Genomic DNA, 57,240 nt, shown 5'->3' with positions numbered 1-57,240 from the left:
GCCGACCAGGTGCTCTATTCCGGTGTCGCCTGCATCACCGACCTGATGGTCAAGGAAGGCCTGATCAATCTTGACTTCGCCGACGTCCGTTCCGTCATGCGCGAGATGGGCAAAGCGATGATGGGCACCGGCGAGGCTTCCGGCGAGGGCCGCGCGATGGCCGCCGCCGAAGCGGCGATCGCCAACCCGCTGCTCGACGAGACCTCGATGAAGGGGGCCAAGGGCCTGCTGATCTCGATCACCGGCGGCCGCGACCTGACGCTGTTCGAAGTCGACGAAGCCGCGACCCGTATCCGCGAGGAAGTCGACCAGGACGCCAACATCATCCTGGGCGCCACCTTCGACGAGGAACTCGAAGGCGTCATCCGCGTCTCGGTAGTTGCCACCGGCATCGACAAGTCGGCGGCTGAAATCGCCGCCGCGCCGATCTCGATCCGCACGGCGCCTCCGAAGCCGGCCAACCGCCCGGCGGCTCAGATCGCGGAGGTTCGTCCGGCGCCTGTCCAGCAGGCGGCATACGAGCCACGCGCTGTCGACCCGGTCGCGGAAGCCATCCATCTGGCCGAAGCTAATGCCGCGGCCATGGCGCAGGCGCGCCCGGCCCCGGTCGCCCACGCTGAAGATTTCCGCCCGCAGAGCAAGATCTTCCAGGCACCGCCCGCCCAGCCGATGCCGCAGCCGGTGGTCCAGCAGATGCAGCCGGCCCCGCAGCCGCGCGAGATGCTGCAGCGCGAAGCGCCGCAGCCGGTTGCCATGGCGCCGCAGCGTATGCCGCGCGTCGAGGACTTTCCGCCGGTCGTCAAGGCCGAGGTGGATGCCAAGAGCCGCCCGGTCGATCACGAGAATAACAGCGGACCGATGGGCCTGCTGAAGCGCCTGACCAATGGTCTGACCCGCCGCGAGGAAGAACCCGCACGACTGCAGCCGGCGCAGCCGCGCGAGCCCAAGCTACGCCAGGCAGCGCCCGAAGTGCGCCGTCTCGCCAGCCAGGATGCGCAGCTCTATGCGCCGCGCCGTGGCCAGCTCGACGATCAGGGCCGCCTGACGCCGCAGGTGAGGACGACTCAGGAAGACGATCAGCTGGAGATTCCGGCGTTCCTGCGCCGCCAGGCCAACTGATTGGTAACGGACTGTAACATTTGTTAACAGGCAAGCGCGGAATCGCTTGCCTGTTAACATTTTAAATGACGTGATTTCAACCACTTACCAAGTCGCACGCATTCCAGATCGCGGTTACACAGAGTAAGAAACCGTGATTTGGAGTCTCCCTGACGGGACATTATCTTCGCCGCCTACCATCATCGGTTTGCCGGGATTTCGGGGGAAGTCGCCCTGCCAGCCGATTCACACAAGAGCCGCGCCCTCGGGCTGGAGAAGCGGACCTAGGCATTACGGGCTTATGGGGATTGTCTTGCACGACTATCAGACGACATTGAAGACGCGCGCGTCGCTTACCGGCACCGGCGTCCACAGCGGCAAGGAAGTGTCCATCAGCTTTGTGCCGGCGGATGCCGACAGCGGCATCGTTTTCCAGCTTTTCAACGGTGCGGAGCAGGGCCGCGAGTTTCGTGCCCTGGTCTCGGAAGTCGGTGCCACCGACCTGTGCACCATGCTTGGTGATCCCGCCGGCGAGCACATCGCCACGGTCGAGCACATCATGGCGGCGCTGTTTGGGCTCGGCATCGATAATGTCGCTGTCGAGATCGATGGTTCCGAGGTTCCGATCTTCGATGGCAGCGCCATGGCGTTCGTCGAAGCCATCGACCAGGCTGGCATCGAGACGCTTTCGGTCAAGCGCCGCTATATCAGGGTCATCAAGCCGGTCCGCATCGAGAACGGCGCCTCCTGGGCGGAGTTTCGGCCCTATGACGGGACCCGTTTCGAGATCGAGATCGACTTCGAAAGTCCGGCGATCGGTCGTCAGCTGTTCGCCTCCGACCTCAATGCCGATATTTTCCGTCGCGACATCGCGCGCGCCCGCACCTTCGGCTTCATGAAGGATGTGGAGCGGCTGTGGGCTGCAGGCTACGCGCTCGGCTCCTCGCTGGAGAACTCGCTGGTGATCGGTGATGACAACCGCGTCATCAATATGGGCGGCCTGCGCTATCCCAACGAATTCGTGCGCCATAAAACGCTGGACGCCATGGGCGACCTGGCGCTGGCCGGCGCCCGCTTCATCGGCTGCTTTCGCTCCTATCGCGGCGGCCACAGGATGAATGCCGCGGCCCTGCGCCGTCTGCTCTCGGACCGCACGGCATTCGAAATCGTCGAGACGACACGCCGCGAGCGTGGCCGCAGCGCCGAGATGAACGCCGTCAATGCGCCACTCTACGCGCCCTGGATGATCTGATTTCCCGGGGGTTTTTCGGGTTCCATGGGCGGTATCGCGTGTGGCAGGAATGCACCACTCGCCAGTGAAATTGCATTGACGTCCAAGCTGCGTCCGGCCGCCACAAAAATGTGCGATTGGCCGGAGATAGCGTTGCCGGGCAAGGCGGTTATGGTTTATGGCTGCTGCCGTCGATTAATGCATGTCGTTCAAAAGTGGGACCAGTTTTGAAACAATGGCATGCAACTGGCATTGAAATAGCGCCGAAAGGGCGAGATCCAATCATGTTCTTCAAGCGAGTTGGTCAATTGAAAGCACCGCAGAGGGCTGTTTTCCTGGCGCTTTCAGTAGTTGTTCCATCGCTCTTTCTGTCGGCCTGCATGTCGTCGGAGAAAGATATCGACCTGTCGACCTATGTCGATCAGACCGAGCCGGCCGATGTTCTCTACAATCAGGGCCTTGCCAATCTCAATGCCGGGCGCCTGCAGGAGGCGAGCAAGAAGTTCGACGCCGTCGACCGCCAGCATCCCTATTCGGAATGGGCCCGCAAATCGATGGTGATGGGCGCTTTCGCCGACTATCGCCAGGGCAATTACGATGAGGCGATCGGCTCGGCCAAGCGCTATCTCACGCTTTACCCGTCGACCGATGACGCCGCCTATGCGCAGTACATCATCGGCTTGAGCTACTACCGTCAGATCAAGGACGTGACGCAGGACCAGAAGGAAGCGCGTCAGACCGTCCAGACGATGCAGGATCTGGTCACGCGCTGGCCGACATCGGAATATGTCGACGACGCCAAGGAAAAGATCCGCTTCGCCAACGATCAGCTGGCCGGTAAGGAAATGCAGATCGGCCGCTACTATCTCGAGCGGCGTGAATACATCGCCGCCGTCAAGCGCTTCCGCACCGTGGTCGAGAACTATTCCAACACCCGCCATGTCGAGGAGGCGCTCGCCCGCCTGACCGAAAGCTATTACGCGATGGGCCTGACCTCGGAGGCGCAGACCGCCGCCGCCGTGCTCGGCACCAATTACCCTGACAGTTCATGGTACAAGGATTCCTACAAGCTCTTGCAGAGCAATGGGCTTGCACCGCGCGAAAATGCCGGGTCGTGGATATCCAAGGCCGGAAAGATGATCACCGGCGCCTGATCCCAAGCAGACGTTGCAGGCTTCACCAACGCGCCGTCTGCCTGGTTTTGTTGCTTGTCGCGGGTTTTAGCCGCAAAACCGCACGACACTTTTGCGGAACCTGCCTGGAGCACTCGGATCGAAGCGTGCGCTTTTTCGGATTGATCCGGTGCTCAAACAAAAAGATAGTGCGGCGCTGCGACTCCAAACCGTCGCGTGCCGTTCTAGATTTGGGTTCTGATGCTTTCCAGACTGTCGATCCGCGATATCGTCCTGATCGAGAAGCTGGATATCGACTTCCAGCCGGGTCTTTCGGTGCTGACCGGCGAAACCGGTGCCGGAAAATCCATCCTGCTCGATGCCTTGTCGCTGGCGCTCGGAGCGCGCGGCGATGCTTCGCTGGTGCGCCATGGCGCGGCGCAGGGGCAGGTCATCGCCGTCTTCGACGTGCCGCGTAACCATCCGGCGCGTACGCTGCTTGCCGACAATGCGATCGAGGATGACGGCGACATCATCCTGCGCCGCCTGCAGACGGCGGACGGCCGCACCCGCGTCTTCGTCAACGATCAGCCTTCAAGCGTCACCCTGATGCGCGATGTCGGGCGCGCGCTGGTCGAGATCCACGGCCAGCATGACGAGCGCGCGCTGGTCGATCCCGGAGCGCACCGCGAGGTGCTCGACGCTTTCGGTGGCCATCTCGGCGCCGTCCGCTCGACCGGCGAGGCATGGCGGCACTGGCGCGCCTGCGAGCAGGAGCTGTCGCGACACCGCGCCAAGGTGGCGGCGGCGGCGCGCGAGGCTGATTATTTGCGCGCGGCGGTGGCGGAACTGACGAAGCTCGATCCGCAGCCGGGCGAGGAGACCGATCTCGCCGAACTGCGGGCGTCGATGATGCGAGCGGAGAAGATCGCTTCCGAAATCCATGATGCGCAGGATGTGCTGTCCGGCCCGTCCTCGCCCTTGCCGCAACTTGCCAGCCTGCTGCGGCGGCTGCAGCGCAAAGTGACGGAGGCGCCCGGCCTGCTCGACGATGTCGTCAAATCGCTCGATGAGGCGATGCTTTCGCTCGACGCGGCGCAATCGGGGGTCGAGGCTGCACTGCGCGCCACCGAATATGATCCGCAGCGGTTGGAGAAGGCGGAGGAGCGGCTGTTTTCGCTGCGTGCGGCCTCGCGCAAGCACAGCGTCGCCGTCGACGATTTGGCGCAGCTGCGCGACACGATGTCGGCCGATCTCGCCGATCTCGATGCCGGCGAGGAGCGCCTGCACGGGTTGGAAAAGCAGGCCACTGCCGCGCGCGAGACCTATGACATTGCCGCCGCGCAGCTGTCCTCGCTTCGTCATGCGGCGGCGGTCGGCCTGACCAAGGCGGTGATGGCGGAATTGCCGGCTCTGAAGCTCGAACGCGCCGCCTTTATCGTGGAAATGAAGAGCGAGGTCGAAAGCCGCATGGAAGAGGGGATCGATCAGATCGAATTCTGGGTGCGGACCAATCCAGGCACGCGGCCAGGGCCGATGATGAAAGTGGCCTCCGGCGGGGAGCTTTCGCGCTTCCTTCTGGCGCTGAAGGTGGCGCTGGCTGACCGCGGCTCGGCACCGACGCTGGTGTTCGACGAAATCGACACCGGTGTGGGCGGCGCTGTCGCCGACGCTATCGGCCAGCGGCTGGCGCGGCTGTCGAAGCGCGTGCAGGTGCTGTCGGTGACGCACGCACCACAGGTGGCGGCGCGCGCGGCGACGCATTTCCTGATCTCCAAATCCGGCACCACCGACCGTGTCGCCACAGGCATTGCCGAAATGGATCGGCCGGCGCGGCAGGAAGAGATCGCGCGCATGCTGGCCGGCGCCACCATCACCGACGAGGCGCGCGCCGCCGCCGAGCGATTGCTGCGCGAGAATACCGCCGTTTCCTGATGGCGCTGCTTCCCGATCGGGGGTGCCTCTAACTGGTGAAATTCGACGCACGAACAGAGTCAGCATATGGCTCCATCCTGCTGTTTCGGCGTGGTTTTGTCAGAATTCAGCTCCCTTCCATCCGAATCCTGATCTATTGTCCCGGGCCAACAGCAGCCAGGTGCAAAACCATGTCCGAAAAACCAGTCGATGCCCTGACCGAAAGCGAGGCCGAAGCCGAGCTGAAGCGCCTCGCGGAAGAGATCGCCGAGCACGATCGGCGCTACCATACCGAAGACGCGCCAGTTATCACCGATGCAGAATATGATGCGCTGGCACGGCGCAACCTTGCCATCGAGGAGCGCTTTCCAGCGCTGGTTCGCGAGGACTCGCCATCGCTGAGGGTTGGTGCAGCACCCGCGGAAGGCTTTACCAAGGTGCGCCACGCCGTGCCGATGCTCAGCCTTGCCAAGGCCTATACCGACGATGACGTCACGGATTTCATCGAACGCGGGCGGCGGTTCTTCGATCGCGACAAGGAGCTCGACATCGCCTTCACCGCCGAACCGAAGATCGACGGGCTGTCGGCTTCGCTGCGCTACGAGAACGGTGTGTTCGTGCAGGGCGCGACGCGTGGCAACGGCGCCGTCGGCGAAGACATCACCGCCAATTTGAAGACTATCGCCGACATCCCTGCGAAGTTGAAAGGCTCGGGCTGGCCCGAAACCATCGAGATCCGCGGCGAGGTTTATATGACCTATGCGGAATTCGAGGCGCTGAAGCAACGCTCGGCAGCGGCCGGCGGCCAGGACTATGTCAATCCGCGCAATACGGCGGCCGGGTCGCTGCGCCAGAAGGATCCGTCCGTCACCGCCAGCCGCAACCTCAAATTCTTCGCCTATGCCTGGGGCTACACCTCGGCGGATCCCGCTCCGACCCAATATGATTCGGTACAGAAATTCGCCGAGTGGGGGTTCAAGATCAGTCCGCTGATGGTGCGGGCGAAATCGGCCGAGGAGTTGATCGCGCATTATCATCGGATCGAGGAGCAGCGCTCGGCGCTCGGCTACGATATCGACGGTGTCGTCTACAAGGTCGACCAGCTGGAATTGCAACGCCGATGGGGCTTCGTCACCGGCGAACCGCGCTGGGCGGTCGCGCACAAATTCCCGGCCGAACAGGCGATGACGACCGTGCAGAAGATCGACATCCAGGTCGGTCGTACCGGTACGCTGGCGCCGGTTGCGCGGCTGGCGCCGGTCACTGTCGGCGGCGTCGTGGTCGAGAACGTCACGCTGCACAATGAGGACTACATCAAGGGCCTGGACAGTACCGGCGAGCCGATCCGAGATGGCATCGATGTGCGCATCGGCGATACGGTCGTGATCCAGCGGGCAGGCGATGTCATTCCGCAGATCGTCAGCGTCGTCATCGACAAGCGGCCTGCTGATGCGGTGCCTTACGAGTTCCCTCACACTTGCCCGATCTGCGGCTCGCCGGCGACGCGCGAGATCAACGAAAAGACCGGCAAGGAAGATTCCCGCCGGCGCTGCACCGGCGAACTGATCTGCCCGGCGCAGGCGGTGGAGGGATTGCGCCACTTCGTGTCACGCGGCGCCCTGGACATCGAAGGGCTCGGCGCGGAAAACATAGACACGTTCTTCAATGCGGGATTGATCAAGACCGCCGCCGATATCTTCACGCTCAGGGACCGCCGTCCGGCTGTCACCAGGGCGCTGGCCGAGCGCCGTGAGGAGCAGGCAAGGCAGCGCGAGGCCGCATCGGGCAAGACACGCAAGAATGTGCGCAGCGTCGAGGATCGCAACTATGAGGGCCTCGACAAGCTGTTCGCCGCCATCGATTCGCGCCGCGAGCCGGAGCTGGACCGCTTCATCTTCGCGCTCGGCATCCGCCATATCGGTGAAACGACGGCCGCCGTGCTTGCCCGCACCTTCTCGACCATCGAGGAGCTGATCCGCGTCGGCAAGGAGACAGCGGCAGCGGAGAATCCACATACGGTTTTCCCCTCGGTCAACGGCATCGGCGATACCGTGATCGATGCTTTGCGCGACTTCTTCGGCAATGAGCGCAATGACGACGTGCTTGACGCGTTGCTCCGCCAAGTCAAGCCGAAGCCGTATATCGTCAACGTCTCGGCCGACAGCGAGGTCGCCGGCAAGACGGTCGTGTTCACGGGCTCGCTGGAGAAGATGACACGCTCCGAAGCCAAGGCGATGGCGGAGCGCCTCGGCGCCAAGGTCGCGGGCTCGGTTTCGGCGAAGACCGATCTTGTCGTGGCCGGGCCAGGTGCCGGCTCCAAGCTGAAGCTCGCCAGCGAACTCGGCATCGAGGTGATCGACGAGGATGCCTGGCTGGTGCGGATCGGCAAGGCATGACCGGACCGTTCAGCGGCTTCGGCCCCAAAGCCATTCCGTTCCTCAAGGCGCTGGATTTCCACCAGAGCCGCGAGTGGTTCCTGGAGAATCGCGACCTCTTCGAACAGGAGTTGCGCGATCCGCTCAGTGATCTCGTCGAGACGCTGACCGAGCGCTTCGCGGAGGCAGGTCTCGGCCTGCGCGGCGACCGCAAGAAGTCGCTGTTCCGGATCAATCGCGACGTGCGTTTCGCCAAGGACAAGCGGCCCTACAACAGGCATTTGTCGGCCATCCTGTCGCCCGACGGCACCAAGATGGAGCAGGGCGTGTTCTACGTCCATATCGGGCTTGAACGCTGCTTTGCCGACATTGCCTGGTGGCAGCCGGAGCCGGCGCTGCTGCTGGCGATGCGCAAGGCTATTGCGACGAAGCCGGACAATTTTCGCGGCCTCGTGGCGGCGTTGAAGAAGAACCGGCTTGAACTCGAGACCGAAGGTCGTATGAAGCGTACGCCACGCGGCTTCGAGGAAATCAGCGATCCCGATCTGGTCGCCGCCATCCGCCACCGGCATTTCTATGTCCAGCATGTCATCGATCCGGCCGGAATCCATACGGCTGATCTGGTCGACGAACTCGTCGATTTCACCTTGCGCGCCAAGCCGCTGCTCGACTGGGGCAGGGCGATCGAGGGCAAGGTTCTCGCCTTCTAGCCCTTCGACAAGGCGCCTTGTCGATCATTTCCGCTGATCATTTGGCTCAAGCGAATTCGTGTGACAGCGCAGGCCGCGCCACCTACATACCGCCATTCCCTTGTTGTTGTGCATGTCGTTATCCCACTTTTGGGCGACATGCATCAGGAGTGGTTGATGGCGACGGACGTAATTTCCGAGAGCGGCGATAGAAGCGATTTCTGGCAGGGCGTGCGGCTGTCGATGCCAGTCGTGGTGGCGTCGGCGCCGTTTGCGGTGCTGTTCGGTGCGCTCGCCGTCGACAATGGTTTCTCGGTCCTGGAAGCCTTCCTGATGAGCGCGCTGGTCTATGGCGGCGCCAGCCAGATGGTCGGCATCCAGCTGTTCGGCCAGCATGTGGCGCCGTGGCTGATCGTGCTGTCGATCTTCGCCGTCAATTTCCGCCACGTGCTCTATTCCGCAGGCATCGGCCGGCGCATCGCGCACTGGCCTGTCATCCAGCAGGCACTTGGTTATTTCATCCTCACCGATCCGCAATTCGCGGTAGCCGAAGCGCGGGCGCAATCGGGCCAGACGGTCGGCTTTGCCTGGTATCTGGGGCTTGGCTTGCCGGTCTATCTGTTCTGGATCGTTGAAAGCGCGCTTGGCGCACTGTTCGGCAAGCTGATCCCCGACACGCATGCGCTCGGCATCGATTTCCTGCTGCCGATCTATTTCCTCGGTCTCGTGCTGGGCTTTCGCAAGCGGCCGCTGTGGCTGCCGGTGGTCGTCGCCAGCGCCGCCGCCTCGATCATCGCCTACAAGACGGTCGGCTCGCCTTGGCATGTCTCGATTGGCGCTGTTGCCGGTGTGCTGCTGGCGGTCATCCTGCCTCCCCATCACAGCGGCGTAAAGGCACGGCCATGAGCACGACCTTCTGGATCATCATCGCCGGCGCAATCGCGACCTATCTGACGCGCATCGGCGGGCATCTGGTCATCTCCCGCTTCGAAACCATCCATCCGCGCGTCGAGGCCGGTCTCAACGCCGTGCCGGCGGCGGTGCTGACGACGCTGGTGGCGCCGGAACTGTTGAATGCCGGGCCGGCGGAATGGGCCGCACTGGTGGTCACCGCGGTCGTCTCGCTGCGCGGTGGGTTGATGGCGATGTTTCTGGCGGGTGCGGCGATGTTGATCGTTGCCCGGCAGTTCGTCGGGTAGGGCGTATCGATATTCAGGTGATGACGGCCTGCAAACGGCGGCTTCCTGCGCTTCCGGTGCTCACGTACCCAAAAGTACGCTCCGCTCCGGTTCTCGGAACCCATCGTTTTCGGCTCGTCCTGACCTGAATCTCGACACGCCCTCGGCGCCTCAGAAAATCAAATCTTCGCGTCGTGCGGCAGCGGCGCTGTCGCCTTCTCCAGCCAGGCCAGCGTTTCGCCGTCGAGCATCGGGCCGATCTCGGTCAGCACGCGCGCATGGTACGTGTCCAGCCAGTGCAACTCGTCGCGCGTCAGGAGGTCCGACTGCACCAGTCTTGTGTCGATCGGCGCCAGCGTCAGCGTCTCGAAGCCGTGCATGGCGATATCGCCGCCCTCGATCTCTTGCGCCGACGTCACCAGGATCAGGTTCTCGATGCGGATGCCGTAGGCGCCTTCCTTGTAGTAGCCCGGCTCGTTGGACAGCATCATGCCTTCGAGCAGCTTTTCGGTGCCGGTGCGGGCGATACGCTGCGGCCCTTCATGCACGGCCAGATACGAGCCGACGCCATGGCCGGTGCCGTGGGCGAAGTCGCAACCGTGCTTCCACAGCGCCATGCGCGCGACGGCATCGATCTCGGAGCCGCGCGTGCCGGCGGGAAAGCGCAAGGTGGAAATGCCGATCATGCCTTTCAGCACCAGGGTGAAGCGTTCGCGCATCTCCTGCGTCGGCTGGCCGATCGGCACGGTGCGCGTGATGTCGGTGGTGCCGTCCTGATACTGCGCACCGGAATCGAGCAGGAACAGCTCGCCGGCCTGCAGCTTACGGCTGGTGGCGCGCGACACGCGGTAATGCATGATGGCACCGTTCGGGCCGGCGCCCGAAATGGTGTCGAAGGAGACATCGCGCAACGGCATCTGGGTCTCTTCGCCGGTCTGCCGGCGCTGTTCCTCCAGCCGGGTGACCACCGATATCTCGTCGAGCGATCCGGGTTTTTGCCGCTCCAGCCAGCACAGAAGCTTCGCCACGGCGGCACCGTCACGCCGATGCGCGGCGCGCGAGCCGTTGATTTCGGCCTGGTTCTTGGTGGCGCGCGGGATGCGGGCGGGGTCGGCTGCGGCGATCACGGTGCCGCCATTGGCCTCGACCAGCATGCGCAGCCTGTCGGCCGCCAGCACCGGATCGAGCGCGATTTTCGCGCCACTCTTGGCAAGTGCCGCAATCGCCGCTTCGAATTCGCCGGGCTCATGCGGCTCGGCGAGCTGGGTGAGGTAGGCCGCGACCTGGCGCGAGAACTTGCGCTTATCCATGAAAAGCTGGTGCGACCCATCGGCGGCGAGGATGGCGAAGCCGAGCGCCAGCGGCGTGTGCGGCACGTCGCCGCCACGGATGTTTAAGGCCCAGGCGATGGAGGAGGGGTCGGTCAGCACCGCATGGGTGGCACCATCCTTGGCGATTGCCGCCGCCAGCCGCGCCAGCTTGTCCTTGGCAAGCTCGCCGGCAAAGCCGATCGGGTGAAGCTCGACGGGTGCCACCGGCGCCTCGGGCTGATCCTTCCAGATGATGTCGATCGGGTTCTTGTCGAGCGGCACCAGCACCGCGCCTGATTTGTCGGCCGAGGCCTGCAGCGCCTTGACCTCGCTGATCGTGTGCAGCCATGGATCGAAGCCGAGCCGTGCGCCCTTGCCAAGATTGTCTTTCAGCCAGACGGCCGGGGGATTGTCGACCAGGCTTTCGATCGAAAAGACGTCGAGATCGACCTCGCTGCGCACCTGCAGCGTGTAGCGCCCGTCGACAAAGACGAAGGCGCGGTCGCGCAGGACGATGGCGACACCGGCCGAGCCGCTGAAGCCGGTCAGCCATTTCAGCCGCGCCGAGCGGTCGGCGACATATTCGCCCTGATGCTCGTCGGCACGCGGCACGATGAAGCCGTCCAGCCCGTTGGCTTCAAGCCATTGGCGCAGCAGCGCCAGGCGTGGCTTGCCGACGGCCGGGTCGCCGGCGGAATCGAAGGTCTGGAACATTGTGGGCCTCCTGCGGTCAGCGCAACCGTAGCGTACGGTCGCGGAAATCGGAATCGATTTCCGCTGGGCGCAACCTGCTACAGCATCGCTTGGCTGACAATCGGCGGAACTTGGTCCAAGCTCGGTCGTTGCCGGCCTGCATGCCTCAATGCTTCAGATGGATCGTCACCCAGCCTTCGCGGTGCAAGGTGCGCACGTGGCGAAAATTCTGGCCGACATAGGCCGATATGACGGCGTCGCGCTGACGCTCGAGGATGCCTGACAGCACGACCGAGCCGCCAAGTGCGATGTGACCAGCCATTTGCGGCGCCAGCCGCATCAGCGGCCGCGCCAATATGTTGGCGACGATCAGATCGAAGGGCGCGCGCTTGCCGAAGATCGGATGGTGAAAGCCAGGCGCGGTTGCTGTTTCCACCAGTGCCTTGACGTGGTTGAGCCGCGCATTGGCGGCAGCCACCCGCACCGCCACCGGATCGATGTCGGTGGCCAGCACAGGAATATGCGCCAGCTTGGCGACGGCGATCGCCAGCACCGCGCTGCCGGTGCCGAGGTCGAGCGCATTGCGCGGATGCTCGCGCCGCACCACTTTCTCCAGCATTTCCAGGCAGCCGGCTGTGGTGCCGTGGTGACCGGTGCCGAAGGCGAGGCCGGCCTCGATCTCGATGGCCAGTTCACCGCTGTGGCGCTTGCGGCGGTCATGCGCGCCGTGGACGAAGAAACGGCCGGCACGCACCGGCTTCAGCTCTTCCAGCGAATGCGCCACCCAGTCGATGTCGGGCAGGGCCTCGCGCTTGATCGGCTTCGATAGGGAAAGGCCGGCAAGGATCTCGTTCAAGCGGGTCTCGACCGCATCGACGTCGCCATCGGCATAGAGCGACACTTCGTGGATGTCCTTGTCCTCGTCGACCTCCAGGACGGCGATCGGCAGCCCCTCTTCCTCGAAGGCTGCCTCAAGCGCCGCGAAAATGCTGACGGACTCGATCTTTCCGGTGGTGAAGTAAAGGCGCGTCTGGGTCATGAAAAGGTAATCAGCCTTTCGCCGCCAGCCGCTTCAGCTTGGCGATGGCCGTATCGGCGCTTTCGCCGTAGGCGATGGTGCCGGCAAAGTCGCCATTGGCGTTGAGCAGCAGCACCGAGGCGGTGTGGTCCATCGTGTAGTCGCCGTCGCCGGTGTCGACCTTCTTCCAGTAGATGCCGAACGACTTGGCCATGGCATGGACCTTGTCCGGAGCGCCCGTGATGCCGACGATACGGTCGGAGAAATTGCTGACATAGGCGTTCATCACTTCCGGCGTGTCGCGCTCGGGATCGACCGAGACGAAATAGGCGTGCAGGTTCTTGCCGTCGTCGCCGAGCGTCTTCAGCCAGCCGGCCAGTTCGAACAGCGTGGTCGGGCAGACCTCGGGGCAATGGGTGAAGCCGAAGAAGACGACGCTGGGCTGCCCCCTGAAGGCGGCTTCGGTGATCGGCGTGCCTTTCTGGTCGACCAGGGTGAAGGCGGCCCCGAACGGTTCGCCGCCATAGTGGCCGCGGTACCAGTCGAAGGTCAGCCAGCCGATGCCGGCCGCCATCAGGACGAGAATGCCGACCAGGATAGAACGCATCATCATCAAAAGTCCGTCTGCAGAAATCGCCGCGCCGGCTCAATGCCGCGCCTGTGCGACAGTCTTAGCGGTTCGGCCTCGCACAGGCAAAGTGCCGCGTTGCCGCAACCGCGGCGGTGTCGACCTATCTGCTTGCAAAGCCGGGCTGCTCGCCCCACCTGTGACCGGCAACTCGAACCGCAGGAGGCTAGTTTGCGACGACTGGTTGGGCACGGACTGATTGGGCGAAAACTGATCGGCGGCGCATTGGCCGCGTGCGTTGTCCTTGGCGCCGGTGCCGCGGTCGCCGAGGAAGTCGGCAAGATCGGCGTCGACTGGCTCGGCAACGACATCATCGTCGAAGCGATCAAGGATCCGAAAGTGGAGGGCGTGACCTGCCATGTCTCCTATTTCGATCGCGGCATCATCGATCGCCTGCACAAGGGCAACTGGTTCGAGGATCCGTCCGATTCCTCGATCTCATGCCGCCAGACCGGTCCGATCACCATCGGTGACATCGACATGAGAGAGGGCGGCGAGGAAGTGTTCAAGCAAGGCATCAGCCTGATCTGGAAGAAGCAGGTGGTGAACCGCATCTACGACAAGGCCAACGAGACGCTGATCTATCTCTCGCATTCGCGCCAGGTGCAGAACGGCTCGGCCAAAATGTCGGTCACCACCGTGCCGCTCTACGGTCAGAACGTGGTGTGGAGCAAAGGCAAGCCGTAACAGGCTGCCGACCTTCGGACGATTGGTCCCGCTTGCGGGACCAATCGCTCGGGGGTAAAGCCGCCGGCATGGACCGTTCCGAAAACCTCGTCCCGAAAGACCCCGAGCCACGCATCCATCCGACCGCGGAGCTGAAGGCGTGCAAGCTCGGCCGCTATGCCTCGATCGGCGAGCGAGTGGTGCTGCGCGAGGTGAATGTCGGCGACTTCTCTTATTTTGAACGCCATTCGGAAGCGATCTACACGACGATCGGCAAATTCTGCTCGATCGCCGCCAACAGCCGCATCAATGCGCTGGAGCATCCCATAGAGCGGCTGACCCAGCACAAGCTCAGCTACCGGCCGAACGAGTATTTTCGTTGGCTGGGCGTCGATGCCGCCTTCCGCGAGCGGCGGCAAGCGAAAGCGGTGACCATCGGCCATGATGTCTGGATCGGCCACGGCGCGGTGATCATGCCTGGGGTCGCCATCGGCAACGGTGCCGTCATCGGCGCCAACGCCGTGGTGACGCGTGACGTGCCGTCCTATGCGATCGTCGCCGGCGTGCCGGCGAAGGCACTCCGGCCACGCTTCGCTCCGGATATGGCGGCGCGGATCGAAGCTCTCGCCTGGTGGGACTGGCCGGTCGAAAAGCTCGCCAGAGCGGTTCCCGACATGCAGGCAATGCCGATCGAAGCGTTCCTCGACCGCTGGGAAAACGACGCCGTCTGACCAGTTCAAGTGCGTAGCGTTGAGACGGAGTCGGGCGACGCGCTTCAAGGCCCGCCGGACTGAAACCCCTTCCGCCATGCGGGGGTGGCGCAGCGGAAGGGGCTGGAGTTAAACCGCTGTGAAGCGGAAGGAACAGGCACTCTCGCCTGCAGGGTCATTGTGACATTGAACCCATAAGGCGTGTTTTCCAGGCTATTCTCCCTATGCGTGTAGGCAATTGTACCTGAGGTATTTGCTTGCATCGGGAACCTGAAACGGTCGCTGATTGTTCTCATCGCGCCGCAGCGTTGAGGATTTCGATAGATGGAAAAGCATTTCACCAAGGTCGCCAACTGGGTCGCCCGCATAGCCGGCCTGCCGCCGACATTCGCCCTCTGTTGCCTGATCGTCATCGTCTGGGCGGTGAGCGGTCCGTTCTTCGGCTTTTCGGACACCTGGCAGCTCGTCATCAACACGGGCACGACCATCATCACCTTCCTGATGGTCTTCCTGATCCAGAACACTCAGAACCGCGACGGCGCGGCGATCCAGGCCAAGCTCGACGAACTGATCCGGGTCGGCAAGGGCCACAACCACTTCATCGGCATCGAGCATCTGACCGAATCCGAAGTCGAGGAAATCCGCGCCAAATGCGAGCGTGCTGCAAAGCGGCATGACGAACAGATCGCCGACATGGCGGCGAAGAAGGTTGTGGCGAAAAAGCGCGGGTCGAAAAAGCAGGCGGCCTGAAAATCAGCCCTTCATGAACGCCGCGAAACTGTCCTTGTGGTCCGGATGCCAGCGCGACAGGGCTGGGCGGTTCTCAATGATATCGCCGATCGCCCAGGCCATGCGCTTTTCATCCAGCGGGCGGGCCGCCTCATTGTCCGGGCACAGGATGTAGAAATCGCCTCTGGTCAGGGATTCCAGCATGAAATCCACAACCTGTTCGCCGGTCCAGGCGCCGGCCGGTTTTTCCGTCGCGCCCTCGGTCAGGCTGGTAAAGGTGAAGCCGGGGATCAGCAGATGGGCAGCGACATGGGCGCCGGGTTCGTTGCGTAACGCATGCGCCAGGCCCTCGGTGAAGGTTTTCACCCCTGCCTTGGAGACATTGTAGGCAAGATTGCCGGGCGGCGTGGTGATGCCTTGCTTGGAGCCGGTGTTGACGATCAGACCCGGCCCGGCCGAGGCCAGCATGCGCGGCGCGAAGGCCTCCACGCCATGCACGACGCCCCAGAAATTGATGTCCAGCAGCCGTTTCCAGGCGTCGCGGTTTTCCCATGGCTTTCCGGGATTGTCGCCGACGCCGGCATTGTTCATCAGCAGCGACACGCCGTCGAAGGCGCCGAACGCCCTCTCGGCGAGGCGGTCCACCTCATCCGCCTTCGAAACGTCGGCGGCGACGGCAAGCACGGCATCGTCGCCGGCAATCGCAGAAACGGCGCGCGAGGCGTCGTCAAGCCGCGCGCCGCCAATGTCGGCCAGCACGATCTTCATGCCCATCAGTGCAAGCCGCTTGGCGGCCGCCAGACCGATGCCGCTGGCGGCGCCGGTGATCACGGCGGCATTGCCCGGGGCAAGCGCGGGCAGGGCGGTCTGGATCTCGGCGTCGGTGATCATGAGCGATGGGTTCCTTGTTCGATGCGCCGAACTTAGCGCCGGAACCGGTCGGTGCAAGCCTCTGCTCGCCTTGTCGGGTTGACCAGTTCGGTCGAGGCTGCGCATGTTGCCCTTTGCCTCCGCAAAAGAGATTTTGCCCTGGGGACAAAACAAACTTTAGCCCTGGGGACAAACGGAGATTTCCTGATTGACGGACTGGGTTGCAATCCTGAAAGAACAGACCGCCATTGGCGACCAGATGGGCCGCGAGGTGCCGCAGATGCTGGCCAATCCCGACATCAGCGAAACGCAGGTGAAGACGCTCTTTTCCGCCCTGGAGAAACAAGCCGAGTTCGTCGAGAAGCTGCGCATGGCGCTGGAAAAGTTCGGCCATGATTTCTCGATCATCAAGGCCGCGGAACGGCTGGAGGAGCGCTATGCCGACCTTGCCGCATCGGTGGCGGAAAAACTGAAAGCGATGCGCAAGTAGCGCAACTCTGGGAAAGACGTGCAACGCTTTGCCTTGAAAATGCGTGAAGACAGCTACTTTTCAATCACCCGCGCAAAGCGCGTATCCGGTACGAGCCATATCATCGCGACCAGCACATAGAGCGCGACGCCGATCCACTGGCTGACGAAGGTCAGCACGACGGCTGCGATGTAGACAGCCAGGGAGAGCTTCCCCTTGCGGTCAGTACCCAGCGCCTTGGCAAAAGCGGTATCATTGCCGTGCAGGCGATGCAGCGCGGCGGCGAGTATGGTGTAGGCGATGGCGCATAGCGCGAGGTCGGTGCCATAGACCGCGACCGGCACCGGCGCAAAGTGGTTCTCGCCCATGAAGGCTGTGGTCACCGGCATCAGCGACAGCCAGAACAGCAGATTGAGGTTGGCCCACAGCACGCGCCCGTCGACCCGCTGCACGGCGTGGAACATGTTGTGCAGGTTGTTCCAGTAGATGCCGACATTGATGAAGGACAGCACGTAGCAGAAGAAGATCGGCCACAACGGCACCAGGGCGGAGAAGTCCTCGCCATGCGGCACTTTCAACTCAAGCACCATGATGGTGATGATGATGGCCACGACACCATCGGTGAATGCCTCGACCCTGCCTTTGCCCATGGATCCCACCTTTGCCCGCGATGAATTGTCGAAAGAGAGAGTAAACGCTAGCGGATGTTGGGGAGCCAATAAATGGCAACCGGGGAATTCCTCAACCATGTCCAAGGAAAATCCGGCATCAGTCCCGCTGGTCAGGACGATTACGGCCGCCCACCGTTGACTTTTCTTGGCTTGGCCGCTCCTCTTGCAGGGCAGTCTTGGCCGAAGCAGATGTACGGCTGGGATTCGAATGGAGGGGACTGATGAGATTTCGTTTTCTGCTTGTGGTCGCGACCATCCTGGCCGCGGTCTTCGGGACGTCGGCCGCGGCCTTCGCCTACAGCGCCCACACCTCGACCAACCTCAACGTCCGCAGCGGGCCGGGAGCGGGATACGCCAGGGTCGGAACGCTGCCCGCCGGCTTCAGGGTCAATGTCACCGGCTGCCAGCCGGGCTGGTGTAGAATCCACGGCGGCGGCGTGAGCGGCTGGGCCAGCGCCGGTTATCTCGAACGCTCCCAGATCGTTCGCCCGCCGATCATCATCGTGCGCCCGCCGCATCGGCCGCACTGGCAGCACAGGCCGCACCGTCCTCCGCACCATCGCCCGCCGCACAAGCCGCGCCCCGGCAAGTGCAAGATCGCGCCCGGCTTCCCCTGCAGGTGAGGCCGACCGGTTGAGCGATAGATGACGGATCGGAGCCGCTGGCCCCGATCCGAGCCTGTTCAGCCGGCAGATATCCCGCTCAAGCAATGTCCACGGTGCTGTCAGGAGCCTCCCTGTCGGCTGGAACGTCGTGGATGAAACCGCGTTAAATCCTCGATCCCCGAAATTGGTGACGAGGTTGGCCATGGCCATTCGCAATTTTGCGCATACGCACGAAGGAGTAGGTGGCGACGCTCTTGCAATCCCCACCGTCGCCGCGATGATTGCGGTGCTGTTTGCCGGCAGCACGGTGCTGACGCCGCTCTATATCGTGTACAAGCAGCAATTCGGCTTTTCACAAATCACCCTGACGCTGATCTACGCCGTGTATGTCGTCGGCAATCTGGCGGCATTGGTGATGTTCGGCGGGGTGTCCGATGTCGTCGGGCGCCGGCCCGCGAGCCTGGCGGCGATGCTTGTCGCCATCGTCAGTGCGCTTGTCTTCCTGTTTGCCGGAAACGTCGTCTCGCTCGACGTCGCCCGCATCCTGAGCGGGCTTGGCATCGGCGTCGGCGCGGGGACCGGAACTGCGTGGATTGCCGAGCTTCTTCCCGGCGCGGACAAGTCGCGCGCCAGTGTGATCGCCACCAGCACCAATTTCCTCGGCCTCGGCTTCGGCGCACTGATTTCGGGACTTCTGGCTGAATATGAGCCATGGCCGTTGCGGCTGATCTTCATCGTCTATCTGGCAGCACTTTTGGTGGTAACGATCCTGGTCTGGCGCACTCGCGAAACGGTGGCGAAGCCGGGCGGCCTGCGGCGGCTTTCCTTGCGGCCGCAACTTTCCGTCCCGGAGGAAATCCGTGCGCGCTTCGTCGCGCCGGCGGTGACCGGCTTCGGCGCGATGGCGCTGGTCGGGTTCTACGCCGCGTTGGCGCCGAGCATCCTGGCGCAGCAGCTGCATGTGACCAACCACGCCGTCGCCGGCGCGCTGTTCTTCGAACTGGCGATCGTCACCGCGATCAGCATTGTCGTTCTGATGCACATGAAGAGCAACAAAGCGATGCTGGCTGCGCTGGCATTGATGATCCCAAGCGTCTCGTTGGTGGTGGCGGCGCAGACACTGGCCTCGATGGCACTGATGGTTGCTGCGACGGCCTGTTGCGGCGTTGCGGCGGCGCTTGGTTACCGTGGCGGGCTGCAAGTGGTGAACGAGATCGCGCCAAAGGCTCGTCGCGCCGAAGTGGTGTCCAGCTTCTTCATCTGCTGCTTTGTCGGCAACGCCTTGCCCGTCATCGGCATCGGCATCGTTTCGACCTATGCCAGTCCTATCACTGCCAGCCTGGCATTCGCCGGCGTGATCGTGGCGTTTGCGTTGGTGGCACCGGCTTTTGAGCTGAAACAACACGGGCGTTGAGCCCTGGAGCTGTCCAGCGGAACCGGGTTGGCTTCAGCCGTTCGGTGTTTCAGGCGAAAGATGCGCGCGTCCGCGCGGCACGCCAAGACCGGTGTCCGGCGGCTCGCCGGCGGCCGGCCTGTTCTCGATCATGTGCGTGGTGCGCCAGCGGCCGAAACGGTAGTAGGCAGCGGCCAGTACAAGCGAGCTGATCGAACCCACCGGGAAACTCCACCACAGCGCTTCCTCGCCGATCACGCCACGCATGAAATAGGCAAAGCCGGTGCGCACGATCAGCACCGAAATGACCAGGATGATCAGCGGCGGCATCACGGCACCCGTGGCTCGTACGGTGGCAAACAGCACGATGGTTATGCCGAACAGGATGAACGACCACGAGGCGACATTGTTGATGTGGACGGCGATGTCGATCGCAGCACTATCGCTGCTCAGGAACAGGCTCAGCACCGAACGGTCGAAAACCGACAGCACGGCAACCAGCGCGCCGGTCAGGACCAGGTTGAAGCCGACGCCGGAGGCGGCGATGCGGCCGATCCGGTCCCAGCGCCCGGCGCCGACATTTTGTGCCGCCATCGAGGACACCGCGGCGCCGATGGCGAGCGCCGGCATCTGGATGTAGGTCCACAGTTGGGCGGCGATGCCGTAAGCGGCCGCGACCTGCGAGCCGTTGGAGTTGACCATGCCCATCACTGTCAATGCAGCCGCGGAGATGACGATCATCTGCAGACCCATCGGCACGCCCTTGAAGACGACGATGCGCAGCAAGGTGGGATCGGGCCGCAGCAGAGCGAGGTTGGCGCCGGCCAGCCGCAGCGGATGCTTGCGCACATAGAGCACGATCAGGATGGCGATCACGCTTACCGTCTGGCCGATCAGCGTCGACGTGGCGGAGCCGGCGATACCGAGTTCGGGAAACGGCCCGATGCCGGCGATGAGCAATGGGTTGAGCACGATGTCGAGGACGACGGCCAGCGCCATGAAGAAGAAGGGCGTGCGTGAATCGCCGGCACCGCGCAGCACGGTCATGACGAAGGACAGAAGGTTCATCATCGGCACGGCGACGAAGATGATGCGCAGATAGGAGCGCGCCAGCGGCAAGGCATCGGCCGGTGTGCCGAGCGTGTTGAGAATGGCGTCGACCCAGATCCAGCCGCAGACCGCGAAGACAACCGAGACGAGGAAGAAGAACGTCGCGCTGGTGCCGACGATGCGGCGCGCCTCGGGCAGGTCGCGGGCACCGACCGACTGGGCCACCAGGATGGTGGCCGCCATGCCGATGCCGAACACAGTGCCGAGGATCAGGAACAGGACGAGGTTGGCGTTGGAGGTGGCGGTCAGCGCCGATTCGCCGAGGAAACGGCCGACCCAGACGGCGTTGATCGAACCGTTGAGCGACTGCAGCACGTTGGAGCCGAGCACCGGCAGGGCGAACAGCAGAAGCGTGCGCGGGATCGGGCCGCTGGTCAGGTCGCCGGTGCCCCGGCGCGCGGGCATTTTTTCGTCCATGGCGGGCAGCTCGGCGGATGGTGATTTGGATCCAGTCCACGATGATATCGCAGGCGGGACCGAGATGCACCCTTGCGAACGCGCCGCACGGCTGAAAGCCGCTGCCCCCCGTTCATATCAGCCGCTGCCCCAGCGGACGCGCCAAGCGCGCCCGTCCGTGCAGTGGTCGTTACTTCTTGGCCAGACCCGGCAGCGTGACCTGATAGACCAGGAACATGGTGTCGACATTGGCGCCGTCTTCCGCCTTGTAGGGCGCGCCGACCTGGAAACCGTCCTGGGCAAGGAAGTCGTTGTCGTTGGCGACGAACAGGAAGTAGTCGTCGGGCAGCTTCGCATCGAGCACGCTGACCACCGACATCGCCTCCCACTTCTCGGACAGGTTGTTCTTGTCGTTCGGCGCGCCATTGTGCAGGCCGAAGCGGCCGAGCTCGGCACTGTCGTTGATGTCGATGAATGGCGTCAGCTTGGCCGGTGTCACCGATGGGTCGACGACGCCCTTGGGGGCGACCGGCTTGTCAGCGGCATCGAAGGCGCTGTCGGCGATGTCGGTCGCGGTGGATAGGTCGACGACGTTGACCTGGCGATAGAGCGAGGCATCGCCCTTCAGGCCCTGGCCGTTGCCGCTGTCGCGCGCCAGCATCAGGAAGGTCTGATCCGACAGTGCCACGATCTCGCTCTGCGCGGCGACCTTGGTCTTGCCCTTGGCATCCTTGAACACCGGCAGCGGCACGACATACTCATGCGCCAGCTTGAGATGGCCGAGGTCGGATGCGTCGTAGACCAGGGCGCGGGTGTTCTGGCGCGTGGCGGGCGAATCGCCGCCGTCCTGCCTTGTCGCCGACTGCAGCACGGCGATCACGAACTTGCCGTCCGGCGTCAGTGCCATGCCTTCAAGGCCCTGGTTGTTCTGGCGGCCGGTTTCGGGATCCTTCGGATCGGGCTCGGCGGCACCGGGTCCCGGATTGTCCGAGGCGAAGTTCGGCGTGCCGTGGCGCATCGGCACGAGGGCGGCCGGTGGCTGGGTTGCCGACAGCAGATGCCCGTCGGCGGAAAACCGATAGATGTTCGGGCCGTATTCGTCGGAGATGAACATCGAACCATCGGGCAGCCGCACGATCGCCTCGTTGTCGAGCGCCAGCTTGCCATTGTCGGCTTGCGGCAGGATCGGCATGTCGCCGCTTGCCGCGCGCACGCCGTTGAGCGGGTCGAGGCCGGTGGCATCAGCGCCCTTGTCGTCGGTGAGCAGCATGGTGTCGGCGAGCGTCGCCTTGACGCCCGTCTGCTCCTGGCCGGCAGCGGGTGCGGCACCCAATGCGGTCGGCATGAATTCTATGCCGATGGTGTTGAGGCGCGGCCGGTAGTCGGTGGTGCCGACGACATTGTAGCCGCGGTCGGGCAGCAGCCAGAGCGAACCCTTGTAACCATCGGCGCCGTGCGTCCAGCCTGATGTGTCGATCGCCATGCCGGAGCCCGAGCCGAAGGTCTCGCCGAACTTGTCGCGCTGAGCGGCCGGGATGCGGCCGACACCGACCAGCCCCTTGTTGACGAGGCCGCCGACGGTCGCGGTGCTGTCGGCGAGCGCCGGCGTCAAGGCGGTGAACAAGGCCAGCGCGACGCCGAGCGACGCGGTTCGGTACAGGTGTTTCATGGATAATCCTCTTTGTGACGGATGTGCCGCGAGGCGCGACATCGATGATGCCGCGCAGGCCTCCCCGAAACGCGGTCTACGGCGCGAACATGATGCTTACGTGACAGCGCGCGGTGCATGCCGGCGGTCGACGAAAAACGATGCGCGCGCGCGGCACTAGACACTTATGTCCAGTGAATATATGCTCCAGCCTTCGGACTAACCGTGGAGGGGAAGCCTTGAAGTCGCACTACCGCGCAGTCGTCATCGGAGGTGGCGTGGTTGGAGCCTCGGTGCTCTATCACCTGACGCGGTTCGGCTGGAGGGATGTGGCGCTGATCGAGCGCGCCGAACTGACGGCCGGTTCGACGTGGCACGCGGCGGCAGGCTTCCATTCGCTCAACGCGGATCCCAACGTGGCGGCGCTGCAGGACTACACCATCAATCTCTACCGGGAGATCGAGGCCGAATCCGGCTGGGATATCGGCCTGCACATGAAGGGCGGCGTCAACATCGCCAGCGATCCCGCGCGCTGGGAGTGGCTGAAATCGGCCTGGGCGGTGTTCCAGTCGGTCGGCATCGAGACCGCTAGGTTGGTAACGCCCGATGAGATCAAGACGATCTGCCCGATCGTCGACGTCACCGGTGTGCTTGGCGGGCTGCATGATTCCAACGAAGGCCATCTCGACCCGTACGGCACGACGCATGCCTATGCGGGTGCTGCGAAGAAGCGCGGCGCCGACATCATCCTGCGCAACCGGGTCGTCGAGTTGAAGCCGCGCGCCGACGGTCGCTGGGATGTCATCACGGAGCAGGGCACCATCATCGCCGAGCATGTCGTCAATGCCGGCGGGCTGTGGGCAAAGCAGCTCGGCCGCATGGCCGGCGTCGACCTGCCGGTGACGCCGATGGAGCACCATTATTTCATCACTGAGGACATTCCCGAGATCGCGGCGCTGGACAGGGAAATCGGCATCGCCGTCGATCTCGATGGCTTTTCGTATCTCCGGCAGGAGCGCAAGGGCGTGCTGCTGGGCGTTTACGAGCAGAATCCGAAGCACTGGAACATGGATGGTGCGCCATGGGACTACGGCATCGAGCTGATCCCGGAAGACATCGATCGCATCAGCCCGGAACTCGCCAAGGCGCATGAGCGCTTCCCTTGCCTGGCGACTGCCGGCATCCGCAAATGGGTCAACGGTGCCTTCACCTTCACCCCGGACGGCAATCCGATTGTCGGGCCGGTGCGGGGGCTGAAGAATTACTGGGTCGCCTGCGGCGTCATGGCCGGTTTCAGCCAGGGCGGCGGCGTCGGCAAGTCGCTGGCCGAATGGATGATTTACGGCGAACCGCAGGCCGACATTTTTGGCATGGACATCGCCCGCTACGGCGCCTTCGCCGCCAACCGGGAATATCTCAAGCAGACCACGCGCCAGTTCTATTCGCGCCGCTTCGTCATGACCTTTCCCAATGAACGGCTGCCCGCCGGCCGGCCGCTGAAACGCCCCGGCGCCTATGACGGCATGACGGCCGCGGGATGCGAATGGACGGCTTCCTGGGGGCTGGAAATCCCGGCCTATTTCGCGCCGATGGGATTTGCCGAGAACACGACGCTGCGGCGCTCCAACGCCTTCGACATCGTCGGCGACGAGGCGCTGCAGGTGCGGCGCGCCGCCGGTCTCGTCGATATCTCGGCCTATTCGCGCTATGCGGTGGCGGGGCCAGGTGCGGAAGCCTGGCTCGACCGGCTGCTCGCCTGCAAGCTGCCGAAACCCGGACGGGCCGGCCTGGCGCCAATGCTCGGTCTTGACGGACGGCTGAAGGGCGACCTCACCGTCTTCAACTGGGGCGGCGGCAGCTATTGGCTGATGGGCTCCTACTATCTCCGGGAATTCCACATGCGCTGGTTCGAGAGCCATGCGGCTGAAGGCGTCACCGTCGCCGACCTGTCCGACACGATGAGCGGCTTTCTGCTGACCGGGCCGAACGCGCGCAAAATACTGGAGCGAACGACGCATCAGGATGTTTCCGGCGCAGCGCTGCCGTTCATGGCCTGCGGCGCATTTGATATCGGCATGGTGCAGGCACGTGTTGCGCGGCTGTCGATATCAGGCGAACTCGGCTTCGAAATCAGTTGCCCCGTGACCATGCATGCCACTCTGCGCGACACGCTGCTGGGCGCTGGCGAGGATCTGGGCCTTGCCGAAATCGGCTACTATGCGCTCAATGCGCTGCGGCTGGAGAAGAGCTTTGGCATCTGGTCGCGCGAATTCACGCAAGGCTACACGCCGGGCCAGACCGGTCTCGACCGGTTCATCGCTTTCGGCAAGAGCGACTTCATCGGCCGCGAAGCTGCCTTGAAACAGCGCGAGGCCGGTAGCGGCCAAAGCCTTGTGACCCTGGAAATCGATGCGTTCGACGCCGACGCCAGCGGCTTCGAGCCGGTCTGGTATCAGGGCCGACGCGTCGGCTTCGTCACGTCGGGCGGCTATGGCTATACGGTCGGCAAGAGCCTGGCGCTGGCGCTGGTCGACCGCGATGTTGCAGGCGAGGGCACCGCGCTCTCCGTAAATGTCGTGGGTGAGGAACGGCCGGCGCATGTCGTCGCGGCCTCGCCCTACGATCCCGAGGGCAAGGCAATGCGGCAATGAGGAGGATTTCCGATGGTCGATGACGCGGCACGGGATGGCAGGCGCGAACGCCGGCGTGGACGCACGGGCGAGGCCGGCAGCGAAAGCAGCCGCCGGCCGAATTACCATTCGCTGAAGAACCCGTTCCTGCCGCAGCCGATCTTTTCGGACGATCAGGTGGCCGCGATTCACGACACCGCGCTGCGGGTGCTGGAAGAGCTCGGCATCAAGGTGCTGCTGCCGCAGGCGCGTGAGCTTTTCGCCAGCGCCGGCGCGCTGGTCGATCCGGACACCGACATGGTGCGCATCGGGCGCGACATGGTGACGACGGCACTCGCCTCGGCGCCGAGATCGATCCACGCTCACGCCGGTTCGCGCGCCCGCGATCTGACGCTGGAGCTCGGCTCGATGACCTTCCTGGCCGGATGCGGGGCGCCGAACGTCACCGATCTCGAGCGCGGCCGGCGGCCGGGAACACTGGCGGATTTCGAGGATCTCATGCGGCTGGTGCAGCATTTCGACGTGCTGCATATGCTGGGGCCCTGCATCGAACCGCAGGATGTCGACAACCGCTTTCGGCACTATGCCGTCAACCGCGCGCAGCTGACGCTGTCGGACAAGTTTCCATTCGTCTTCGCGCGCGGCACGCCGCAAGTCCAGGACGGGTTCGAGATGCTTCGTCTGGCGCGCGGCCTGTCGCAGGACGAGTTTCTGGCAAATGCATATTGCTACACCGTCATCAACACCAACTCGCCGCGCCAGCTCGACATCCCGATGGCGCAAGGCATCATCGATTTCGCCCGCGCGGGCCAAATCTCCGTCATCACGCCGTTCTGCCTGGCAGGCGCCATGGCGCCGATCACGGTGGCCGGCGCGTTGACGCTGCAGCACGCCGAAGCGCTGGCCGGGCTGACGCTGGCGCAGATCGTGCGGCCGGGTGCGCCGGTCGTCTATGGCTCGTTCTCTTCCAATGTCGACATGAAATCCGGTGCGCCGGCCTTCGGTACGCCCGAGCATGTCAAGGCGACGCTGGGCGCCGGCCAGCTGGCGCGCTTCACCGGACTGCCGTGGCGGTCCGGCGGCGGCAGTGCCGCAAACATCTCGGATGCGCAGGCCGCGCACGAAACGCAGTTCGCGCTGTGGGGTTCGGTACTGGCTGGGGCGACGATGTGCATCCATGCCGCCGGCTGGCTGGAGGGCGGCCTCAGTGTCTCCTTCGAGAAGCTGATCACCGACATCGAGGCGCTGCAGACGGTGGCTGAACTCTGTGCCGTAACCCCGGGTGACAGCGATGCCATCGGTTTCGAGGCGATCGCCGAGGTGCAGCCGGGCGGCCATTTCTTCTCGGCCGGCCACACCATGGTGCGCTACCGCACCGCCTTCTACGAACCGCTGGTGGCCGACTGGTCGAATTTCGGCAATTGGACGCAAAGTGGGTCGAAGACGGCGAGCGAGCGCGCCACCGGCGTCTGGAGGCGGGTGCTTTCCGATTTCGCGCCGCCGGCAACGGCTGCCGCCACCGCCGGCGTGCTGGATGAGTTTATCGCGCGGCGCACGGCAGAGGGCGGAGCGGCGCCGGTGTCTTAAGGCCGGCTCTCGCTGATCGCCCTGGTTGTGGCGCGATCCGGAGCCTACAGCGCCTCCCGCGCATTCAAGGTTGCGGCCGGTGCACTGCGGCACCGGTGTGCTGTTTGAGGGGAGGACGACATCGGCGGTCCTGCTGCCACCATCAATCGCTGTCGCGTGCGACCAGCTCCAGCGGCCAGACCTCGCGGATGATCCGCGGCCCCTCCGGGCCGGCGAAGGCGGGAAGCGACGCCAGCAGCATTTCGGCGAGGCGTTGTCCCATTGGCTCCAGCGCCGGGCGGAAGGCGGTCAGCGCCGGGGAAAAATAGCGGCAGAGCGGCGTGTCGACGATGACGGTCACCGCCATGTCTTGACCCGGCCTGATGCCCATCTCGGCCAGCGCCTTGCAGCCGCCCAGCGCCATTGCGTCATTGTTGAAGATGATGGCGGTCGGCGGGGCCTTGGAGCGCATCACCTGAGGCGTCACCTCGTAGCCGCCGGCCTCGTTGATGAAGCCGGAGGCGATCAGCTCGGGGTCGATCTCGATGCCGTGCCGCTTTAGGGCCTTGCGGTAGCCGGCCAGGAACAAATAGCCGAAGTTGAGGTCGAGCGACGGACGGACGGCTGCGATGCGGCGGTGGCCGCGCGCCACCAGGCGGTCGACGGCGTCGGCGCCGGCCTTCTCGAAATCGAGGTCGAGGGAAGGATAGGACTTGGCCCCGGAGCGACTGCGGCCGAGCGTGGCGAAGGGAAAGCCGGCTTGCGTGAGATAGTCGATGCGCTCGTCCTCGCGCCGCGTCCAGGCCAGCAGCACCGCGTCGGCGCGGCGCGTTTCGACGACACGGCGCAGGCGCTCCTGCTGGTAGTCGCCCGGCGCCCCCATGACCACGGTCAGGTCGAGCCCGCTTTCGGCAAGCCTGGCCTGCAGCCCGATCAGGAATGGAATGAAGAACGGCTCGCCATATTGCTGGTCACCGGGATGCGGCTGCAGCATGAAGGCGATCGAATGGGTGGCGCCTTGCCTCAGGCTGCGGCCGGACTGGTTCGGCGAATAGTTGAGCGTCCTGGCCGCCTCGAGCACGCGCTGGCGCGTGTCGGCATTGACGTCGGCGCGGCCGTTCAGCGCTCGCGACACCGTGCCGATCGAAATGTTCAGGTGACGGGCAAGGTCGTGAATGCTGGATGCCAAGTGACTGTACTCCCCTTGCTTGGCTAGCACCGGTGGCCGCTGAGGCCAAGGCGACAGGACGATTTTCGCCAACGGCCAATTGACATTCTACGCCTTCGGGTGTGTTCTCGTAAACGTTTACGGAAAAACGTTTACGGTCCTGCCGTGAATGCCGTGACGATCGGTCTGGAGGGACCGAGCGGAGGAGGAGCGCTGGATGATCGATGTCGTCCTGGTCGGCTGCGGAGCGATGAGCAAGGCCTGGCTCGATGCCATCAGGCAGATACACGGGCTCACCCTTGTCGGCCTCGTGGATCTCGATGCCGAGAGGGCACGGGCGAGGGCGCGCGAATACGATCTCACCAATGCCGTCATCGGCAGCAATCTCGACGCCGTGCTCGACCAGACCAAACCGCAAGCGGTGTTCGACGTGGTGGTTCCAGCCGCCCGGCGCGAAGTCGCTTTTTCCGCTTTTGCCCACAATTGCCATCTGCTGACGGAAAAGCCGCTCGCCGACAGTCGGGAAAATGCGCGCGCCATCGTCGAGGCCGCGCGCCGCGCCGCGCGCATCCATGCGGTCGTGCAGAACCGCCGCTATGTCGCCGATGTCAGGCGCATCCGCAGGTTCCTGGATTCCGGCGCCATTGGTACGCCGACCAGCATCCACGCCGACTTCTTCGTCGCGCCGCATTTCGGCGGCTTTCGCGAGGAGATGGCGCATGTGCTGCTGCTCGACATGGCGATCCACACCTTCGACGCCGCCCGCTACATGGTCGCCGGCGAGCCGGCCAATGTCTATTGCCAGGAATGGGAGCCGGCCAATTCCTGGTACCGGCAGGGATCGTCGGCCAGCGCCGTCTTCGATCTCGGCCGCGGCAAGGTCTTCACCTATGCCGGCAGCTGGTGCGCCGCCGGCTTCCGCACCAGTTGGGAAAGTACATGGCGCATCGTCGCCGAGCGCGGCAGCCTCATCTGGGACGGTCATGACGACCTGAGGGCAGAAGCAGTGATGCCGGGCCGCGACGGAATGTTCGACAAAACCCAGCCGATCGCGGTGCCGCCGCTCGATGCGTCCGATCGCGTCGGCGGCCATCTCGGCATTCTCCAGGATTTCGTGGACGCCATCGAGACCGGCACCGAGCCGGAAACGCGCGGCGCCGACAACATCAAGAGCCTGGCCATGGTTTTCGGCGCCATCGAAAGCGCCGAGACCGGCCGCCGCGTGACAATCGCAGAGGACGCACAATGACGCCGAACCCGCTTCTCGACATCCGGATCGGCACCATGGTGCGGGCCAATCTCGACGACCCGGCGGCTTACGTCAAACAGATCCTGCCGCTCGGCTTCGAGAGCATCCAACCCTTCTTCTGGCAGACGCTTGGCGGCAAGGACCTGCCGCTTCTCGCCGGCCAGATCCGCGAGGCGATCGGCGATGCCGACGTCACCGTGTCCTCGCTCGGCGTGTTCGGCAATCCGCTGGAAGACGGCGAGGTCGACCGCGGCGTGCTCAAGGCCTGGGAGACGGTGATCGACAACGCGCATCTGTTCGGCACCTCGATGGTCAGCGGCTTCACCGGCCGTCTGCGCGGCAAGCCTCTGCCGGACAGCCTGCCGCGCTTCAAGGAGGTCTGGGGACCGCTGGCCAAGCGCGCCGCCGACAAGGGCGTCCGCATCGCCTTCGAGAACTGCGCCATGGACGGCAACTGGGCCGCCGGCGACTGGAATATCGCCCACAATCCGGACGCCTGGGAGATGATGTTCAACGAAGTGCCGGACGACAATCTGGGCCTCGAATGGGAGCCCTGCCACCAGCTCGTCTATCTGATCGATCCGATGCCGCAGATCCGCAAATGGGCGCCGCGCATCTTCCATGTGCACGGCAAGGACGCGACGGTGCGTTGGGACGTGATCCGCGAGCATGGCGTGTTCGGCCGACTGCCCTTCGTGCAGATGCGCACGCCCGGTTTCGGCGACAGCGACTGGACCCGGGTGATCAGCGAATTGCGACTGGCCGACTACAAGGGGGCCATCGATATCGAAGGCTGGCACGACCCGGTCTATCGCGGCGACCTCGAGATCACCGGCCAGGTGCGGGCGCTGGAATATCTCAAGCAATGCCGGGGAGGGGCCAGCTACCTGCCGAACCCGATGTGAGGATCGGCCGGCGGGAGGAGCCGGCCGGGATGTCTGTAGCGCGCATTGCCGAAGCGAATGTCGAAACCCCTCGCTTGCGAGGACAAAAAGGGAGGATAAGTGCATGAGCATGACGATGAGAAGGACCGTTCTGCGCTCGACCGTCGTGGCCGCCGCCACGGTGCTTGCCGCTGCGATCTCCACCTTGCCCGCGCAGGCGCTCGACGCCAAATGGTGCAAGGATGTCCACATCCGCTTCTTCGTCGGCGGCGCCGAGGGCGACGCTTTCGGCACCATCGTCTATAATGGCGCCAAGCAGGCAGAGACCGATCTCGGGCCGAAGGTCGACTACATCTTCTCCCAGTGGGACATCGAAAAGATGGTGCAGCAACTGCGCGAGGCCATTGCGGTCAAGCCCAACGGCATCGCCATGATGGGCCACCCCGGCGACGCGTCGATCATGCCGCTCGCCAAACAGGCGCACAAGGACGGCATCAAGATGATGTACCAGAACGTGCCGGTGCCAACGGTGACGGCGGCGTTCGGCGGCGGCTATGTCGGCGCCCAGCAGGAGCAACAGGGCCGCGCGCTCGGCGCCGAGGCATTCAAGCTCGGCAAGCTGAAGGCCGGCGACAAGGCGATCATGATCGGCCCGTTCGAGAATGAGGCCCGCGGCGCGCGTGAGCGCGGCACGGTGGCGGCGCTCAAGGAGGCCGGCGTCGAGGTCATCCAGCTGTCCTCGCCGCCGAGCGGCGAATGGGCGTCCGATCCCAATCTGGCCATTCCGGTGATCACCGCGGCGCTGCTCAACAATCCCGACGTCAAGGCGGTCGGCTATCCCGGCGGGCAGATGCTCGGCAATGTCTCGACCTACATGCAGGCGGCGGGACGCAAGGCGGGCGAGATCTTCAATTTCGGCTTTGACACCAGTCCGCAGATCGTCGAGGGCTTCAAGGGCGGCTGGGTGCAATTGACCGCCGACCAGCAACCGTTCCTGCAGGGCTATCTGCCGATCCTCAGCCTCTGCCAGCAGGTGGTGCTGGGGCTGGCGCCGATGAATGTCGACACCGGCGCCGGCTTCGTCACGCCCGAAAATTACGAGATCGTCGCCGAGCTCGCCAAGCAGGCGCTGCGCTGACCTCCCAAGCCGCCGGCCGGGATCTCAGGCCCCGGCCGGTGGGACCGCTGGCGACGAAGCCGGCAAGCGACAATCAAAGCGAGGATCCGATGGCAGAACGCCTCATCGAACTGCGCGACATCAGCAAATCCTATGGCCAGGTCTATGCACTGGGCGGGGTCAATCTCAGCGTCGACCGCGGCGAGGTCGTCGGCCTGCTCGGCGACAATGGCGCCGGCAAGTCGACGCTGATCAAGATCCTCTCCGGCGTGGTCAAGCCGACCAGTGGCGAAATCCTCGTGCGCGGCAAGCCGGTGACCGGGTGGAGCGCCGCGCGTTCGCGCGAGGCCGGCATCGAGACGGTGTTCCAGGACCGGGCGCTGGCCGTGCAGCAGACCATCGTTCGCAACATCTTCATGGGCCGCGAGCTGACCGGATTCCTGGGCTTTCTCAGGGTCAACAAGGAGATCGAGGAGGCAAGCCGGCTGATGCGCGAGATCGGCTTCACCTCGAAAGTGTTCACGCCGCAGTCGATCGTCGGCCAGCTTTCGGGTGGCGAGCGCCAGGGCGTGGCGATCGCCCGCGCCATCTACAAGCAGGCGGAGTTGATCGTCCTCGACGAGCCGACGACGGCGTTGTCGCTGACCGAAACCGCCAAGGTGTTCCATTTCGTGCGCCAGGTGCGGGCGAGCGGCCGCTCGATCCTGTTCATCGGCCACAACATCCATCATGTCTTCGACATCGCCGACCGCTTCGTCGTGCTCGACCGCGGCAAGGTCGCACTGACGACCGACCGCAGCGAGGTCAAGTCGGCCGAAGATCTCATCAACTTCATGGAAGAGGTCGCGCATCCCGGCGGATTGGCCGGGCTGCACGATGCCGGCGACGCGGAGCAGAGAGCACGATGAGCAAGACCATGGAGCCCGACCTGCACGAGCCGTCCGCCGGCATTCCCCGCCCCAGTGCCCAGAAAGAGTGGAAACACCCATCCGATCACTGGATGCGCGGCTTCATCCTCGACAACCGTGCCGCGCTCGGCACGCTCGCCGTGTTCATCGTCATGATGGCGGTGTTCATGATCGCCAACCCGACCGTCTTCACCACCTGGTATCTCTACCGCTCGGTGCTGACGACGCTGCCGGTGGCGCTGTTCGTGGTGGTGCCGCTGGTGTTCGTCGTCACCTGCGGCGAGATCGACCTGTCGTTTCCGGCAACGATGGGCTTCGCCTCATGGGTCTTCGCGCTGGTCGTGCAGGCCGGCTACGATCCGTTTCTCGGCATCGCCGCGGCGCTCGTCACCGGCATGCTGCTCGGCTTCCTGGTAGGCTCGCTGGTGGTCTATGGCGGGCTGTCTTCACTGATCGCCACGCTCGGCATGAATTTCCTGCTGCGCGGCCTGATCCAGATCATCAACGAAGGCAAGTCGATGGCGCTGACCAGCCTCAGCGACAGCTGGGCCTACACGATCTTCTCAAGCCAGCTGCTGGGCATTCCGGTGCAGATCTTCTGGGCCATCGGTTTCGTCGTGCTGTCGGCGATGCTCTATAACCGCCATCGCTTCGGCGCGCAGGTGAGGGTGGTCGGCGACAACCCCGACAGCGCCCAGCAGATGGGCATCGACGTCAAGCGCGTGCGGGTGAAAGTGTTCGTCTTCGTCGGCATTGGTGCTGCGATCGCCGGCACCTTCTCGGTGATGATCAATTTCACCTGGTGGCCGACCGCCGGCGACGGCTATCTCCTGCCGGTGCTGGCCTCGGTGTTCGTCGGCGGCACGCCGACCTGGGGCGGCATCGGCACCGTGGTCGGCGGCGCCATCGGCGCCGTCACCGTGTCGTTCATCCAGACCGGTGTCGTGGCGGCAGGCCTGAGCGGCTTTTACGTCCAGTTCTTCAACGGCCTGATCATCATCCTGTCACTGCTGGGGCATAAGTGGAACCAGGCGCGGTATCGGTGAGGGGCTGTTTCGTTGGCGGACCGCATGCCTTGCGCGGACGCCCATCATTTCGTCATCCACGGGCGAAGCAAGGAGCGTAGCGACGCGGCGCAGACCCGAGGATCCATGCCGCGACTTAAAAGTACCGCTCCGGTTGTGGAATTCTGCTCCGCTGCATTTCTGGGCGAAGGTCGCGGCATGGATCCTCGGGTCTCCGCGACGTCGCTTCGCTCCTGCTCCGCCCGTGGATGACGAAGGTGGGGGCTTCCGCCAGAGAATGGTCGCTTGTAGGGCAAGCAACCGCTCACACCGCAGCCACAAACCCGTCCAGCACGCGCTTCTGGCCGGCCTTGTCGAAGTCGATGGTCAGCTTGTTGCCTTCGATGGCCGAGATGTTGCCGTTGCCGAATTTCTGGTGGAAGACGCGGTCGCCGACGTTGAAAGCGGAGGGCGTGTCGGAGACGGATTTGGCGACCAGTTCGCCGTCGATGGTGCGGCCCTTGACGGAGGTGCGGCCGGCGCCGTAGCCGCTATCGGTCTCGCCATAGCCGATGCGCTCGACCTGGTGGCCGGAGCGCGAGCCCCAGTTGCGGTCGGTGGCTTCGGTGCGGTTGGCCTGGGCGCGCTGCCAGCCCGGCGTCGCATAGGTGTTGGAGAAGGCGCCGGATTTTTCGCTGTCGGCGCCGACATTGTCGAAGCGCGAGGCGCCATAGGGGTTCTGCCGTCCTGCCCCCTGGCCGCCGCGGCCGGAGGCAAAAGAACCGCCGCCGTAGGAATTGCCATAGCCGCCGTAGCTGTTGCCGCTTTCGGCGACCTCGACATGGGCTTCCGGCAGTTCGTCGAGAAAGCGCGACGGGATGGTCGACTGCCACAGGCCGTGGATGCGGCGGTTGGAGACGAACCACAGATGCAGGTTCTTCTTGGCGCGAGTCAGGCCGACATAGGCAAGCCGGCGCTCTTCCTCCAGCCCGGAGCGGCCGCCTTCATCGAGCGCTCGCTGGTGCGGGAACAGGCCTTCTTCCCAGCCGGGCAGGAAGACGGTCTCGAATTCGAGGCCCTTGGCCGAATGCAGCGTCATGATCGAGACGGCGTCGAGCCCGGCGTTCTGCTCAGCGTCCATGACCAGTGCGACATGCTCGAGGAAGGAGCGCAGCGATTCATACTCCTCCATCGAGCGGATCAGCTCTTTCAGGTTCTCCAGCCGGCCGGGGGCTTCAACCGAGCGGTCGTTCTTCCACATGTCGGTGTAGCCGCTCTCTTCGAGAATGGTCTCGGCGAGTTCGGTGTGCGGCGTGGTTTCCAGCGCCTTCTGCCAGCGTTCGAAATTGGCCGCCACTTCGCGCAAGGCGGCGCGGGGCTTCGGCTTCAACTCGTCGCTTTCGGCGAGCTTGGCGGCGGCCTCCAGCATCGGGATGCGCAGCGCACGCGCGGTGTCATGGATCTGGCGGATGGTGGCTTCGCCCAGGCCGCGCTTCGGCACATTGACGATGCGCTCGAAGGCGAGGTCGTCGGCGCCTTGGGCGACGACGCGGAAGAAGGCCAGCGCATCGCGGATTTCCATGCGTTCGTAGAAGCGCGGACCGCCGATGACGCGGTAGTTGAGACCGAGCGTGACGAAACGATCCTCGAATTCGCGCATCTGGAAGGACGCGCGGACCAGGATCGCCATGTCGTTGAGATTGTGCTTTTGCCGCTGGTAGGTCTCGATGGTCTCGCCGACGGCGCGCGCTTCTTCCTCGGAATCCCAGGCGGCGTGGACATGCACCTTGCCGTCCTCCGGCTCGTTGCGGTCGGTGAACAGCGTCTTGCCGAAGCGGCCCTCATTGTGGGCTATGAGGTGGGAGGCGGCCCCCAGTATGTGCGCGGTCGAGCGGTAGTTGCGCTCCAGCCGGATGATGGTGGCGCCGGGAAAATCCTTGTCGAAGCGCAGGATGTTGTCGACCTCGGCGCCGCGCCAGCCATAGATGGATTGGTCGTCATCGCCGACGCAGCATATATTCACGCTCACGGGCTGTTCCGCGCCTGCCGGCGCGGGCCCTCCGCGGGGGCCTCGCAACGGCTCGGACGGACGGTCGTCCTTGCGGCCTTCGGCCGATTGGAGATTAGTCGCCGAAGGCTTGCGCCCGGCATCCGGCCTTTGCGCCAGGAGCCGCAGCCACATGTACTGGGCGGTGTTGGTGTCCTGGTACTCGTCGACGAGGATGTATTTGAAGCGCTTATGGTATTCCTTGAGCACGTCCGGATTGGCGCGGAAGATGCGGATCGGGTGGCAGAGCAGGTCGCCGAAATCGCAGGCGTTCAGCGTCTTCAGCCTCTCCTGATAGGCCTTGTAGAGCTCGCGGCCCTTGCCGTTGGCGAAGGCGCGGGCGTCGCCCTCGGCGATGTCGGCCGGGCCTTGCCCCTTGTTCTTCCAGCCGTCGATCATCTGGGCGAACTGCTTGGCCGGCCAGCGCTTGTCGTCCAGACCTTCGGCCTGGATCAGCTGCTTGATCAGCCGCACGACGTCGTCGGTGTCGAGGATGGTGAAGTCGGAGCGCAAACCGGCGAGTTCGGCATGGCGGCGAAGCAGCTTGACGCCAATCGAGTGGAAGGTGCCGAGCCATGGCATACCCTCGACAGCGCCTTCGCCGATCAGCACGCCGATGCGGATCTTCATCTCGCGCGCGGCTTTGTTGGTGAAGGTTACCGCGAGGATCTGCGACGGGAACGCCTTGCCGGTGGCGAGGATGTGGGCGATGCGCGTGGTGAGCACGCGGGTCTTGCCGGTACCGGCACCGGCCAGCACCAGAACCGGCCCCTCCGTTGTTTCAACAGCTAGCCGCTGCTCCGGGTTGAGGCCCTTCAGATAGTCGGGTGCGTTGTTGTGTCCGCTGCGGGCAGCCATGGCGCGCGCGGCGATGCCCGACGGGGCCGTGGGCCGCGCATTGGGTTCGTCGAAAAAGGGCATGTCTTCGGAAAAGCCGGACATTGCCCCGAATGTAGTGATTCGGTGGGGAAAGACCAGAACTGTCTACGTTTTGTTCCGCTAAAGTGCCCGATTGCTGCCCCGCGCTCCCACTGCGGTCGATGTTATCCCAATTGCGATGGACCATTGCGGCTTGCGCTTGAGGCCCGTGCTTGACAGGCGGGACCGTCAGGAGAAAGTTGTGCTTCGGGCAGCGACGCAATGCCGGGTTGCCATGGCCGCGCCGCGAAGCGCAACAGTCGAAGGAGTATCATCTTGGCTGTCACCATCACCTCCCTCATTCTTTTCCTCATCGGCCTGGCACTCGGCGGCGGCGGCATCCGCCTGGCGATGCTGGGCGGCAGCTGGTACTATGTCATTGCCGGCCTTGCCTTCCTGATCGCCGCCTGGCTGCTCTACCGGCGCAGGTCCACCGCACTGTGGCTCTACGCGGTGATCGTGCTCGGCACGCTGGCCTGGGCGGTCTGGGAAACCGGCTTCGATTGGTGGGAACTCGGGCCGCGCGGCGGCATCATCGTGCTTCTCGCTTTGTGGCTGCTGACGCCGTGGGCGAGGCGGGGTCTTGCCGGCCCTGACGGGCGCGCACCGCTGATCCTTGCCGTGCTGGCCTCGCTGGCCGTCGCCGGTTATTCGATGACATCGGACCCGAAGGACATTGCCGGTGAACTCGGCACCGACAAGGTGGTCGCCAACGCCAATCTCGGCAATGATGTGCCGGCCGGCGAGTGGCACTATTACGGCCGCACGCAGTTCGGCCAGCGCTATTCGCCGCTCGACCAGATCACGCCTGACAATGTCGCCAAGCTGCAGCCGGCGTGGACCTACCAGACCGGCGACGTGAAGGGTCCGGACGATGTCGGCGAGACCACCTATCAGGTGACGCCGCTGAAGATCGGCGACACGCTCTACATCTGCACGCCGCACAATTTCGCCATCGCCATCGATGCCGCGAGCGGCAAGGAGAAATGGCGCTTCGATCCCAAGGTCAAGCTCGACAAGGACCGCCAGCACCAGACCTGCCGCGGCGTGGCCTATTATGCCGATGCCGCCGGCGCCGCCGGGCAGCCCTGTGCGACCCGCGTCTACCTGCCGACCTCGGACGCGCGGCTGATCGCGCTCGACGCCGCCAACGGGCAGGTCTGCCCGGCTTTCGCCGAGGGCGGCACGCTGAACCTTCTGACCAACATGCCCTATCCGAAGTCGGGCTATTACTACTCGACCTCGGCCCCGCTGATATCAGGCGGCAAGATCATTGTCGGCGGCGCGGTCAACGACAATTATTCGACGCAGGAGCCGTCCGGTGTCATCCGCGCCTACGACGCTGCCACCGGCGCGCTGGTGTGGAACTGGGATTCCGGCAATCCGGACCAGACGACGCCGCTGCCGGCCGGCCAGACCTATACCGCCAACTCGCCCAACATGTGGTCGACGCCGAGCGCCGACGAGAAGCTCGGCCTGCTCTACGTGCCGCTCGGCAACCAGACGCCGGACCAGCTCGGCGCCGGGCGCAGTGCCAATGTCGAGAAGTTCTCGTCGTCGATCACCGCGCTCGACCTCAACACCGGTCAGGTGCGATGGGTGCGGCAGACCGTGCACCACGATCTCTGGGACATGGACGTACCGGCACAGCCGAGCCTGATCGACATCATCAAACCCGACGGCACGGTGGTGCCGGCGCTGGTCGGACCGACCAAGCAGGGCGACCTCTATGTGCTCGACCGCCGCACCGGCGAGCCGGTCATTGCGGTCAACGAAGTGCCGGCGCCGGGCGGCGCGATCGAAGGCGACCACACATCGCCGACGCAGCCGGTCTCCGATCTCACCTTCATGCCGAAGCCGCTCACCGGCGCCGACATGTGGGGCCTAACCATGTTCGACCAGTTGGCCTGCCGGATCGAATTCCAGGGCCTGCGCTATGAGGGTCGCTATACGCCGCCTTCCGTCCAGGGGTCGCTGATCTACCCCGGCAACTTCGGCACCTTCAACTGGGGCGGCGTCGCCGTCGATCCGGTCCGGCAGGTGCTGTTCGGCATGCCGACCTACCTGGCGTTCAAATCGCAGTTGATCCCGCGCGATCAGGTGCCGCCGCCGGACGAAGGGCGCGGCAGCGAGCAGGGGCTGAACCGCAACGAGGGCGCGCCCTATGCGGTGGTGATGGGACCGTTCCTGTCGCCGCTCGGCATTCCTTGCCAGGCGCCGCCCTGGGGCTATGTCGCCGGCGCCGATCTCAGGACCGGCAAGATCGCCTACAAGCACCGCAACGGCACCGTCTACGATATGACGCCGCTGCCGCTGCCGCTGAAAGTCGGGGTGCCGGGCATCGGCGGGCCGATGATCACGGCTGGCGGCGTCGCCTTCCTGGGGGCCGCGGTCGACGACTATCTGCGCGCCTACGACCTGACATCGGGCAAGCAGCTGTGGCAGGCGCGGCTGCCGGCTGGCGGGCAATCGACGCCGATGACCTATACGGTGGCCGACGGCCGCCAGTTCGTGGTCATCGTTGCCGGCGGCCACGGTTCGGTCGGCACCAAGCCTGGGGACTATGTGATGGCCTACGCGCTGCCGAAGTAGGGGCGACAGGGTAACGCGATCTTTCAGAGGTCGCGCCGCCCATCATCTGTGCCGGTATCTTTTCCCCGTATAGTGACGGGGAAAAGTGCCCGACTGGGCGATGAGGGCGGGAAATCTTCCGATCGGCCCGTTCTCGATCAGCCGATCCCCAGATGACCCTTCAGGCTGGGCACCGAGCCGAGCACCTTGTTGGTCAGGTCGGGGCCGGCGGCGGCTTCGGCCTGCTGGATCAGCGTCGCGCCGGCCTTCTGGATCTGCGCCATATCGAGCCCGGATGCTTTGAGCGCGGCGACGCCGTTGATCAGCGCGCCGGCCTTCTCGCCGAGAACGCCGCCAAGCGCGCCCTGCAACGACGACAGAAAACCGCCACCGCCGGCCGGAGCGGCGGCCATGACGTCATATTGATGGGCGAGGTCGTCGGCGCCGGGGATCTTGGCGAAGAACGCCGAGGCGCTTGTGCCTTCCGCCTCGTGTTCGAGCACCGAGAAAATGGTGCCGACGACTTTCTCCGTCGTCGCCTGGTCGAGGCCGGCCTTCTGCGAAACGGTGTTGACGATGTCCTGGACGTTCATAGCGTCACCTCAACCCTGGTTTTTCGTGTTGCGGTTCCGCTCAGCGCGGACCCTGATCAACGATCGTCTGCCTGCGTTCAGAACCATCGAGCACAGGGCCAAAGCGACGGCCGCCGCAAGGACGAGCGCGCTGGCGAGGATCGGGGAAGGCATGGTCATGGTCATCGCTTCCTTCTGGGTTTGACGTGTAGGCACGCGGTCAAGATACCGTCGATAGCCACCTTCCCTCACGATTGTGGCAGCGCCAGCAGGATTTATCGCCAATGACCAAAAAGTGATGACACGGCCGTGCATGGCACCGGCTTTACTGCCGGGACGCGGCCAGCGGCCTACGCCCTGAGGCAATCGGCGGCCGCGATGAGTGCTCGACTGGACCATGCCGGCTTGGTCCCTATGTAGCTGGCAATTAAAGCCCGAAGCAGAGGACCCGATCCATGACGAAACCCGACGCCAAGCCCGCCATCACCCAGGCGATGATCGACGCCTATGACGAATATACGCATCTGACGCTCGATCGCCGCCGGTTCATGGAGCAGTTGACCCGGCTTGCCGGATCGGGTGCGGCGGCCGCCGCGATCGCCCCGCTTCTGGCGGCAAATTCGGCGCAAGCGGCTGTTGTCGCCGACAACGATCCGCGGGTGAAGGGCGAGGACATCAGCTATCCCGGCGGCAGCGGCGAAATGAAGGGCTATCTGGTCAAGCCGGTGGACAAGGCGGGCAAGCTCGGCCCGGTGATCGTCGTGCATGAGAACAGGGGGCTCAACCCGCATATCCGCGATGTGACGCGACGCGTGGCGCTGGAGGGGTTCGTGGCGCTGGCGCCGGATTTTCTGTCGCCGCTCGGCGGAACGCCAACCGATGAAGACAAGGCGCGCGACATGTTCGCCAAGCTCGATCCGGCGCAGACCATCGCCGACGGTGTTGCGACCGTCGCTTTCCTCAAGAGCGACAAGGACGGCAACGGCAAGGTCGGCGCCATCGGCTTCTGCTGGGGTGGCGGCACGGTCAACATGCTGGCCATCAACGCCCCCGATCTCAGTGCCGGCGTTGCCTATTACGGCATGCAGCCGAAGGCCGCCGATATGTCCAAGATCAAGGCGGCCTTGCTGCTGCACTAGGGCGGACTGGACGAGCGCATCAATGCCGGCATCGACGCCTTCAAGAAGGAACTCGACGCGGCGCATGTCGAATACACGGTCTATGTCTATGAAGGCGCCAACCATGCCTTCAACAACGACACGTCGGCAGCGCGCTACGACAAGAAGGCGGCCGACCTGGCCTGGGGCAGAACGATCGCCTTCCTCAAGCAGAAATTGGCGTAGGGGCACCCGTCTAATCCGTGTTCGCCGGCTTGTGGAAGGCGACGCCGGCGACCACCAGCGCAATGCCGAGGCAGTCGGCAAAACTTGGAATCTGGCGCAGCACGACGACGCCGATCAGCGTCGCGGTGACGGGCAGCAGCGACAGCATCAGCGCGAAGCTCGCGCGTGGCAGCCGCGACATGGCGAGCTGGTCGCAGATGTAGGGGATAACCGACGAGCAGATGCCGACGCCGATGGCGGCGAGCAGCAGCAATGGTGAGAAAAAGGCGGGCAGCGCATCGGTGAAGCCAATCGGCAGCACGACCACGAAAGCGATCGCCATGGCGGCACCCAGGCCGGCAATGCCGCTGCCTGCGCCTGACGCGGCGACGCGGTGGCCGAGCACGATGTAGCCGACAAACAGCGCGCCGTTGAGGAAGGCCCAGAACAGCCCGATGGGATCATCGGACCATTTGACGTCGATGAGCAGCAAGGTGCCGGTCACCGCGACGGCAAGGGCGGCAAGATTGCGCGGGCTCCTGAGGCCGACCACCGCGACGCCGATGGTGCCGACGAATTCGATCGCCGCCACCAGCGAGATCGGTAGGCGGTCGAGCGCCAGGTAGAACGAACAGTTCATCACCGCCAGACAGGCGCCGAAGGCCAGCAACAGCAGCCTTGTCGAGAGATCGGCGCGGGCGAGGCTTCGCCATGGGCGGGTCAGTGGTGCGAAGATGAGTGCTGCCGTGGCGATGCGCAGCCACGCCATGCCGAGCACGCCGACATGCGGGAAAAGCAGCACGGCGAAAGCCGGCCCGAGATAGTGGAAGACGGCGCTGACGCCGAACCAGACATGCGGCGGCAATTTTTCCGTCAGCCTGCCGAGGGTGGGATTGCCGGGGGCAGGGTCTGCTGTAAGAGCTTGCGTTTGATCATCCATCGGATCAGTATCGCAGGCATATTTGCCGGTTTATATGAGTGATGATGGGCTCGTCTGGGGAGAGTTCTCTCGGAAGCAAGGAATTTCCTATGAAACGCCTTCGAACTGAAATTGCCGATCTCGATGCCGCCGACATGAAGATCCTGCGTCTGCTGGAAAAGGACGCGCGCACCAGCACGGCGGAGCTGGCACGCTCGGTCGGCCTGTCGGCGCCGAGCGTGGCAGAGCGCATCAAGCGGCTGCAGGAAAGTGGCGTCATCGAGGCCTATTCGGTCAGGATCAACCCGGCGGCACTCGGCCTGCCGCTGTCGGCATGGCTGCGCATCCGGCCGGTGCCGGGGCAACTGGCCGTCGTGGCCGAGATCATCCGCGAACTGCCGGAGATCGTGCAATGCGATCGCGTGACCGGAGAGGATTGTTTCGTCGCGCTGGCGCATGTCGGCTCGGTGGCCGACCTCGAGCGGGTGATCGACCGCATCATTCCTTATGCGATGACCAATACGGCGATCATCCAGTCGTCGCCGGTGGTGGCGCGCTCGGCCCTGGCGGCGTTGAGGCGCCAGGCTTGACGTACAGGGAGAGGACCTATGCGTGGCCGCGCTTCATGCGCGCCTGCTTCAGGATGGCGCGCCAGCGGATCATGTCGAACGGGATCGGCTCGTTGTTGTTGGCGATGTGGAAGATCTCGTTGTTGACGTTCTTGAGCGAGCGCCAGAAATCATAGTCGGTGATGCGCGGATCGGCAGCCAGCCTGTCCACCTCGACCTTGATGTCGGTTTTCATGCACTTTCCTCGAACCGGCGCCGCGCCGCCCGTGTCGCTACCTCGATGCGGATCGTTTTCGACCGACCCGCTGAGTCGCGCAACGGCTCAAATGGCTTGTTCCCGTTAAAACCTTGGTAAGGTTAACGTGGGCGCCGCGCTGCTTCAAGCACTGCTGCCGGCCGATGGGAGGGTTCTGCGATTTTAGATTGCCGGTGTGGCTTTGAAGCAGGAAACGAGACGTGTCGGCTTCCCCCTATTTGCGTTTGATGCCGATCGAGCGGCCGGCCCGTTCCGGCATCGGCAGTGCCGAATGGGCGGCGCGCATGGCTTCGACCCTGGCCAGCACATCGGCGGGGAAGGGCGCCACCTTCGGCCCGGACATGTCGACATGCAGCGACAGCGATTCGGACGTCGCGGCCAGCCAGCCGTCGACATGGCGGATTTCCTGATAGGCCCGCAGCCGCTTGTCGTCGTGGTCGATGAGCTGGAATGAGACCGTGACCTTATGCTCGAGGTGCAGCTCCTGCACGTAGCAGACATGGACTTCGGCCGTGTAGATGGTGAGGCGACGATCCCTGGCATAGTTCGGTCCCATGCCCATTGCCTCGAAGGCATCGTCCGAGCAGCGGTCGAACAGCACGTTGTAATAGGCCATGTTGAGATGGCCGTTGTAGTCGATCCAGTCCTTCTCGATGTCCATGGGTTTTGAGACGAAGGGAGTGGGGATGGGCATCGAAACTTCCTTGTTCTGGTGCTGGACAGAGCGTGGCTCCGGAGACTACGCATCCATAGACGCATAACAAGCGTGGACGCTGGTCCATTCGCGGAGGAATTCATGGCTCTGAGCGACCTCAACCCGGTCGAACGCAACGAGGAGGGCATCGCCGCTGTGCTCGGCATCCTCAAGCAGCAGCTTGGCGAGCGATTCCAGACCGGCCAAGCCATCCGCTCGCAGCACGCGCACACCACCACCTATATTCCGACGCAGGCGCCGGACGGCGTCGCGTTTCCCGAGACGGCCGCCGAGGTGCAGGAGATCGTGCGGGCCTGTGCCGCGCACCGCGTGCCGGTGATCGCCTTCGGCGTCGGCTCCTCGCTGGAGGGTCACACCAACGCACCGGGCGGCGGCATATCGGTCGACACGTCGCGCATGAACCGCATCCTGGCGGTCAATCCGCAGGACCTCGACTGTACGGTCGAACCCGGCGTCACCCGCGAGGACCTTAATCGGCATCTGCGCGACACCGGCCTGTTCTTTCCGATCGATCCGGGCGCCAATGCCTCGCTCGGCGGCATGGCGGCGACGCGGGCGTCCGGCACCAATGCCGTGCGCTACGGCACGATGCGCGAGAACGTGCTGTCGCTGACCGCCGTGATGGCCGACGGCGAGACGGTGACGACCGGCAAGCGCGCGAAAAAGAGCTCGGCCGGCTATGATCTGACGCGGCTGCTGGTCGGCTCGGAAGGCACGCTCGGCATCATCACCTCGCTGACGCTGAAGCTGCAAGGCATCCCGCAGGCGATCTCTGGCGGCGTCTGCCCGTTTCCGAGCGTCGAGGCGGCCTGCAACGCGGTCATCGCGACGATCCAGATGGGCATCCCGGTGGCGCGCATCGAACTGGTCAACGCGCTGCAGATGCGGGCGATGAAGAACTATTCGAAGCTCGACTATCCCGAAAGCCCGTGCCTGTTCGTCGAGTTTCACGGCAGCGATGCCGGCGTTGCCGAACAGGCCGAGACCTTTGGCATGATCGCGGAGGAGAATGGCGGCGGGCCGTTCCTATGGACCAGCGTCGCCGAGGAGCGCACAAAACTGTGGAAGGCCAGGCATGACGCCTACTGGTCGTCGCTGACGCTACGGCCAGGTGCCAAGGGGCTGTCGACCGATGTCTGCGTGCCGATCTCGCGCTTTGCCGAATGCGTCATGGAAACCGAAGCCGACATAGCCGAGATGGGTCTGATCGCGCCGATCGTCGGCCACGCCGGCGACGGCAATTTTCACGTGCTGGTGCTGATGGATGTCAACGATCCCAAGGAGATCGCGCTGTCGGAAAAGTTCGTCTCGCGGCTCAACATGCGGGCGATCGCCATGGACGGCACCTGCACCGGCGAGCACGGCATAGGCCAGGGCAAGATCGGCTTCCTGCGCCATGAACTCGGCCATGGCGTCGACATCATGCGCACGATCAAGCAGGCGCTGGATCCGCTCGATATCATGAACCCGGGCAAGATATTGCCGGGGGACTAGGCGAGTCCTCCAGCGCAAGGCCGCAGGCGGCTCGTCTTGACCATGCCACCATTCGGGCCGAGACTTCGCCGAGCAGCGAGGCCTGAAACCAACAGGCGTGCCAGCGGAGGAAAAGTGTCATGGCGATTTCACGCAAGGACGAGGCGCGTGCGCTGAGCGCCGACGAACAGGAACTGGTGGAGAAGTCGCACCATCCGGCGGTGCAGGAGCTTTCCGACGGCGATCTTGCCGGTCTGGTCAAGCTGTTGCGGGAGCGGCGCGACAAGGCGCAGACCGAAACGCATCGGCGCCGCCGCGAAATGCGGGGCAAGGGAGCGCCGAAAGGCGCTGCGCCCTCAAAGTCCGATGGCGGTTCGCAGGTAAAGCTGGCGGTGCTGGCCATGGCGATGCGGCGGCTCAATGGCGAGGCCGAACGGCGGCGGCAACTGGCGGCTCGCGTTTCGCTGGTTGGGAATGCGCGCAAGGCGCTGGCCATGAAGCAAAATGCGCCGGCGGACGGTCCCGCGCTCAATTCGCGGACGGCTCACAAGGGCATGCGCGCCGTGGCCAACAAGCGGGCGCCGAAGCTGGTCCGGCCGGCGGAACTCGGCCGGCAGCGCAAGGCGGGCAAGGTGGCGCAAGCGAAGCGCGACGCACGCTGATCCTCGCTGATAGAGGCCGCCAGCCTTTACCGGGCGGCGGGAAGCTTCTCCTGCGCGCCCTCGACAAGCGCCTGCAGCATGGGGCGGGTTGGCGCGAAGAACGTTGTGCCGGTCTGCGGCGTCGAGAAATCGAGCAGGCGGTCGTAGGCGCCCGGCGGGTCGCCGATATACATGCGCTGCAGCATTTTTTCGGTGACCCAAAGATATCTGGAATAGCCGATGAAGTAGGTCCCGAACTCGTTCTGTCCGGGCCTGCCGAACGGCATGTTGTCGCGCAAAATGTCGTACTCGTTGCCATCGGCATCCTCGATGGTGGCCAGCGACTTGTGCGATTTGCGCGGCGCGTCGTCATCGTCGATTTCGATGTTGTCGATCTTGGTGCGGCCGATGATCGCTTCCTGCTCGGGCGTCGGAATGCGCGCCCAGGCCTGCATGTCGTGCAGATATTTCTGGACGACGACATAGCTGCCGCCGGCGAAGTCGGCGTCTTCATCGCCGACGAGCGCAGAGGCGGGCAAATCGAGGCCGGTCGGGTTGGCGGTGCCGTCGACGAAGCCGAGCAGGTCGCGCGCATCGAAATAGCGAAAGCCGGAAACCTCGTCGACGATGCTCACGCCGTCGCCGAGATTGTCGAGCAGAATGCGCTCGAACTCGAAGCACATGTCGGGGCGTTCGGAGCGGATGTGGAAGAGAAGATCGCCGGCGGTCGAAGGCGCCGAATGAACGGCACCCTTGATCGGCGCGAACGGTTTCAGTTCCAGCGGCCGCCGATCTGGAGAAAGACGGTCCCAGAGATCGCGGCCGATGCCGGCAATGCACGAAAGCCGCCCGGAAAGATCGCGGAACCCGACGGTTTTGACGAGATCGTCGAGCCCGCCAAGCACGGAGGCCACCTTGGCGAGCGCGGTCTGCCCGCCGGCGACGGTGACGACAAGAAAGACCGCCGAAAGCGACAGCGGAGCGTCGACGCTTTGCGCGTCGATCGGCACGCGATCCCAGTTCTTCCCAGACATCCGAATTCTCCGCTTTGCGAGGATTTGTTTCAGATCATCCGGGATCGCGCAACACTGGATGAATTGCCTCTTTATCGACACGCGGATGCGGGTAGAGTGCGGCAGAATTTCAATCAACCCATTCGGAGCTGATGCTCGCACGCCTGTTCGTGATCTTTGGTGGCCTGTTCGTGCTGGTGCTATGTGCGGCGCTGGTGGTGCCGTATTTTGTCGACTGGACCGGCTACCGCGCCCAATTCGAGCGCGAGGCGAGCGCCATTCTCGGCCGCAAGGTGACCGTGCAGGGCGACGCCACGGCAAGGTTGTTGCCGTTCCCCTCGGTGACCTTCTCGAACGTCGCTGTCGCCGGCGGCCCCAATGGCCAGCCGGCCATGACCGTCGAGACGTTTTCGATGGATGCGGAACTGGCGCCCTTCCTGCGCGGCGAAGTGCTGATCTTCGACATGCGGCTGGTGCGGCCGAAAGCGACCATCGACATCGCCAACAATGGCACGGTCGACTGGGCGATGCGGCCGTCCTCGCCCTTCGACCTCGATCAGATCTCGATCGAGAAGCTGACGGTGACGGAAGGGCAGATCGAACTGCGCCATGCCGCCGGCGGGCGCAGCCATTTGTTTTCCGAGATCAATTCGACCATCTCGGCCAAGTCGCTGGCCGGGCCATGGCGCATGGACGGCACGCTGCGGCTGGACGGGTTGCGCACCGCGGTCACCGCGTCCACCGGCAAGGCTGAAGGCAACGGGCAGATGCGGCTGCGGCTGAAGGCCGATCCGGACGCCTATCCGCTGGTCATCGAAGCCGACGGCAATGCTGGCATTGTCAATGGCGCTGCCGTCTATTCCGGCCAATTCAAAATCTCCGGTGCGGACAAGAACAGCGCCGAGCTGCGCAGCACCGACGGTGAGACGGTGAAGGTTTCCGCCGGCAAGCCCGATCCGGGCTTTCGGCTGAACGGCAAGTTTTCGCTCGACCACCAGAAGTTGGGCGTCGACGAATTCCGCTTCGAGACCGGGCCGCTCGACAACCCCTACACCGCCGATGGCAAGGCTTCTGTCGATCTCGGGCTGAAACCGAGTTTCGCCATCGAGGCCAATGGCGCGCAGGTGCAGTTCGACGAGGCGGTGGGCGCCGAGGCCGGCGCCGGCCTGACGCTGGACCAGCGCATCGCGGCGTTTGAGCAGGCGCTGCTCGACATGCCGAAGCCGACCATTCCCGGCACCGTCGAGGTCAAGCTGCCGGCGGTGGTGGTCGGTGACACCACGGTGCGCGACGTGCACCTTTCCGCCGAGCCGGTCGATGGCGGCTGGTCGGTGAAATCGCTTGCCGCGACCTTGCCCGGCCGCACCACGCTGGAAGCCGATGGCATGCTCGTGCTCAATTTGGAGGGTCATTTCGGCTTCAACGGTTCGCTGCTGCTGGCCGTGGCGCAACCTTCCGGCTTTGCCGCCTGGCTGTCGAAGGATGTCGACGAGGCGATCCGCCGTTTGCCCGCCGCCGGCTTCAAGGCCAAGGTCGACCTCTCGCAGAAGCGCCAGGCCTTCAGCGATCTTGAACTGATCCTGGGCAAGGCGAAGTTTTCCGGCCGCATCGATTCCAGCCAGCCCGACGATGCCAAGCCTTCGGTGCTGATGCGGCTCGAAGGCGATGACCTCGATGTCGACGGGCTGGCGGCCTTCGCCTCGATCTTCGTCAGCGACAAGGGCGCCAATCGCTTTGCCGACCGCGACCTCGATTTCCAGATCAAGGCAGGGCCGGTCAATGCGGGAGGATTGACCGCCGACACGGTCGACACGGCGCTCAGGCTGCGCGATGGGCTGCTCGAAATCGACCGGCTGTCGGTGGGCGGGCTGGCCGGCGCCTCGATCAGCGCCACCGGCCGGATCAAGGATTTCCCGGCGAGCCCGACCGGCAAGCTCGATGCGTCGGTGATTGCCGTCGACCTGAAGCCGCTGATCGACGTCGCCGCCCAGCACTATCCCGACAGTGCCGTGCTCAAGGGACTGGCGAGCCGTGCCGCCGCCTACCCCGAGCTGTTCCAGGATGCGCGCATCGACCTGGTGGCGAGTGCGGCCGACAATGGCGACGGCACCACCGGCCTGGCGGTGAGCGGGCAAGGCAAGGCGGGCGGCTCGGCCTTTTCCGCGTCGCTGTCGGGGAAGGGGGCGGTGGGCAAGCTTCTGGAAGCGCCGGTGGCGCTGACCTTCAACGCCAAGAACCCTGACGCCACCGCGCTGCTGGCGCTCTACGGCCTGCCGGCGCTGCCGCTCGGCATGCTGGGCGAGGCAAGCACCGACATTCAGGCCAAGGGCACGTTTGGCGGCGGCCTGGCGACGAATTTCAGCCTTGCCGGCAATGACTTCAAGGCCGGTTTCGAGGGAACGATCGCCGATACGCCGCAAGGCTTCGCCGCCAAGGGCAAGCTCAGCCTCGATGCCGCCGACATCGAGCCATGGCTGATGACGTCAGGTATCGGCCTGGCCGGCATGGGGGCGGGCATGTCGACGTCGCTCGCCGCGCAGGGCGACTATGGCAACGGTCTGCTGGTGCTGGACGAACTCAGCGGCGCCATCAACGAAGCGGCGGTGTCCGGCGACGTCAATATCGATGTAAAGGACGGCGTGCCGCATCTGGCCGGGGCGCTGGCGCTCGACGAACTCGACCTCGATCCGATGGCGGTGGCGCTGTTCGGCGATTCCGCCTTTCTTGCCGACAAGGAAGGGGCCGACAAGGAAGGGGCAGGTAAGGGTGGCGTGTGGCCGGCGACACCGTTCAGCCAGAAATCCAACCTGCCGTTCACCGCCGACCTAGACCTGACGACGGCAGCGCTCGCCGCCGGTCGGTTCGCCACCGCGTATGATGCCGCCTTTTCGCTCAAGCTGGACCAGGAAGGCATCCGCGTTTCGGATTTGAAGGCGAAATTGCTGGGCGGGGCGCTCACCGGCCTGTTCGAACTGAAGAACATTGACGGCACCGGCCTGTTCTCTGGCCAGATGAAACTGGCGGGCGCCGATCTGGCGACCGTGCTGCCGGATGCCGGCATCAGCGGCATCGGCGATTTCTCGACGGCACTGTCAAGCAGCGGCAAATCGGTCGAAGGGATGGTGGCCGCCTTGTCGGGCTCCGGTACGGCGGCGTTGAAGGGCGTCAAAGTTGCTGGTGTCAATCCAGATGCGTTCGGTGCGTTCCTCGCCAAGGCGGATGCGATCGGGCGCGACATCGATGTCGCCAAGACTGCCGGTTTTGCACCTGATATCGCCGCCGATGGCAGCCTTGCCGCCAAGGATACCGACGTCGCCTTCACGGTTGCCGGCGGGACGCTGCGGGCGCCGCCGATCAGCCTGGAGAATCCGGCGGCGACCTTGTCCGCCGACGTCACGGCGGATCTCAACGCGGTCACGGTGTCGGCCAAGGGTGCGATCACCTATCGGCCTGGCGACGAGGCACTGGTCGGCTCCGAGCCGGTCGTGAATTTCACCGCCGAGGGGCCGTTCGGCGCGGTAAAACGAGCATTCGACAGTGAGCCGCTGGCGCAGTTCCTGACCCAACGCGCGCTGGAAAAGGAACAGCAGCGCGTCGAGGCGATGCAGGCCGCGCTGCTTGAGAAGCAGCGGCTGCGGCGCGAGGTGCGCTACTACGCGGCGCTGCAGATCGAACGTGAGAACGCCGCCGAGGAATTGCGCAAGCAGGAGGAAGCAGCACGGCTGAAAGCCGAGGCCGACGCCAAGGCAAAGGCCGAAGCGGACGCGCAGGCGAAAGCCGAAGCCGACGCCAAAGCTCAGGCCGACGCGGAGGCGAAAGCCAAGGCCGACGCCGATGCCAAAGCCAAGGCGGATGCGGACGCCAAAGCCGCTGCCGAACAGCAGGCCGCCGACGAGGCGGCCAAGGCACAAGCCGAGCAGGCGCGGCAGAAGGCGGAAGAGGCGATGCGTATCGCTTCGCAGGAAAAGGCAAGGCTCGAGGCTGAACGCAAGGCCGCGCAGCAGGCTCCGAAGGTGGAGCGTGCGCCGCCACCGGAAGCCAATGACAATCCGCCGCCGGCCAAGCCGAAGTCCAATCCGTTCACGATCGACAATCTGCTGAAGTCGCTGCGGTAGGCAGTAGGGGAGGCCTTTCCGCCCCGAGACCGTTTCAAAGAACGAACAGTTCGGCACCGTCGGTGGTGTAGCGGGCGTGGCGAAAATCGCGGATGGCGGCAAGCCTGCCGTCCTGCCAGGCCAGCAGGATGAAATAGGTGGGGCGCCCTGTTGGGTCATTGGGATCGCGGACGAGGACTGCTGGCCTGTCTTCGACGAAGCCGAGCATAAGATGCCAATCCTGCACGCGGGAATAGTTGCTGAAGTAGGTGGCGACCTCCTTGCGGCCATTCAGCCGCGCCCTGGCCACCAGTTCCAGCCGCACCTCATCGGCCAGCATGTCGCGCACCGCATCGAAGTCGCGGGCGTTGAAGCGGTCGATGTAAGCGTCGAGCAGCAGACGTTGCGCGGCGCTCAGTCTCGGAACAGGACGGTCGTCCGGTTCGTCCGCAAGATTGCGCAGTCGGTGGCGGCCACGATGCAGCGCCGCCTTGATGGCGGGGATGCTGGTATCGAGCGTGGCGCTGATTTCCTGCAGCGAATAGCCCAGAACGTCCATCATGATGACGCTGCTTCGCTGCGTGACGGGAAGGCGCATGAAAGTGTGCAGGCTGGCCGCGGCGGCCTGACGATCGGCGGTGGGATTGGCCGGGTCGACGATCATATCCGGGTCCTCATCGGAAAAGGCCTTTTCGCGGGCTCGCCGGCGCAGAAAGTCGAGCGCAGCATTGTGGGCAATGCGAAACAGCCAGCCCTCCGGGTTGGCGATCGGGCCGGCATCCGGCAGCGCCTCGAACGCCTTGGCCAGGGCTTCCTGCAGCACGTCCTCGCCGTCGATGACCGAGCCGGCCATGCGGGCGCAGTAGCGGTGCAGTTTGGGACGCATTTCGCCGAACAGGCGGTCAAAAGGCTCGCGGATCTCGCCAGGAATGTTCATGCACCTCTGTTTGCCGTTACTGGTCCAGCATCCGGTAGTGGCCCACCACGGTCATTTCCTCGCGCTGCGGACGCTCGATCAAGCGATCCCTGATGCCGCTCTGGAAGGCCTCGAATGCCGCCAGCCCGGTGATGATGTCGGCATGGGCCTCGGTTTCCGTCTCGACCAGATGGACAAAGGTCCCGTCGTCGGACCGCCATGTCATGTAGCGAACACCTTCCGGCGACTTTTCCCGCAGCTCCTGGAACACGGCCTTGACCAGCCGTTCATTCTCATCGGTCCGTTCCGGTTTCGTCTTGTAGCGTATCAGGTGGCGTTTCATCGCGTTTTTTCCTCTTCGTGCCCTGCGCTTTGCGGGCCGCTTACGTCCGAGACGTTGTGGCGAAGCCAAAGGATTCGGGAGGCCGGGAAAATAGTTCGGTGCCGTTTTCGTGCAAGGTCTGGAGCCTTACGCATGGTCCCGATCGAGCAGCCGGCGCAGCATCGGTTCGATGCGTGAAAGCTCGTCGAGATGTGCCGCCGACAGCTCGGCCAGGCAATCGTCGGCGCGCTCGGTCAGTTGCAGCAGCACGCGGCGGTGGTCGTCCTTGTCCTGATTTCTGGCGACCAGCCCTGCTTCGCAAAGGCGGTTGACCAGTTCGACGGCGCTGTGGTGGCGGATGCGCAGGCGTTCCGCGAGATCGCCAACCGTCACCGGGCCGCCGCCGGGGAATCCCTTGATCGCCAGCAGCGCCTGATGCTGGCGCGGGGTCAGGCCGGCGTCTTCCGCCTGGACCTGGCTGAATTCGAGGAAGCGGCGGATCAGGTAGCGAAACTCCGATAGCCGCTGGTAATCGGCTTGGCTGATGGCGGGGCGTGATTTTTGTGGCTGCGACATATCAGACATGTGTTCGTTTTCCGGCGAAAGCTCAAACGGATTTCGGGCGAAACCGGCTTGAATATTTATATCGTGTTACGATACATATCCACCAACAAGCCCGGCTGGCCGCTTCGACCGTGCCGCATCTCAGACATACGGCGCGCCGCCAGGAAGCAAACTGCCATGAAGACCCCTCACTCGAACCCGGAGCATCTGCGCGATTTCACCACGGATGCCAGGGTGCTGTTCGTCGCCGCCATTGCCGTGGTGGTGGCGACAGCTGGACTGGTTGCCGGCATCGCGCTTTTGAAGCTGATCCGGCTGGCCACCAACATCGCCTATTTTGGCCAGTTCACGCTCGCCGATCTGAAGCTCGAGGACACGCCGCTGGGCTATGCCTCCGTCATCGTCCCTGTGATCGGTGCGCTGATCATCGGCCTGATGGCGCGCTTCGGCAGCGAGAAGATCCGCGGTCACGGCATTCCCGAAGCCATAGAGGCCATCCTGCTCGGGCGTTCCAGACTCGACGCCAAGGTGGCGATCCTGAAGCCGCTGTCGTCGGCGATCTCGATCGGCTCCGGCGGACCGTTCGGCGCCGAGGGCCCGATCATCATGACCGGCGGCGCGATCGGTTCGCTGATCGCGCAGATGCTGCCGGTCAGCGACAACGAACGCAAGACGCTGCTGGTGGCCGGTGCTGCGGCGGGCATGACCACGGTGTTCGGAACCCCGATCGCCGCCATCATGCTTGCGGTCGAACTGCTGCTTTTCGAATGGACTCCGCGCAGCTTCATCCCGGTGGCGGTCGCGGCTGTTATCGCCGAGGTGGAGCGCACCATGCTGCATCTGCCCGGACCGATCTTTCCGTTTCAGGGCGGCATGGAGGTGTCCTTTGTCGGCCTTGCCGGCTGGGTGGCGATCGGCGTTTGTGCAGGACTTTTGTCGGGGCTGCTGACGCAGATGGTCTATGCCTGCGAGGACGGTTTTCAGAAGCTGCCGATCCACTGGATGTGGTGGCCGATGCTTGGCGGACTGGTGGTCGGCATCGGCGGGCTGATCGAGCCGCACGCGCTCGGCGTCGGCTATGACAACATCACTGACATGCTGGACGGCCGCACCGTCGCGACGGCAGCACTCCTCCTGCTGGTGGTGAAGGCGATCATCTGGTCGGTAGCGCTCGGCTCGGGAACGTCGGGAGGTGTGCTGGCGCCGCTGTTGATCATGGGCGGGGCCATGGGCGCTGTGCTCGCCGGCGTTCTGCCTGCCGCGGATCCGGGTTTCTGGGCGCTGCTGGCGATGGCCGCCACCATGGGCGGCACGATGCGTGCGCCGCTGACCGCCACGTTCTTCGCCGTCGAACTGACCGGCAACACGCATATGCTGGTGCCGCTGATTGCTGCCTGCGCTGCGGCGCACGCCGTCACCGTGCTTCTGATGAAGCGATCGATCCTGACCGAAAAGATCGCCAGAAGGGGACATCTTCTGGTTCGCGAATACCGCGTCGACCCTTTCGCCCTGACCAGGGTGCGCGAGGTGATGACGTCACAAGTCGAAAGCGTGCCGGCGACGATGACGCTGCATGGCGCGGCAGCGTTCCTGACAGCGCCGGAAACACGGCATCCGAGTTTCCCGGTGGTCGATGAGCGCGGCCATGTGCTGGGCCTCATCGATCCGCCGGCGATATTGCGCTGGAGACGCGCCGGCACGCACCGCACCACCACGCTTGGCGAACTGCTGGCCGGCAGCAAGGTGACGCTGGCCTATCCGGACGAATATCTCGAAGGCCTCTCCGACAAACTGCTGCTGGCCAACGTCTCTCATCTGCCCGTCGTCACTCGCGAAGGCTCGTTGCTGGTCGGCTATGTCGGCTGGAAGGATTTGATGCGCGTGCGGTCCAGGAAACAAGCCGAGGAGCGCGAGCGTTCGACCTTGCTTGGCTTCGGCACCAGACACACGAAAAAGAACGACGCCGTCGAAAGCCTTTAGATTCTCTCTGCGTGCTTCGCCCACTCCAGCACATAGAGCCTCAGCGCCGAGGACAGGTTGGTGTCGCGGGGCCGCGTCTCGTCGACTTCGGCGACAAGCGCAGCGAGCGTCAGCTCCCTGGTCGCCGCGATCGCGACGAGGTCCTCATAGAAGGGCTTTTCAAGCGAGTAGCTGGTGCGGTGACCACGAATGGTCACCGAGCGCTTTTCGACCGCGCTCACTGGTGACAGCTCACTGGTCGTCTTCGGCGCCGGATGGCTCGCGGCGGTGCCCAGCGACGAAATTTTCGGCCTTGTCGGCGACTATGCGGTCGCGTTGCTTCTCTGCCTTGGAGCGACCGTACAGTGCCCGGTTCTGTTCGGCGACGCGCACTTTCTCGTCCCGCGCCTTCTGCTTGCGAGCCTGGCGGAGATTGACGATGTCAGCCATGGCGTGAACCGCAGGCCTATTTCTTGCGGAAGGCGTCGAGCGAGACCACTTCGGCGCCCTTGGTGCTGGCGTCCGCCGCTGCGGGCTTCTTCTCCGCCTCGGCGGCAGCTGCCTTCTTCTCCGCCTTCGGCTTTTTCTCGGAGACGATGGTCAACGGCTCAGGCGAGGCTGGAGCGGCTGGTTCCTCGGCTGCCGCGCCATCCGTCTTGACGTCGAATTCGAGTTCGAAATTGACCGACGGATCATAGAAGCCGCGTACGGCCGAAAACGGGATTTCGAGCTTTTCCGGCACATCGGAGAAGGACAGGCCAACCTCGAAGCCGGTATCGGTCACCTTCAGGTCCCAATACTGGAACTGAATGACGATGGTCATCTGCTCGGGATAGCGCTCGCGCAGCCGCGAAGACACGCGTACGCCCGGCGCGCCGGTCAGGAAGGTGATGAAGAAGTGGTGGTTGCCGGGGAGGCCGGTGCGCGCGACCTCGGCCAGGACCTTGCGCATGACGCCGCGCAACGCCTCCTGGGCCAGAATGTCGTAGCGGATGTGGTCGTCGGCCATGTGGCGGTCGGGTTCCGTTGAATCGTCCGCATAGCTGTAATCAAGCTTGAGGGCGGCGTAAACCGCATATAGATCACCCTCGCGCGGAAGCGAAGACTATTGCCAGCGATTTGATCGCTCAGGCGCTGGCGAGCGCGCTTTGCTTTTCGGACGATGCCGCGGACCGGCGCTTGCCGAAGGCGCGCAGGAAGGTGCGCACGCCATTGGTCGCGGATTGCAGCACCTCGTCCTCGCGCGGCGAGCCGCCAAGCATGAAGGTGGTCTGCAGTTCGGCATTGACGAGGCCAAGGAACTGGCGCGCCGCCACGTCCGGGTCCTCGATCGTGAGGTAGCCGCCATAGGCGAGGCGGGCGAAGCGGGCGGCGATTGCCGGCCATGTCCTGCCCGGTCCCTGTTCGCGCCATTCAGCAAACAGTTCGGGATAGCGCTCGCCTTCGGTCTGGATCAGCTTGCGCAGGAATTTTCCGTCGCGGTTGCAGATGCAGTTCTGGTTCAGGCGCACGGCAAAGCCGATCAGATCGGCTTCGAGATCCCCCGGCTGGTCGGGGAAGGTGGCAATGGTGGCGAAGATGCCGGCATTGCAGCGTTCGGTGAGGTCACGGACCACGGCGACGAACAGCTTCTCCTTGTCGCCATGATGGTTGTAGATCGTCTGGCGCGAAACGCCGGCTTCAGCCGCGATCAGATCGATGTTGGCGCCGGCGAAACCTTCGCGGCAAAACACGGTGGCTGCGGAGTCGACGATCGACAGGCGCTTGGCCTCATGGCCGCGTGGCGGGAAAATGTCAGGAGAAACGTGCAGCTTCATAAAAAACTATATAAAGGTGATTGACGATTTAGACAAGAGTGTCTAAATTTGTGGACACAAGATAAAGAGATTTCGCGTGAGAGAGACGAATGGAATTCGCTCTTGAGGTGTCGGAATCTCACGGGATGGAACGTCCTAGGTTAGACGTCGCGTGGCGGCGGCAACCAGATTTGAAAGAAGCCTTTATCATGAGTCCCAAATTCCTCCGCATCGCGGTCGTGCTCGGCTTGTTGTCCGCCATCGGCCCGTTCGCCATCGACATGTATCTGCCCGCGCTGCCGTCGATCGGCGCGGATCTGCATGCCAGCACCGCTGCGGTGCAGATGAGCCTGTTGATCTTCTTCCTGTCGATGGGGTTTGGCCAGATCGTCGTCGGGCCGATTTCCGACATGGTCGGCCGCAAGCTGCCGCTTTATGGCGGTCTTGCGCTGTTCATGGTTGGCGGCATCGGTTCGGCAATGGCGCCGACCATCGAATGGCTGATCGCTTTCCGTTTCCTGCAAGGGCTTGGCGCCAGCGCCGGCATGGCCGTTCCGCGCGCCATCGTGCGCGACCTGCACACCGGTAATGAGGCCGCCAAGCTGATGTCCTTGCTGATGCTGGTGTTCTCGGTGTCGCCGATCCTGGCGCCGCTGACCGGCAGCGTGATCATCGAGAATTTCGGCTGGCGCGCCGTGTTCTGGACGGTGACGGGCGCGGCTCTGCTGGCCACCATCCTTCTGGCGACTTCGCTCAAGGAGACGCGGCCGGTGGAAGATCGCGCCGGGTCCTCCTTCGGCACCGCGCTGTCGGCCTACCGCTTCCTGATGGGTGATCGCAACTTCCTCGGTCTGACGGCGATCGCCGGCTTCGGCATTGCCAGCTTCTTCGTCTATCTGTCGAGTTCGTCGTTCATCCTGATCGACCATTACGGGCTGTCGCCTTCGGTCTACAGCGTGTTCTTCTCGATCAACGCGGTGGCCTTCATCGGCATGTCGCAGATGACGGGGCTGCTGGCCGAGCGCTTCGGCCTGAGGCGCGTGGTGCGCGTCGCGGTGACCGGCTATGCGACGACGATGGTGGTGCTGTTCGCGGTAATGGCGACAGGCATCGACCGGCTCGACGTGATGGCGGCGCTGCTGTTCGTCGGCTACGGCTTCCTCGGCCTGGTCATTCCGACCACCTCGGTGCTGGCCATGGAAGAACATGGCGAGATTGCCGGCACCGCTTCAGCGCTGATGGGCACGCTGCATTTCGCCATCGGTGCGCTCGCCATGGGTGTCGCAGGCGTGTTCTTCGACGGTACGCCGCTGCCGATGGTGGCCGGCATCACGCTGTGTGCGGTGATTTCCTTCACGCTGGCCAAGGTCACGCTCGGCCGCTCGCGCGAGGTTGCCGAGGCACCGGCGGAATAAGCAAACAAATGAAAAAGGCCGGGTTCTGAACTGACCCCCGAAAGTTGGACACAACCTTCGGGGGTTTTGCATGTCCAAATACAGCGAGAGTTTCAAGCGCTCGGTTGTCGATAGCTATT

The 57,240-nt window shown here is 64.3% G+C and carries 49 protein-coding genes and 1 pseudogene (1 of these 50 only partly in view); 29 read left to right on the top strand and 21 right to left on the bottom strand.

Annotation, left to right across the window (positions count from 1 at the left end; genetic code table 11):
* The 8 genes from ftsZ to NKH06_RS22315 form a co-directional block, all read left to right on the top strand.
* Window positions 1–1,119, top strand: the 3' portion of a protein-coding gene (gene ftsZ / locus NKH06_RS22350; RefSeq protein ID WP_352551797.1) for a cell division protein FtsZ. The gene continues 564 nt to the left of window position 1, outside the view; 1,119 of the gene's 1,683 nt are visible here — the last part of the coding sequence; the start codon falls outside the window, past its left edge; its stop codon occupies window positions 1,117–1,119.
* Between the two features lie 280 nt (window positions 1,120–1,399).
* Complete coding sequence (gene lpxC, locus NKH06_RS22345; RefSeq protein WP_352894021.1) at window positions 1,400–2,350, top strand: UDP-3-O-acyl-N-acetylglucosamine deacetylase; 951 nt, start codon at window positions 1,400–1,402, stop codon at window positions 2,348–2,350.
* Between the two features lie 263 nt (window positions 2,351–2,613).
* Window positions 2,614–3,483, top strand: a complete 870-nt coding sequence (locus NKH06_RS22340) for an outer membrane protein assembly factor BamD (protein WP_023813133.1) — start codon at window positions 2,614–2,616, stop codon at window positions 3,481–3,483.
* A 219-nt stretch (window positions 3,484–3,702) separates the two neighbouring features.
* The gene (gene recN / locus NKH06_RS22335; RefSeq protein WP_352442242.1) at window positions 3,703–5,376 is read left to right on the top strand and encodes a DNA repair protein RecN; all 1,674 of its coding nucleotides are present in this window, start codon (window positions 3,703–3,705) and stop codon (window positions 5,374–5,376) included.
* A gap of 170 nt (window positions 5,377–5,546) precedes the next feature.
* Window positions 5,547–7,751: an NAD-dependent DNA ligase LigA gene (gene ligA, locus NKH06_RS22330; protein ID WP_127296004.1), complete on the top strand. Its 2,205-nt coding sequence runs from the start codon at window positions 5,547–5,549 to the stop codon at window positions 7,749–7,751.
* Window positions 7,748–8,440 (top strand): DUF2461 domain-containing protein, encoded by a 693-nt coding sequence (locus NKH06_RS22325; RefSeq protein ID WP_352894017.1) that lies wholly within the window; start codon window positions 7,748–7,750, stop codon window positions 8,438–8,440. The genes ligA and NKH06_RS22325 overlap by 4 nt, the downstream gene beginning before the upstream one ends.
* 156 nt (window positions 8,441–8,596) lie before the next feature.
* On the top strand, window positions 8,597–9,325 hold the full coding sequence (locus NKH06_RS22320; RefSeq protein WP_352674464.1) for an AzlC family ABC transporter permease: 729 nt from the start codon (window positions 8,597–8,599) through the stop codon (window positions 9,323–9,325).
* A complete protein-coding gene (locus NKH06_RS22315) occupies window positions 9,322–9,618 on the top strand; it encodes an AzlD family protein (RefSeq protein WP_352442244.1) in 297 nt (98 codons plus the stop codon). The genes NKH06_RS22320 and NKH06_RS22315 overlap by 4 nt, the downstream gene beginning before the upstream one ends.
* A 158-nt stretch (window positions 9,619–9,776) precedes the next feature.
* On the opposite strand, the gene NKH06_RS22310 is transcribed toward NKH06_RS22315, so the two are convergent.
* The 3 genes from NKH06_RS22310 to NKH06_RS22300 all read right to left on the bottom strand — a co-directional run bounded on the left by NKH06_RS22310 (window position 9,777) and on the right by NKH06_RS22300 (window position 13,228).
* Window positions 9,777–11,621, bottom strand: a complete 1,845-nt coding sequence (locus NKH06_RS22310) for an aminopeptidase P family protein (RefSeq protein ID WP_352442245.1) — start codon at window positions 11,619–11,621, stop codon at window positions 9,777–9,779.
* Between the two features lie 145 nt (window positions 11,622–11,766).
* Window positions 11,767–12,639, bottom strand: coding sequence for a 50S ribosomal protein L11 methyltransferase (locus NKH06_RS22305; RefSeq protein ID WP_352442246.1), 873 nt, complete (start codon window positions 12,637–12,639; stop codon window positions 11,767–11,769).
* Between the two features lie 10 nt (window positions 12,640–12,649).
* On the bottom strand, window positions 12,650–13,228 hold the full coding sequence (locus NKH06_RS22300; protein ID WP_128303538.1) for an SCO family protein: 579 nt from the start codon (window positions 13,226–13,228) through the stop codon (window positions 12,650–12,652).
* 189 nt (window positions 13,229–13,417) lie between these two features.
* On the opposite strand from NKH06_RS22300, the gene NKH06_RS22295 reads away from it, so the two are divergent.
* From NKH06_RS22295 to NKH06_RS22285, 3 genes are all read left to right on the top strand, one after another.
* Window positions 13,418–13,933, top strand: coding sequence for a CreA family protein (locus tag NKH06_RS22295; RefSeq protein WP_352442247.1), 516 nt, complete (start codon window positions 13,418–13,420; stop codon window positions 13,931–13,933).
* 68 nt (window positions 13,934–14,001) lie between these two features.
* A complete protein-coding gene (locus NKH06_RS22290; RefSeq protein ID WP_352753401.1) occupies window positions 14,002–14,643 on the top strand; it encodes a DapH/DapD/GlmU-related protein in 642 nt (213 codons plus the stop codon).
* A gap of 303 nt (window positions 14,644–14,946) precedes the next feature.
* A complete protein-coding gene (locus tag NKH06_RS22285; RefSeq protein ID WP_127320442.1) occupies window positions 14,947–15,372 on the top strand; it encodes a low affinity iron permease family protein in 426 nt (141 codons plus the stop codon).
* A 3-nt stretch (window positions 15,373–15,375) separates the two neighbouring features.
* Here the strand turns inward: NKH06_RS22285 and NKH06_RS22280 are convergent, their stop codons facing one another.
* Window positions 15,376–16,242, bottom strand: coding sequence for an SDR family NAD(P)-dependent oxidoreductase (locus NKH06_RS22280; protein WP_352753403.1), 867 nt, complete (start codon window positions 16,240–16,242; stop codon window positions 15,376–15,378).
* 187 nt (window positions 16,243–16,429) lie between these two features.
* Here NKH06_RS22280 and NKH06_RS22275 point away from each other — a divergent pair, with 187 nt between their 5' ends.
* The gene (locus tag NKH06_RS22275) at window positions 16,430–16,711 is read left to right on the top strand and encodes a hypothetical protein (RefSeq protein WP_023813121.1); all 282 of its coding nucleotides are present in this window, start codon (window positions 16,430–16,432) and stop codon (window positions 16,709–16,711) included.
* A gap of 53 nt (window positions 16,712–16,764) precedes the next feature.
* On the opposite strand, the gene NKH06_RS22270 is transcribed toward NKH06_RS22275, so the two are convergent.
* The gene (locus tag NKH06_RS22270; RefSeq protein WP_127293041.1) at window positions 16,765–17,340 is read right to left on the bottom strand and encodes a TMEM175 family protein; all 576 of its coding nucleotides are present in this window, start codon (window positions 17,338–17,340) and stop codon (window positions 16,765–16,767) included.
* Window positions 17,341–17,582: 242 nt separating this feature from the next.
* Here NKH06_RS22270 and NKH06_RS22265 point away from each other — a divergent pair, with 242 nt between their 5' ends.
* On the top strand, window positions 17,583–17,984 hold the full coding sequence (locus tag NKH06_RS22265) for an SH3 domain-containing protein (protein ID WP_023813119.1): 402 nt from the start codon (window positions 17,583–17,585) through the stop codon (window positions 17,982–17,984).
* Between the two features lie 184 nt (window positions 17,985–18,168).
* Window positions 18,169–19,380 carry an MFS transporter gene (locus NKH06_RS22260; protein ID WP_352753405.1) on the top strand — a complete coding sequence of 404 codons (1,212 nt, stop codon included), beginning with the start codon at window positions 18,169–18,171 and terminating at the stop codon, window positions 19,378–19,380.
* Between the two features lie 33 nt (window positions 19,381–19,413).
* Here NKH06_RS22260 and NKH06_RS22255 read toward each other — a convergent pair whose 3' ends face one another.
* Together NKH06_RS22255 and NKH06_RS22250 are read right to left on the bottom strand one after the other, a co-directional pair.
* The gene (locus NKH06_RS22255) at window positions 19,414–20,886 is read right to left on the bottom strand and encodes an MATE family efflux transporter (RefSeq protein ID WP_128303511.1); all 1,473 of its coding nucleotides are present in this window, start codon (window positions 20,884–20,886) and stop codon (window positions 19,414–19,416) included.
* Window positions 20,887–21,055: 169 nt separating this feature from the next.
* Window positions 21,056–22,534 (bottom strand): esterase-like activity of phytase family protein, encoded by a 1,479-nt coding sequence (locus NKH06_RS22250; RefSeq protein ID WP_352753408.1) that lies wholly within the window; start codon window positions 22,532–22,534, stop codon window positions 21,056–21,058.
* Window positions 22,535–22,752: 218 nt separating this feature from the next.
* Here NKH06_RS22250 and NKH06_RS22245 point away from each other — a divergent pair, with 218 nt between their 5' ends.
* Both NKH06_RS22245 and NKH06_RS22240 read left to right on the top strand, forming a co-directional pair.
* On the top strand, window positions 22,753–25,164 hold the full coding sequence (locus NKH06_RS22245) for a GcvT family protein (RefSeq protein WP_128303513.1): 2,412 nt from the start codon (window positions 22,753–22,755) through the stop codon (window positions 25,162–25,164).
* Between the two features lie 12 nt (window positions 25,165–25,176).
* The gene (locus tag NKH06_RS22240; protein WP_128303514.1) at window positions 25,177–26,730 is read left to right on the top strand and encodes a trimethylamine methyltransferase family protein; all 1,554 of its coding nucleotides are present in this window, start codon (window positions 25,177–25,179) and stop codon (window positions 26,728–26,730) included.
* 142 nt (window positions 26,731–26,872) lie between these two features.
* Here NKH06_RS22240 and NKH06_RS22235 read toward each other — a convergent pair whose 3' ends face one another.
* Window positions 26,873–27,898: a LacI family DNA-binding transcriptional regulator gene (locus NKH06_RS22235; RefSeq protein ID WP_128303515.1), complete on the bottom strand. Its 1,026-nt coding sequence runs from the start codon at window positions 27,896–27,898 to the stop codon at window positions 26,873–26,875.
* 196 nt (window positions 27,899–28,094) lie between these two features.
* Between NKH06_RS22235 and NKH06_RS22230 the strand changes: the two genes are divergently transcribed.
* The 5 genes from NKH06_RS22230 (at window position 28,095) to NKH06_RS22210 (ending at window position 33,081) form a co-directional block, all read left to right on the top strand.
* Window positions 28,095–29,126, top strand: coding sequence for a Gfo/Idh/MocA family protein (locus NKH06_RS22230; protein WP_352892565.1), 1,032 nt, complete (start codon window positions 28,095–28,097; stop codon window positions 29,124–29,126).
* A complete protein-coding gene (locus NKH06_RS22225) occupies window positions 29,123–30,031 on the top strand; it encodes a sugar phosphate isomerase/epimerase family protein (protein WP_352722477.1) in 909 nt (302 codons plus the stop codon). The genes NKH06_RS22230 and NKH06_RS22225 overlap by 4 nt, the downstream gene beginning before the upstream one ends.
* A gap of 103 nt (window positions 30,032–30,134) precedes the next feature.
* Window positions 30,135–31,148, top strand: coding sequence for a substrate-binding domain-containing protein (locus NKH06_RS22220; protein WP_023813111.1), 1,014 nt, complete (start codon window positions 30,135–30,137; stop codon window positions 31,146–31,148).
* 89 nt (window positions 31,149–31,237) lie between these two features.
* Entirely contained in the window at window positions 31,238–32,035 is a 798-nt protein-coding gene (locus tag NKH06_RS22215) for an ATP-binding cassette domain-containing protein (protein WP_023813110.1), read from the top strand.
* Window positions 32,032–33,081: an ABC transporter permease gene (locus NKH06_RS22210; RefSeq protein WP_023813109.1), complete on the top strand. Its 1,050-nt coding sequence runs from the start codon at window positions 32,032–32,034 to the stop codon at window positions 33,079–33,081. The genes NKH06_RS22215 and NKH06_RS22210 overlap by 4 nt, the downstream gene beginning before the upstream one ends.
* A gap of 283 nt (window positions 33,082–33,364) precedes the next feature.
* On the opposite strand, the gene NKH06_RS22205 is transcribed toward NKH06_RS22210, so the two are convergent.
* Window positions 33,365–36,028: an ATP-dependent helicase gene (locus NKH06_RS22205; protein WP_352894006.1), complete on the bottom strand. Its 2,664-nt coding sequence runs from the start codon at window positions 36,026–36,028 to the stop codon at window positions 33,365–33,367.
* Window positions 36,029–36,280: 252 nt separating this feature from the next.
* On the opposite strand from NKH06_RS22205, the gene NKH06_RS22200 reads away from it, so the two are divergent.
* Window positions 36,281–38,596, top strand: coding sequence for a glucose/quinate/shikimate family membrane-bound PQQ-dependent dehydrogenase (locus NKH06_RS22200; protein ID WP_352442259.1), 2,316 nt, complete (start codon window positions 36,281–36,283; stop codon window positions 38,594–38,596).
* Window positions 38,597–38,733: 137 nt separating this feature from the next.
* Here the strand turns inward: NKH06_RS22200 and NKH06_RS22195 are convergent, their stop codons facing one another.
* Complete coding sequence (locus NKH06_RS22195) at window positions 38,734–39,168, bottom strand: hypothetical protein (protein ID WP_127260274.1); 435 nt, start codon at window positions 39,166–39,168, stop codon at window positions 38,734–38,736.
* Window positions 39,169–39,602: 434 nt separating this feature from the next.
* Here NKH06_RS22195 and NKH06_RS22190 point away from each other — a divergent pair.
* Window positions 39,603–40,490, top strand: a pseudogene (locus NKH06_RS22190) (dienelactone hydrolase family protein).
* 10 nt (window positions 40,491–40,500) lie between these two features.
* Here the strand turns inward: NKH06_RS22190 and NKH06_RS22185 are convergent.
* Window positions 40,501–41,409 carry an EamA family transporter gene (locus tag NKH06_RS22185; RefSeq protein ID WP_352442260.1) on the bottom strand — a complete coding sequence of 303 codons (909 nt, stop codon included), beginning with the start codon at window positions 41,407–41,409 and terminating at the stop codon, window positions 40,501–40,503.
* An 89-nt stretch (window positions 41,410–41,498) separates the two neighbouring features.
* Between NKH06_RS22185 and NKH06_RS22180 the strand changes: the two genes are divergently transcribed.
* Complete coding sequence (locus NKH06_RS22180) at window positions 41,499–41,978, top strand: Lrp/AsnC family transcriptional regulator (protein ID WP_352894003.1); 480 nt, start codon at window positions 41,499–41,501, stop codon at window positions 41,976–41,978.
* Between the two features lie 16 nt (window positions 41,979–41,994).
* On the opposite strand, the gene NKH06_RS22175 is transcribed toward NKH06_RS22180, so the two are convergent.
* The gene (locus tag NKH06_RS22175) at window positions 41,995–42,192 is read right to left on the bottom strand and encodes a hypothetical protein (RefSeq protein ID WP_013531006.1); all 198 of its coding nucleotides are present in this window, start codon (window positions 42,190–42,192) and stop codon (window positions 41,995–41,997) included.
* A 235-nt stretch (window positions 42,193–42,427) separates the two neighbouring features.
* Window positions 42,428–42,907 (bottom strand): thioesterase family protein, encoded by a 480-nt coding sequence (locus NKH06_RS22170; RefSeq protein WP_023813101.1) that lies wholly within the window; start codon window positions 42,905–42,907, stop codon window positions 42,428–42,430.
* Window positions 42,908–43,009: 102 nt separating this feature from the next.
* Here NKH06_RS22170 and NKH06_RS22165 point away from each other — a divergent pair, with 102 nt between their 5' ends.
* Window positions 43,010–44,422: an FAD-binding oxidoreductase gene (locus NKH06_RS22165; protein ID WP_352894000.1), complete on the top strand. Its 1,413-nt coding sequence runs from the start codon at window positions 43,010–43,012 to the stop codon at window positions 44,420–44,422.
* A gap of 119 nt (window positions 44,423–44,541) precedes the next feature.
* The gene (locus NKH06_RS22160; protein WP_352866809.1) at window positions 44,542–45,063 is read left to right on the top strand and encodes a hypothetical protein; all 522 of its coding nucleotides are present in this window, start codon (window positions 44,542–44,544) and stop codon (window positions 45,061–45,063) included.
* A gap of 26 nt (window positions 45,064–45,089) precedes the next feature.
* On the opposite strand, the gene NKH06_RS22155 is transcribed toward NKH06_RS22160, so the two are convergent.
* A complete protein-coding gene (locus NKH06_RS22155; protein ID WP_352893997.1) occupies window positions 45,090–46,076 on the bottom strand; it encodes a Dyp-type peroxidase in 987 nt (328 codons plus the stop codon).
* Window positions 46,077–46,207: 131 nt separating this feature from the next.
* Here NKH06_RS22155 and NKH06_RS22150 point away from each other — a divergent pair, with 131 nt between their 5' ends.
* Window positions 46,208–50,170 carry an AsmA family protein gene (locus tag NKH06_RS22150; protein ID WP_352893996.1) on the top strand — a complete coding sequence of 1,321 codons (3,963 nt, stop codon included), beginning with the start codon at window positions 46,208–46,210 and terminating at the stop codon, window positions 50,168–50,170.
* 34 nt (window positions 50,171–50,204) lie between these two features.
* Here the strand turns inward: NKH06_RS22150 and NKH06_RS22145 are convergent, their stop codons facing one another.
* The 3 genes from NKH06_RS22145 to NKH06_RS22135 form a co-directional block, all read right to left on the bottom strand.
* Window positions 50,205–51,086 carry an RNA polymerase sigma factor gene (locus tag NKH06_RS22145; protein WP_128303531.1) on the bottom strand — a complete coding sequence of 294 codons (882 nt, stop codon included), beginning with the start codon at window positions 51,084–51,086 and terminating at the stop codon, window positions 50,205–50,207.
* A gap of 16 nt (window positions 51,087–51,102) precedes the next feature.
* Window positions 51,103–51,408 carry a hypothetical protein gene (locus NKH06_RS22140; protein ID WP_128303532.1) on the bottom strand — a complete coding sequence of 102 codons (306 nt, stop codon included), beginning with the start codon at window positions 51,406–51,408 and terminating at the stop codon, window positions 51,103–51,105.
* A gap of 126 nt (window positions 51,409–51,534) precedes the next feature.
* Complete coding sequence (locus NKH06_RS22135) at window positions 51,535–51,972, bottom strand: MarR family winged helix-turn-helix transcriptional regulator (RefSeq protein WP_352442266.1); 438 nt, start codon at window positions 51,970–51,972, stop codon at window positions 51,535–51,537.
* 156 nt (window positions 51,973–52,128) lie between these two features.
* Here NKH06_RS22135 and NKH06_RS22130 point away from each other — a divergent pair, with 156 nt between their 5' ends.
* Window positions 52,129–53,931: a chloride channel protein gene (locus NKH06_RS22130; RefSeq protein WP_352893994.1), complete on the top strand. Its 1,803-nt coding sequence runs from the start codon at window positions 52,129–52,131 to the stop codon at window positions 53,929–53,931.
* Here NKH06_RS22130 and NKH06_RS22125 read toward each other — a convergent pair.
* The 4 genes from NKH06_RS22125 to NKH06_RS22110 form a co-directional block, all read right to left on the bottom strand.
* Window positions 53,928–54,152, bottom strand: coding sequence for a ribbon-helix-helix domain-containing protein (locus NKH06_RS22125; RefSeq protein WP_128306086.1), 225 nt, complete (start codon window positions 54,150–54,152; stop codon window positions 53,928–53,930). The genes NKH06_RS22130 and NKH06_RS22125 overlap by 4 nt on opposite strands.
* Before the next feature lie 10 nt (window positions 54,153–54,162).
* On the bottom strand, window positions 54,163–54,360 hold the full coding sequence (locus NKH06_RS22120) for a DUF4169 family protein (protein WP_127260259.1): 198 nt from the start codon (window positions 54,358–54,360) through the stop codon (window positions 54,163–54,165).
* A 16-nt stretch (window positions 54,361–54,376) separates the two neighbouring features.
* A complete protein-coding gene (locus NKH06_RS22115; protein ID WP_128306087.1) occupies window positions 54,377–54,919 on the bottom strand; it encodes an SspB family protein in 543 nt (180 codons plus the stop codon).
* 118 nt (window positions 54,920–55,037) lie between these two features.
* Window positions 55,038–55,727, bottom strand: coding sequence for a TetR/AcrR family transcriptional regulator (locus NKH06_RS22110; protein ID WP_013531017.1), 690 nt, complete (start codon window positions 55,725–55,727; stop codon window positions 55,038–55,040).
* A gap of 188 nt (window positions 55,728–55,915) precedes the next feature.
* On the opposite strand from NKH06_RS22110, the gene NKH06_RS22105 reads away from it, so the two are divergent.
* A complete protein-coding gene (locus tag NKH06_RS22105; protein WP_352442267.1) occupies window positions 55,916–57,121 on the top strand; it encodes a multidrug effflux MFS transporter in 1,206 nt (401 codons plus the stop codon).
* The last annotated feature ends 119 nt before the right edge of the window (window positions 57,122–57,240 follow it).

The sequence above is a fragment of the Mesorhizobium sp. M1342 genome (assembly GCF_040317955.1).
Taxonomy (GTDB): Bacteria; Pseudomonadota; Alphaproteobacteria; order Rhizobiales; family Rhizobiaceae; genus Mesorhizobium.
Note: the sequence above shows the minus strand (reverse complement) of the source record. Positions and strands in the feature narration are given on the sequence as shown.

Coding starts and splice junctions, on each gene's coding strand:
- lpxC (WP_352894021.1), top strand. CDS start 1,400: ATGGGGATTGTCTTGCACGACTATCAGACGACATTGAAGACGCGCGCG.
- NKH06_RS22340 (WP_023813133.1), top strand. CDS start 2,614: ATGTTCTTCAAGCGAGTTGGTCAATTGAAAGCACCGCAGAGGGCTGTT.
- recN (WP_352442242.1), top strand. CDS start 3,703: ATGCTTTCCAGACTGTCGATCCGCGATATCGTCCTGATCGAGAAGCTG.
- ligA (WP_127296004.1), top strand. CDS start 5,547: ATGTCCGAAAAACCAGTCGATGCCCTGACCGAAAGCGAGGCCGAAGCC.
- NKH06_RS22325 (WP_352894017.1), top strand. CDS start 7,748: ATGACCGGACCGTTCAGCGGCTTCGGCCCCAAAGCCATTCCGTTCCTC.
- NKH06_RS22320 (WP_352674464.1), top strand. CDS start 8,597: ATGGCGACGGACGTAATTTCCGAGAGCGGCGATAGAAGCGATTTCTGG.
- NKH06_RS22315 (WP_352442244.1), top strand. CDS start 9,322: ATGAGCACGACCTTCTGGATCATCATCGCCGGCGCAATCGCGACCTAT.
- NKH06_RS22310 (WP_352442245.1), bottom strand. CDS start 11,621: ATGTTCCAGACCTTCGATTCCGCCGGCGACCCGGCCGTCGGCAAGCCA.
- NKH06_RS22305 (WP_352442246.1), bottom strand. CDS start 12,639: ATGACCCAGACGCGCCTTTACTTCACCACCGGAAAGATCGAGTCCGTC.
- NKH06_RS22300 (WP_128303538.1), bottom strand. CDS start 13,228: ATGATGCGTTCTATCCTGGTCGGCATTCTCGTCCTGATGGCGGCCGGC.
- NKH06_RS22290 (WP_352753401.1), top strand. CDS start 14,002: ATGGACCGTTCCGAAAACCTCGTCCCGAAAGACCCCGAGCCACGCATC.
- NKH06_RS22285 (WP_127320442.1), top strand. CDS start 14,947: ATGGAAAAGCATTTCACCAAGGTCGCCAACTGGGTCGCCCGCATAGCC.
- NKH06_RS22280 (WP_352753403.1), bottom strand. CDS start 16,242: ATGATCACCGACGCCGAGATCCAGACCGCCCTGCCCGCGCTTGCCCCG.
- NKH06_RS22270 (WP_127293041.1), bottom strand. CDS start 17,340: ATGGGCAAAGGCAGGGTCGAGGCATTCACCGATGGTGTCGTGGCCATC.
- NKH06_RS22265 (WP_023813119.1), top strand. CDS start 17,583: ATGAGATTTCGTTTTCTGCTTGTGGTCGCGACCATCCTGGCCGCGGTC.
- NKH06_RS22260 (WP_352753405.1), top strand. CDS start 18,169: ATGGCCATTCGCAATTTTGCGCATACGCACGAAGGAGTAGGTGGCGAC.
- NKH06_RS22255 (WP_128303511.1), bottom strand. CDS start 20,886: ATGGACGAAAAAATGCCCGCGCGCCGGGGCACCGGCGACCTGACCAGC.
- NKH06_RS22250 (WP_352753408.1), bottom strand. CDS start 22,534: ATGAAACACCTGTACCGAACCGCGTCGCTCGGCGTCGCGCTGGCCTTG.
- NKH06_RS22240 (WP_128303514.1), top strand. CDS start 25,177: ATGGTCGATGACGCGGCACGGGATGGCAGGCGCGAACGCCGGCGTGGA.
- NKH06_RS22230 (WP_352892565.1), top strand. CDS start 28,095: ATGATCGATGTCGTCCTGGTCGGCTGCGGAGCGATGAGCAAGGCCTGG.
- NKH06_RS22225 (WP_352722477.1), top strand. CDS start 29,123: ATGACGCCGAACCCGCTTCTCGACATCCGGATCGGCACCATGGTGCGG.
- NKH06_RS22220 (WP_023813111.1), top strand. CDS start 30,135: ATGAGCATGACGATGAGAAGGACCGTTCTGCGCTCGACCGTCGTGGCC.
- NKH06_RS22215 (WP_023813110.1), top strand. CDS start 31,238: ATGGCAGAACGCCTCATCGAACTGCGCGACATCAGCAAATCCTATGGC.
- NKH06_RS22210 (WP_023813109.1), top strand. CDS start 32,032: ATGAGCAAGACCATGGAGCCCGACCTGCACGAGCCGTCCGCCGGCATT.
- NKH06_RS22205 (WP_352894006.1), bottom strand. CDS start 36,028: ATGTCCGGCTTTTCCGAAGACATGCCCTTTTTCGACGAACCCAATGCG.
- NKH06_RS22195 (WP_127260274.1), bottom strand. CDS start 39,168: ATGAACGTCCAGGACATCGTCAACACCGTTTCGCAGAAGGCCGGCCTC.
- NKH06_RS22185 (WP_352442260.1), bottom strand. CDS start 41,409: ATGGATGATCAAACGCAAGCTCTTACAGCAGACCCTGCCCCCGGCAAT.
- NKH06_RS22180 (WP_352894003.1), top strand. CDS start 41,499: ATGAAACGCCTTCGAACTGAAATTGCCGATCTCGATGCCGCCGACATG.
- NKH06_RS22175 (WP_013531006.1), bottom strand. CDS start 42,192: ATGAAAACCGACATCAAGGTCGAGGTGGACAGGCTGGCTGCCGATCCG.
- NKH06_RS22170 (WP_023813101.1), bottom strand. CDS start 42,907: ATGCCCATCCCCACTCCCTTCGTCTCAAAACCCATGGACATCGAGAAG.
- NKH06_RS22165 (WP_352894000.1), top strand. CDS start 43,010: ATGGCTCTGAGCGACCTCAACCCGGTCGAACGCAACGAGGAGGGCATC.
- NKH06_RS22160 (WP_352866809.1), top strand. CDS start 44,542: ATGGCGATTTCACGCAAGGACGAGGCGCGTGCGCTGAGCGCCGACGAA.
- NKH06_RS22155 (WP_352893997.1), bottom strand. CDS start 46,076: ATGTCTGGGAAGAACTGGGATCGCGTGCCGATCGACGCGCAAAGCGTC.
- NKH06_RS22150 (WP_352893996.1), top strand. CDS start 46,208: ATGCTCGCACGCCTGTTCGTGATCTTTGGTGGCCTGTTCGTGCTGGTG.
- NKH06_RS22145 (WP_128303531.1), bottom strand. CDS start 51,086: ATGAACATTCCTGGCGAGATCCGCGAGCCTTTTGACCGCCTGTTCGGC.
- NKH06_RS22140 (WP_128303532.1), bottom strand. CDS start 51,408: ATGAAACGCCACCTGATACGCTACAAGACGAAACCGGAACGGACCGAT.
- NKH06_RS22135 (WP_352442266.1), bottom strand. CDS start 51,972: ATGTCTGATATGTCGCAGCCACAAAAATCACGCCCCGCCATCAGCCAA.
- NKH06_RS22130 (WP_352893994.1), top strand. CDS start 52,129: ATGAAGACCCCTCACTCGAACCCGGAGCATCTGCGCGATTTCACCACG.
- NKH06_RS22120 (WP_127260259.1), bottom strand. CDS start 54,360: ATGGCTGACATCGTCAATCTCCGCCAGGCTCGCAAGCAGAAGGCGCGG.
- NKH06_RS22115 (WP_128306087.1), bottom strand. CDS start 54,919: ATGGCCGACGACCACATCCGCTACGACATTCTGGCCCAGGAGGCGTTG.
- NKH06_RS22110 (WP_013531017.1), bottom strand. CDS start 55,727: ATGAAGCTGCACGTTTCTCCTGACATTTTCCCGCCACGCGGCCATGAG.
- NKH06_RS22105 (WP_352442267.1), top strand. CDS start 55,916: ATGAGTCCCAAATTCCTCCGCATCGCGGTCGTGCTCGGCTTGTTGTCC.